The sequence below is a fragment of the Pseudomonas sp. P4_B3 genome, assembly GCF_056402295.1.
Genome location: NZ_JBFUHR010000013.1, coordinates 1 through 54,128, shown reverse-complemented (window position 1 = coordinate 54,128; position 54,128 = coordinate 1). Strand labels below are relative to the sequence as shown.

The following is a 54,128-nucleotide window of genomic DNA, read 5'->3' as shown; positions in this document are numbered from 1 at the left end:
TCCCTTCATCTTTTTTCGATCCCTGAGGTTTTCATGCGTTTCTCCGAACTGCTCGACGCTGTCCGTAGCCAGCCGCATGAGCTGTCTATCCCGGCCTCCTGGGCGCAGGGGCGCGCCAGTTTCGGTGGCCTGGTGGCTGCTTTGCAGTACGAAGCCATGCGTGCCCGGGTTCCGGCGGATCGGCCGGTACGTTCGTTGGCAATCACCTTTGTCGGCCCGGTTGAGCCCGAGGTTCCGGTCAGTTTTGAGGTCGAGGTGCTGCGCGAAGGCAAGGCGGTCAGCCAGGTGTTGGGCCGGGTGATGCAGAAGGGTCAGGTGGTGACGTTGATCCAGGGCAGTTTTGGCGCCTCGCGCCCCTCGGAAGTGGCGGTGACCGCTGAACCGGCACCAGAAATGAAGCACTGGGACGAATGCCAGGAACTGCCTTTTGTCGAAGGCGTCATCCCGGAATTCATGCGGCATCTGGCGATGCGCTGGAGTATCGGCGGGCTGCCGTTCAGCGGCAGCACGTCCCGGCAAATGGGCGGCTGGGTGCGCTTGCGCGGCGACGTGAAAGAAGAGGCCATCAGCGAGGCGCATATCCTGGCGCTGGTGGACGCCTGGCCGCCGGCCCTGATGCCGTTTTTGAAGAAGCCGGCGATGGGCAGCACGCTGACCTGGACCATCGAGTTCGTGCAACCGCTGCTGGAACTGAACACTCTGGACTGGTGCAAATACCTGGTCGAAACCGAATACGCCGCTGACGGCTACGGGCATGCCGCCGCAAAAATGTGGAGCGCGGATGGCCGGTTGATCGCCATGAGCCGGCAGACGGTGACGGTGTTCGCCTGATCAGTGACGACGGTGGCGCTCACGCCAGGCGCGCCACCAGCCACCGCTGAGGAAGAACCGCGGAAACGTCAGGAACTGCTCGACGAACAGGCGCGATACCGCATCCTTGCGATCGCTGAAGGGTTCGGAGGCTTGGGTCTCCAGGCTGTGGCCGTGGCGTTGCAAGGCTAGCGCCGCCATCACACCGATCACGCCGATGGCGATGTTTGCCAGGCTCAGGCTGAACACTCCGGACACGATCAGCAGAAACGCCACGATGAACAGCGGCACCGCGATCAGGTGCAGCACCAGATTGGTCGGGTGCTGGTGGTTGTTCGGGTAAGCTCGCCATTGCCAGGCGGGAAGGTTGGGGTGACGTTTGCCCATGATGCCGATCCTCGATCCATGTTGAACAGATGTGTTGAAGAATAGGCCGGGTCTATGCTGGCGGCGAATCAAGGCTGGCTATTGGCTTGATAGGTGCCATGACTGGAATTGATGGTGCCAGTCCTGACGCCTTCGTCGGAACGCCGCCCGGAGCAAGCCCGCTCCCACATTTTGACCGTATTCCAATGAAAGAACGCGGTCACCTGTGGGAGCGGGCTTGCTCGCGAAGAGGCCCTCAAAGCTTGAGCTGACCTATCGCCTTGCTCAACGCCCCGGCCAACGCCGCCAGCTCATTGCTGGTGATCGCCGAAGTCACCGTCTGCTGCACCGTGTTCTCGGTCACGTCACGGATGTTCACCACCGCCCGGTTCATCTCTTCCGCCACCTGGCTCTGTTGCTCGGCCGCCACCGCGATCTGTGTATTGCTTTCACGCATCTGCGCCACTGCGCTGGTGATCTCGGCCAATGCCGAACCGGCCTCTTGCGCCTGTTGTACGCAGTCGTCGGCCTTGAACGAACTCTCTTGCATGAAATCCACGGCGTCCCGTGTGCCGGCCTGCAACGCCGAGACCATGAGGGTGATTTCATCCGTGGAGGCCTGCACGCGTTTGGCGAGGTTGCGCACTTCATCGGCAACCACCGCAAACCCGCGGCCCATCTCGCCGGCCCGGGCCGCTTCGATAGCAGCGTTCAGCGCCAACAGGTTGGTTTGCTCGGCAATGCTGTGAATCACGTTGACCACGCCGTTGATCTTCTGGCTGTCCTCGGCCAGGCGTTGAATCATCTCGGCGGTCTGCTGGACGCCGGTGGACAGTCCGGCAATCGACCGCTGCACCCGCGTCACCACTTCCTGCCCGCTGCCGGCCAGGGTATTGGCCGATTGCGAAAGGTCACGGGTGGCGCCTGCGTGTTGGGCGATGTGATAGACCGTGGCCGTCATTTCATTGATCGCCGTGGCGACCTGATCGGTTTCGCTTTGCTGGCCCTGCATGCCGAGGCGCACTTCATTCATGCTGGCCGCCAGCCGCGCGGCGCCGACGTCCAGTTGCCGGGCGGTGCTGGCGACGGTGTTGACCACCCGTTGATAACCGGCCTGCATGGCGTTGAAGGCGTTGGCCATCTGCCCGACTTCGTCACTGCAAGCCAATGGCACGCGGGCCGACAGGTCGCCGGTTTTCTCCACGTGCAACATGACGTCTTTCAAGGTGTTGAGCTGGCTGAGCAGGAAGCGGATCAATAGCTGCGATGCGCCGAGCATTGCCAGCATCAGGATGAACACGGCCAACGCGTAGTCGGCAAAACGTTCGCTGAACACCTGGCTCAGACTTGGGCCCTGGGCAATCACGGCCACCTGCTGGCCACCAATGCGGGTAAAGACTTCGGCGCCCATCAACGGGTTGTCACCGAACAGCGGCATCGCGTTGATCTTGACCCAGCCATTCGCATCGGCCAGTTCCGGCACGGGTTGCCCATCGAGCATGGGCGTCTGCCCGCGATTGTACGTCAGCAGATTTGCGGCGTTGGGCAGCGGCTGCCCTGCAGGCCAGGCTTCGAGCAGTCGCGCCTGGGCCTGGGCCGAAGCCTGGTTGGCATGACTGCGGGCGTGCTGTTCGAGCTGCACCGCGTACAGCACCAGCAGCAACGTGGTGACGAAGGCGACGGCATTGACCGCCCAGAATTTGTATTTCAGCGAAATGTTGCTAAGCCAGGCACCCATGGAGGTTTTCTCTGATAGCGGAAACAGTTTTGGCAAGGTGCCATCATTGTGCCGCTACTCAGGTGGCTGATTCTTGATGCAGATCAACTTCAAACCTGTGGGATTTATGTTTATCAGGAGATAAATGGCAGTCCATAAAACGCCCGTGCGCACGCTGTCGTGTGCGCCGCCAGATCTTCCTGGCTTTCCCCGCGATGCAGCGCCACTTCGCGCAGTACTTCGGTCAGGTACGCCGGCTCGTTGCGCCCGTTTTTCGGCTTGGGGCGCAGGCTGCGCGGCAGCAGATACGGTGCATCGCTTTCGAGCATCAGGCGTCCGCGCTTGATCTCCTTGACCAGCGGATGCAAATGCGTGCCCCGGCGCTCGTCGCAGATCCAGCCGGTAATGCCGATGTGCAGGTCGAGGTCGAGGTAGCTGAACAGCGCCTTCTGCTCCCCAGTGAAGCAATGCACAACGGCGGCCGGCAGTCGGTCGCGGAAGTCGCGCAGGATCTCCAGCAGACGCTGGCTGGCGTCGCGTTCGTGCAGAAAAACCGGCAGCTGCAATTCGACGGCCATGGCCAGATGTTCTTCGAGGACTTTCTCCTGTTGCGGGCGCGGCGAGAAATCACGGTTGAAATCCAGCCCGCATTCACCCACGGCCACCACATTCGGCTCCATGAGCAAGCTGCGCAAACGTCGGGCGCTGTCGGCGTTCCAGTCGCTGGCGCAGTGAGGGTGAATACCGGCGGTGGCGAACAGGCGCTGGGCGCTTTCGTCCAGTTGCTGGCACAGCTCAAGAGCCTGTTCACTGCCCTCGACACTTGTGCCGGTCAGCACCAGTTGGCACACGCCGGCCGCGTAGGCGCGGTCGAGTACGGCCTGGTGTTTGTCGGCAAAACTGGCGTTGGTCAGGTTGACGCCGATATCGATGAGTTGCATGGTGCTACCTCGGCCCAAAGGCCGGAAAGCATATCAGAGCCGTGGATTTATAAGAAAAGCCAAGAACTACAACGGGTTAACGCTGTCTCTTGAGCCGCGGACCAGGCTGGGTTGGTAGTTTTGCCATCATTGTGCCAGTCTTTCGCACTTTGCCAGCGCCTTGGGCGCTCTGTTTTTGTCGCCGCGCTTGATGGTTTTCGTCATTGAAGCGGGCCTCATATTCTTTCCGGAGAGTGGATGATTCGTCCCTCGGTTTTGCTACTGCTGTGTTGTTCGCTGCTACTGCCGATGTCGGCGGTCGCGCGTCTGCCCGGGCCGCTGCAAGCCGTACCGGCCAGCAAGGTGCGCGACCTTGCGGAAATTCGCAGCAGTCGTGTGCTGCGGGTGTTGGTCAACCAGAGCCGTAACAGTTCCGGCGAAGTCCAGGGGCAGGCGATCGGGGTCGAATACCACCGTCTGAGAGCGTTCGAGCAATACCTCAACGGCCACGCCCGAGACGGTCAGGAAATCACCCTCAGGATCATTCCCAAGGCCAAGGATCAACTGCTCGGCGCATTGCAGCGCGGGGAGGGCGATCTGGTGGCGCCAGGCGAGTTGCTCGATCTGCAACCCGGCTTCGCCGTCAGCACCAGTGAGCCGATTGCCAGCAACATCCCGTTGGTCCTGGTGGGCATCAAGGGCGAACGCCGCTACACCAAGCTTGAACAGCTTTCCGGCAAGACCCTGGCGTTACCCGCCGGCAGCGCCGCCGGGGATGCCGTCAGCCAGATCAATCAAAAGCTCGCCTTGCACAAACTGCCACCGGTCACAATCGAATGGGTCGATCCGAGCCTTGCCGTCGAGGATGTACTGGAGATGGTGCAGGGTGGGATCTTCCACCTGACCATCGTCGAGCAACCGATCGCCGAACGCTGGGGCAAGATCCTGCCCAAACTGCGTTTCGACAAGCAGGTACTTGTCAGTGATCCGGGAGAGGAATTCTGGTTCGTGCGCCGCGATGCCTCGATGCTGCGGGCCAGCATTGATCGCTTCCTCACCGGTTACAAAAAACCATCGGATCAGGACGCCGCGTTCCTGCGGATCTATCGGCGTCTCTATCAAGTGCACTATCCACTGGCCAAGGCGGACCGGCAGCGTCTGGAAAAACTTCGCCCGGTGTTGCAGAAACACGCCGATGCCCAGGGCATGGACTGGCTGAACCTGGCGGCGCTGGCCTTCAAGGAATCAGCCCTGCAACCAGCCGCCCGCAGTGGCGGTGGCCCGACCGGTCTGATGCAGATCACGCCTTCTGCGGCGCAGCAGGTGGGGGTCAACAATATTCAGGACGTAGATGGCAATGTGCAGGCCGGGGCCAAGTACCTGGCGATGATCCGGCGCAAATTCTTTGCCAGCCCGAAACTCAACGAGCGCGAACGCATGGCCTTCGTGCTGGCGGCCTACAACATCGGGCCGGAGCGGGTTCAGGGCATGCGCGCCGAAGCCCGGCGGCGAGGGTTGAATCCCAACCAGTGGTTCTTCCAGGTCGAGCGCGTTGCCATGGAGCAAGTGGGTATGGGGCCCGTCAGCTATGTTAATAGCGTGAACAAGTATTACTTGGCGTTCGACCGGGAGCGTGAGTCGTTGGAGCCCGAGGGACAACAGGTTGCCTCACGCAAGTGATCAATTAATCTGATTGTTATTGCGGGTTTTTTGCGCTTTTAATATGTGAATTACTGATTAATATAGCGGCCAACCAACACACACTGACAAGGAATGAAACAGCATGAGCACTCTGATCAACAAGGTACTGTTTACCCGCGCCGGCTACGGCCTGACGGTTCTGCGCATCGTGGTCGGCATTATTTCCGCCGCTCACGGCTCGCAGAAGCTCTTCGGGGCATTCGGTGGCTATGGTCTGGCTGGAACCGCGCAGTACATGGAAAGCCTCGGACTGACGCCGGGTTACCTGATGGCGACACTGTCTGGCGGCATCGAGTTCTTCGCCGGCCTGGCCCTGATCATCGGCCTGCTGGTTCGTCCGGCCGCACTTGGCCTGACCTTCCTGTTGCTGGTCGCGATTTTCTCGGTGCACATCAGCAACGGACTGTTCATGGCCAACAACGGTTATGAATTCGCCCTGGCGTTGCTCGGTGGCAGTATCGCGGTATTGATCGAAGGTGCGGGCAAACTCTCGGCGGACCGTGTCATCACCGGTTGACCGCTCTGGCTCAACGAAAAGGCCCGCATTGTGCGGGCCTTTTTTGTTGACGGTCATTCTTGACACTGTCCAGTCAGCTTCTCTAGGATGTTGCTCATGCGCCGATTTAAACAGCTACTTGCGGGGCGCCAGGTGACTCATTCAGTTGCCGATAGAAGCCAGAACAGGCTTCGAAATACCGCTAAAGCGCTGGTTCGGTGTTGCCTCTCACCTGCCATGCAGACTTTTGAGGCAGAGACACGACACAATGAATGCATTAAACCCCGTTATACGTCCCGCGCCGATCACGGCACATCTGACCCAGCGCAATCCAAAAATCCTGCTTGGCGGCAAACATCAGCCGACGCTCTTGCGTTATCTCGATGGCTGGCCACGTCGTACCGGCGGTCCCGCTGCCTTCCTGATCCAGTTTGTCGAAGACGGTGAGTCGCTCGCTCGTTTCGCCGACGACAGTTTCGATCTGGCGGTGATTCAATCCCCCAGCCTCGAAGACGCTCCTGAAGTGATCCGGCAACTGACCCGCGTTGCCCGACAAGGGTTGATTACCCGGCGCTGAGGCCGGGAACGCTGCGGTTCACGGGTACTCGATTGCCACGATGTACACACACTGCTCACCCGTCGGTGTCTGGACCCGGACTTCGGCGTCCAGTGCCTTGCCGATCAATGCGCGGGCCAATGGCGAATCAATGCTGATCAGGCCCTGTTTGAGGTCCAGTTCATCCGGCCCGACTATGCGGTAGCGCGACTCTTTGCCCTCCTCATCCTCGATCGTGACCCAGGCGCCGAAATAGACCTTGTTCGGATCGCTGGGTTTTTCGCTGACCACCTTGAGCGCTTCCAGGCGTTTGGTGAGAAAACGCACGCGGCTGTCGATCTCTCGCAGCATCTTTTTGCCGTAGGTGTATTCGGCGTTCTCCGAGCGATCACCCTGGGCCGCGGCTTCGCTGACAGCCTGGGTAACCTGGGGCCGACGTACATGCCACAGCTCGTGGAACTCGGCGCGCATCCGCGCTTCACCCTCGGGGGTGATCAGCGCGGTGCCAGCAGTGCGGGGAGGGCGGTAACGGCTCATGACAGCTTCTTGTGGTGAGGATGGCAGGAGTCTATCAACCCTCGCGCAGGACTGTCAGCGGGCTGACGTTCAATGCCCGGCGGGTGCCGAACACCCCGGCACCACCAATGAGCACGGCGCCAACCAGTGGCAGGAACAGCAGCCATGGATGCGGATGCCACGGCAGGTCAAAGGCGTAGCGATAGAGCACCCAACTCACCACCTCCGAGCCCAGCGCCGCCAGCAAGCCACTGACTGCGCCCAGCAAACCGAACTCGATGCGCCGCGCCTTGACCAGCAATTGCCGCTCCGCCCCCAGCGCACGCAGCAGCGCACCCTGGCGAATGCGTTCATCCAGCGTCGCTTGCAGGCCGGAGAACAGCACCGCCATCCCCGCCGCCAACACGAACAACAACACGTACTCCACCGCCAGGGTCACCTGGGCGAGGATGCTGCGCAATTGCTCCAGCAAGGCTTCGACCTGCAGGATGGTCACCGCCGGGAAGGCGCGGGACAGGTCGACAATCTGCTGATCGTGACCCGATGCCAGATAGAAACTGGTCAGGTAGGTCGCCGGCAGATCCTTCAGGGTGCCGGGCTGGAAGATCATGAAGAAGTTCGGCTGGAAGTTGTCCCAGTCGATCTCCCGCAGGCTGGTGACTTTCGCCTCGCGATTGACCCCGCCAACGCTGAAAACCAGATGGTCGCCGAGCTTGATTTTCAGGCTTTCGGCGACCTTGCCTTCTACCGACACACCGGGAACATCGTCCGGCGTCTGTTCGTTCCACCAATGGCCGGCCGTGAGTTTGTTGCCCGACGGCAGGTCCGCGGCCCAGGTCAGGCTCAGGTCGCGCTGGATCGCCCGATCACCCGCAGATTCTTTGGTGACGATCTGTTGCACCGGCTCGCCGTTGATGCTGATCAATCGCCCCGGCACCACCGGGTACAACGGTGCCGATTGAGCCGACACGGCGATCAGGTGGTTGGTGAAGGCCTGTTTATCTGCGGGCAGGATGTTCAGGGCGAAGTAATTGGGGGCGTTTTTCGGCAACTGGTTCTGCCAGGTATCCAGCAACTCACCACGTAGCAAGGCGATCAGCGCCATCGACAGCAGAATCAGGCCGAACGCCAGGGACTGTCCCGCCGCAGCGAGAGGATGACGCAGCAATTGCCCGAGTCCAAGACGCCAGGGCAAGGATGCACGCGCAAGCATGCGCCGCAGACTCTTCAACAGCAGCAACAACAAACCGCCCAGCACCAGCGCTGCAATCACGCCGCCGCCGAGCAGGGCAAAGGTCAGCACCAGGTCCAGGCTCAGGCGCCACATGATCAGGCCGAGGGCGCCCAGCGCTACACCGTAGACCATCCAGGTACTGGAAGGGATCGGCAGCATATCCCGACGCAGCACGCGCAATGGCGGTACCCGGCCCAAGGCCGCCAGCGGCGGCAAGGCGAAACCGGCGAGCGCCACCAGTCCGGTGCCGATCCCGGCAACGGCCGGAAACAGTCCGCCCGGAGGCACGTCGGTCGGCAGCAAGTCATGCAGCAGGGCAAACAATCCCAGTTGTGCGAGCCAGCCGAGGAGGGCGCCGCTGATGCTGGCCAGCAGCCCGAGCACAGTGAGTTGCAGGCTGAACAACACCATGGTTTCCCGGCGCGACAGCCCGAGGCAGCGCAGCAATGCACTGGCATCGAATCGGCGGGTGGCGAAGCGGGTTGCCGACAGCGCCACCGCCACGCCGGAGAGCAATACCGCCACCAGGCTGGCCATGTTCAGGTAGCGTTCGGCCTTGCCCAGGGCGCCACCGATCTGTCGATTGCCGTCGCGGGCGTCCTGCAAGCGCTGATTGGCGGCAAGCCCCGGCTTGATCAGTTGCCGGTACGTCTCGAGTGCCTGAGCGTTGCCTCGCCATAATTCGCGATAGCTGACCCGGCTACCGGGTTGCACCACGCCGGTTGCTGCAAGGTCGCCGAGATTGATCAGCACCCGCGGCGTCAGGCTGTAGAAATTGCCGGCGCGATCGGGTTCGTAAGTCAGCACCCGCGCCAGTTTCAGGGTTTTCATGCCGACATCGATGCTATCGCCGATCTTCAGGTCCAGGGCGGTCAGCAGGCGTGCCTCGACCCAGGCTTCACCGGTTTGCGGTCCGCCACCGACTGTTTCCGTGGCGAAGGGGGCGGGYGCGCTTTTCAATTCGCCGCGTAGCGGGTAGGTGTCATCGGCCGCCTTGATGCTGGACAGCTGAATGCCGCTATCGGTGGCGATGACGCTGGAGAACTCCACCACTTGAGCGTGTTCCAGACCCAGTTCGGTGCCGCTTCTTATCTGTTCGGGGCGCGCAGGCGAACTGCCTTCCAGCAGCAGGTCGGCACCGAGGAACTCGGTAGCGCGCAGCATCATGGCGCCGTTCAGGCGCGCGCCAAAGTAACCGATGGCGGTGCTGGCGGCCACGGCCACCAGCAAGGCGAAAAACAACACGCGCAATTCACCGGCGCGGGCATCGCGCAGCAATTGGCGGATGGCGAGGCTGAACAGGCGCAACAGCGGCAGACGTGCCATCAAGGCTCCAGAGGGGCGACCAGCAGGCCGGCTTCAAGACGGATCAGGCGCCGGCAGCGATGGGCCAGGCGTTCATCGTGAGTCACCAGCACCAGGGTCGTGCCGCGTTCTTGGTTGAGCTCGAACAGCAAGTCGCTGATGCGCTCGCCGGTGTGGCTGTCGAGGTTGCCGGTCGGTTCGTCGGCGAACAGCACATCGGGCTCGGCGGCAAACGCGCGGGCAATCGCCACGCGTTGTTGCTCGCCTCCGGAGAGCTGGCGCGGCGAGTGAGTCAGGCGTTGGCCCAGCCCGACCCGTTGCAGCAATTGGGTGGCGCGTTCGCGGGCGTCTTTGCGGCCGTCGAGCTCCAGCGGCAACATGACGTTTTCCAGGGCATTGAGGCTGTCGAGCAACTGGAATGACTGGAACACGAAACCCACGTGTTCGGCACGGATGCGCGCACGCTGGTCTTCATCGAGGTTGCTCAGGCCTTGCCCGGCGAGAGTGACCTCGCCACTGCTCGGCAGGTCGAGGCCGGCGAGCAGGCCCAGCAGGGTGGACTTGCCGGAGCCGGAAGCGCCGACGATGGCCAGGCTGTCGCCCTTGTTCAGTTCCAGGCTGAGTTCGTGCAGGATGGTCAGTTCACCTTCCGCGCTGGGAACCACTTTGCTAAGGTCCTTCGCGATGAGAATGCTTGCGCCCATGGAGAGTCCGATGCGTGTCTGGTTTTTGAGTGCTGGCCTGGCCTTGATGTGCATGGCCCAAAACGCAGCGGCGGGTACAGTCCTGATCGTTGGCGATAGTATCAGCGCCGGTTTCGGGCTGGATACCCGGCTGGGGTGGGTGTCACTGCTTGAGCAACGGCTCAGGCGCGAAGGTTTCGACGACAAAGTGATCAATGCGTCCATCAGTGGCGACACCAGTGCCGGGGGCCAGGCACGCCTGCCCGCGCTGCTTGCAGAGCATAAACCGGAGCTGGTGATCCTCGAGTTGGGCGGCAATGACGGCCTGCGCGGGATGCTGCCAACTCAATTGCAACAAAATCTTGCGTCGATGATCGACAGCTCTCGGGCCAGCGGGGCCAAGGTGTTGCTGCTCGGCATGCAATTGCCACCCAATTATGGTGCGCGGTACACCAAGGCGTTCGCCGATGTCTACAGCAACCTGGCCGACGAGAAGAAGATCCCGTTGGTGCCGTTTTTCCTCGACGGCGTGGGCGGCCATCCGGACTTGATGCAGGCTGACGGCATACACCCGGCGGCCGGGGCCCAGGACAAGTTGCTGGAAAATGTCTGGCCTACTCTAAAACCGCTGTTATGACACTTTTCTAGAGGCAGGCTTTCGGCTAAGGTGGCGCCCCCGATTTGGAGCCCCTGATGCCGCGTCCTGCCTGGTCACTTTTTGCCTACCAACTGATCGAGCCTGACGAACAGCTGGATCTGTTCGCCTGCCAGGAAGTGCGGGTGCATCTGGTGACCCGTCAACTGGAGCTGGGCGGCTCGGCGGACCGCACCTTGTGTGGCAGTCTGTTGCCGGCGCAACCGCGCTGGTCGAGTGTCGATCGCCGGGTGTTTCAGGATCAGCGTCTGTGCTCGTTGTGCCGGGCCATTCTTGAGTCGCAGAAGCGGGGTACGTCGCCGATCTGGCCTGAATTGCGGTTTGAGCTTTGATCCGTCAGGAATCGAGGCGGCCTTCGAGCCGACCTGTCTTTTGTTGACCGTGTACATATCCGTTTCTTCGGTAACGGCGACTTATGGTTCCGCTCTTACAGCGGGTCACTTTTGGCAAACGCCCCAAAAGTAACCAAAAGGTCTCGCCCCTTACGTACGGCCCCTCGCTTAGGCTCGGCGTTCCTTCGCTGCGGTATTCATCCGGGGGCATTGCCCTCCGGTCGGCTTCGCTTCGACCTACATGCAATGAGTTCGACTGCGTCGAACGGCGCTGCGCGCCAGTCCCCGGATGAACACCTCCGCTCAGCCTCCCGAGGGGGCGGGTGGATCAAGATCAAGAGCTGCAGGCGAGCTAACGCTCGGCCTGTTGAGTGGTGAGGAGCGTGGGTGTACGCCGGTCTGCCTTTGCTCTTCTGTGGGAGCGAGCTTGCTCGCGATAGCGGCCTGCCAGTCGAGCAGATACCTCACAGACGAACGAACCCAGCAAACAGGTCGGCCGGTAGGCCGCCTCGGACGCTGTTGCGGTGTACGCCCCCTCGTGAGGCCGAGTGGAGGTTCTGCGTAGTGGGCAACCCGGCATGGATGCCGGGTTAGCCGCCGCCGGCCATGGATGGCCGATGGCGGCGGGCCCACGGAGCAGGACCGGAGCGAGGGCATGCCGAGCCTAGGCGAGGCACCGAATGTCAGGGGCAAGAGCCCTTGGTTACTTGGGGCTTTTCCAAGTGACCCGCCGTAAGGGCGGAACCCTAAGTGGCCGTTACCGCAGCAACGGATATGTACACCCTCAAAAATCCATACCGCCTGACACAAAGCCATCGCGAGCAGGCTCGCTCCCACACGGGATCGAGGAAAATCGCAAAATCGCCTTACAGTGCCTGCAATCGGGCCATCTCCCCGAAATAACGGACAGCGGTGTACAATCGCGCTCTTATATCTCTGTTGATCATGCGAAGGATTTTCCGGATGTTGCCGCGCTTTCCTGCCGTCACCCGCTGCCTGACTCTTGCCGCCCTCTTTGTGGCCGGCCCAGTCGCAGCATTGGAGTTTCCCCTGCCACCGCCCGGTGAAGACATCATCGGCCAGGTGCAGGTGATCAAGGCCAAGTACGAAGATACCTTCGCCGACCTTGGTACCGCCTACGATCTGGGCTACACGGAAATGGTCGCGGCCAACCCGGGTGTCGATGCATGGTTGCCAGGCACCGGCACGGAAATCATTCTGCCGACCCGCTTCATCCTGCCACCGGGCCCGCGTGAAGGCATCGTGATCAACCTGGCCGAGTACCGCCTCTACTACTACCCGAAAGGTAAGAACGTGGTGTACACGTTCCCGCTGGGTATCGGTCGTGAAGGCTGGGGCTCGCCGATTGCCCACACCAGCATCACCGCCAAGACGCCGAACCCGACCTGGACGCCTCCGGCTTCGATCAAGGCCGAGCACGCAGCAGACGGTGATCCGCTGCCCAACGTCGTGCCGGCCGGCCCAGACAACCCGCTGGGGCCGTTCAAGTTCACCCTGGGCACACCGGGCTACCTGATCCACGGTTCGAACAAGAAGTTCGGTATCGGCATGCGCACCAGCCACGGTTGCTTCCGCATGTTCAACAACAACGTGCTGGAAATGGCGGGCATGGTGCCGGTCGGTACGTCGGTGCGGATCATCAACGACCCGTACAAGTTTGGTTTGAGTGGCGGCAAGGTCTATCTGGAGGCGCATACGCCGCTGGACGACAAGGGCAACCCGTCGGTGGTCGACAAGCACACCGCGGTCATCAACGCGATGCTCAAGCGTGAAGACATCACTAACAACCTGCGCATGAACTGGGATGTGGTGCGTGATGTGGTTGCCGCTGAAGACGGCCTGCCGGTGGAGATTGCTGTGCCGGGCAACAACGCCGTACCGATGGTGTCGAGCACTCCGGTCGACCCGATGCAGTAAGCTTGTAAAGAGCCCGTCGGTGCGGACTGCGTCGACGGGTTTTTTATTGCCTGGAGAAACGCCGGGCAATAAAAAAGCCGACCCAAAAAATGGATCGGCTTGATAACAATCCCGAAGGATTATTACTTGCGGCTAGCTTTGTCCAGCATGCGCAGAGCACGCTCGTTAGCTTCGTCAGCAGTCTGTTGTGCTTTTTGAGCAGCAGCCAGAGCTTCATCAGCTTTACGGTAAGCTTCGTCTGCACGAGCCTGGGAGCGAGCAGCTGCGTCTTCAGTAGCGGTCAGACGTGCTTCGGTTTCTTTCGATGCGCTGCTGCAACCGGTAGCCAGAACTGCGGCCAGAGCCAGAGCAGAGAATTTCAGAACGTTGTTCATCGTGTTCCCCTTCAAGGACTTTCTATTAAGTAGCTATCTCCTCCGATTGAGGAAATAGCCGGCGTACATACTACCTATTACTTGTAGTAAGTAAAACTGACGTGACGCAAGAAGCAAAAAAAATTGTAGGCGTTGATTCTTTTTCGAGCAACTTTTAACTGAACTGATTAAAAAACATCCAGCTGCAAGGCCCGTGGCTGAGCCAGCTGGCGAGAAAAAGTTCCTTCGGCATACCGCTCTTTTTCCAGTCTGGCTAGAGCCCGCCTACATGGATTCGTCTACACTTTTGTTCGGCTTTTGCGTAGCGCCTCCCAATATCTTTCTCGATGTTCAGGTGACTTTAACAACGGGCGCTCGTCTTAAGTCTCAACATCCGGCAATGTTCAGGCTATCGACCCGGAGTGATCTTCGGTCGAGCCATTCCTGCGTGATCCGGAGCAGCACCCGCCAACCCGCACGATGACGAGCGCACCTTGAGCATTTCTGCCAATGGTGCCTACTATTTGTAGGTGCTCGGTAGCGCGAGATCGGTGCAGCTCTTCTCGGTGTCCATTCAGGCACGGGGTGGCGTAGATGTTCCTTCGCCGGAAAAACATCGGTAAGGTAGGGGTCGGAATTCCAGACCCGCGAGGAGTAGTGATGAGCGAGGCGTTGTCCATCCACCATGACCAGGCTGGTCATCAGTTCGAGACCAATGTGGACGGTCATCGTGCCTATCTGACCTACATGGATCTGGGGAAGCAGACCCTGGATATCTATCGCACCTTCGTGCCCAACGCATTGCGTGGTCGCGGTATTGCGGCAGCCTTGACCGAGAAGGCGCTGGAGTACGCTGACGAAATGGGTTACACCGTCATTCCATCGTGCTCCTACGTCGAGCGCTACATGGAGCGTCACCAGCGGCATGCGGCCAAGCTGAGTCAGTGACCTTCAACAAAACGAACGCATAAAAAAACGCCGGGCTCAGCCCGGCGTTTTTGTGCGGAAAAACGATCAGCTGCGATCGCGTTTGGGCAACACATCCTTGAGCTTGGCATGCATGCTGCGCAAGGTGTTTTCGGTCGCGGTCCAGTCGATGCAGGCGTCGGTGATCGACACGCCGTATTGCAGGTCGGCGAGGTCTTTCGGGATCGCCTGGCAGCCCCAGTTCAGGTGGCTTTCAACCATCAGGCCGATGATCGACTTGTTGCCTTCGAGGATCTGGTTGGCGACGTTTTCCATCACCAGCGGTTGCAGGGCCGGATCCTTGTTGGAGTTGGCGTGGCTGCAATCGACCATGATGTTCGGCTTGATCTTCGCCTTGTTCAACGCCTGCTCGCAGAGCGCAACGCTGACCGAATCGTAGTTCGGCTTGCCGTTGCCGCCGCGCAGCACCACGTGACCGTAGGCATTGCCCTTGGTGGTCACGATCGACACGCCACCTTCCTGGTTGATGCCCAGGAAGCGATGCGGGCTGGAAACCGACTGCAGGGCGTTGATCGCCACGGTCAGACCGCCATCGGTGCCGTTCTTGAAGCCGACGGCCGAGGACAGGCCGGACGCCATTTCGCGGTGAGTCTGGGATTCGGTGGTGCGCGCGCCGATGGCCGACCAGCTGATCAGGTCCTGCAAGTATTGCGGGGAGATCGGGTCGAGGGCTTCGGTGGCGGTTGGCAGGCCTTTTTCGGCCAGGTCCAGCAGCAATTGGCGACCGATGTGCAAGCCGTCCTGGATCTTGAACGAGTCGTCCAGGTACGGGTCGTTGATCAAGCCTTTCCAGCCGACGGTGGTACGGGGCTTCTCGAAATACACGCGCATGACCAGATACAGGGTATCGGACACTTCGGCAGCGAGAGCCTTCAGGCGCTCGGCATACTCGTGGGCGGCCTTGATGTCGTGGATCGAGCAAGGCCCGATGACGACGAACAGGCGGTGGTCGGTGCCATCCAGAATGTTGCGAATGACTTCGCGGCCCTTGGTGACAGTGCGCAGTGCGGTGTCGCTCAGGGGAATATCGCGCTTGAGCTGATCGGGAGTGATCAGTGTCTCGTTGGAGGCGACGTTTAGGTCGTTGATCGGTAAATCAGCCATCGTTTACTCGTCAGGTCACGGGTGCCGGCCGCCAGCGAACCCGCGCGGCGGAGCACAGCAAATTAAGCGCGTCGGGGAGCCGAACCTTAGCGCGTTACACCGTGGCTCGACAATGGGCAGACACTGGTTTAGGGGCCATTCTCAGTCAGTTTCCCCAACGTGGCCGGCAAACCCGTCGGGAACGCCCCTAATCCAGCACAGGCAGGGCAAAAGCCTTGCGCACCGATTCGTGAGAAAACTCGTCGGCATGCTCCTGGAGCCATTCGAGGGCCAGGGCCTGGATACCCTGCAAGTCGTCGTGGGCGTCATGCAGGCGGCAGTAGCGTTCGATCTGGCACACCTGCTCGCCCATCCGGGCGCTGAACAGCATTTGTTCGTCGACGAAGGCGATGCCCACCAGATAACCGCGCTTGCGCCGCAGGCACCAGGCGACATAGCCCAGGTAACGCGCGTCCGGATTCACGGTCGGCATGCGAACTTCCAGCGCTGTGCCGTGGCGCCACGCGCGGTGATAATTGCAAGCCATGCCCCCGAGGCTGATAGTGTGCAGTTGTCGTCGCGAAATACATTCAGGTTTCAGCAACGTTAATTCGACGGGCACATCGTCAGGGTGAGGAATAAATCGTCCCATGAACACAGACTCCATGTGTCGGCCATCTGACATTGTTCTCCCAAGTATAGTGGTCGAATTGGAACTGACCGATTTTGACGCCGACCAACGGCTGCTGGCGATGAGCGGTGTATCGCTGGTTATTTTCACCAGTGTCGGCTGCGCCGGTTGCCGGTTTGCCCGCGAGCAATTGCCGACACTCGACCTGGCAGTCGAACGACTGTGCTGGATCGATGCCGGCAACAACGGCGGGGTGGTCGAGCGTTATCAGGTCTTTCACTTGCCGGCGCTATTTGTCGTTCGCGACGGCGAATTCTTTGGAGCACTGAAATCGCGCCTGACCGACACCGAGCTCAACCGGGCCGTGCGCCAGGCGCTGAGTCGAACAGCAGAGGAGTTGCCATGATGGGGACAGTTGCCAGGCCGACGATCGGCATAATCGGGACCGGCGCAATCGGTGGTTTCTACGGGGTAATGCTGGCGCGTGCCGGTTTTGATGTGCATTTTCTGCTGCGCAGCGAGTTTTCCGCTGTGGCCGAGCACGGGTTGCAAGTCGATAGCGCGCCCCATGGCGCGCTGAAACTGAACCCGGTGCAGGCTTATTCGAACGCTGAAGACATGCCGCCCTGCGACTGGCTGCTGGTGGGCGCGAAAACCACCAGCAACGCCGACCTGGCACCCGCTATCCTGCAAGCGGCGGCACCGAACGCCAAGGTACTGCTGTTGCAAAACGGCCTGGATGTCGAAGACAGCCTGCGCGCGTTGCTCCCCGATTCTCTGCATGTGCTTGGAGGGCTCTGCTACATCTGCGTCCATCGCGAGGCGCCGGGCGTCATCACTCATCAGGCGTTGGGCGCGGTGCATGTTGGTTATCACAGCGGTCCTGCCGATGGGCCGGCACGCACTGCGATTGTCGAGGAAGGTGTCGGCCTGTTCCGCAGCGCCGGTCTCGATTCCCAGGCCATGGCGAATTTGCATCAGGCGCGTTGGCAAAAACTGGTCTGGAATATCCCTTACAACGGTCTCTCGGTGTTGCTGGGAGCGAGCACCACACCGTTGATGGCCGATGCCGACAGTCGCGAACTGATCAAGGCGCTGATGGCTGAAGTGGTGCAAGGCGCAGTCGCGTGCGGGCACGGTGTACCGGCGGGGTATGCCGAGCACTTGTTCATGGTGACCGAAAAAATGCCTGACTACTGGCCGAGCATGTACCACGATTTCCTGCACAAACGACCGCTGGAGCTGGCCGCGATCTACGCCCGGCCACTGGCGGCCGCCAGGGCCGCGGGGTGTGAGATGCCGCGCATCGAGGCCTTGTATCGCAGTTTGAGTTTCATTGATCGACGAAACACCTGAGTCGACCAACCTGAGGGAGAAGGGCATGCCGAAGGCAATTGACGACAAACTGGTGCTGGCGATTTCTTCGCGAGCGCTGTTCGACCTGAGCGAAAGCCACAAGGTCTATCTGTCGAGCGGTGTCGAAGCCTACCGGCAGTATCAGATCGAACACGAAGACGAAATCCTCCAACCCGGCGATGCCTTTGCGTTGGTGCAGAAACTCCTGAACCTCAACAATAGCCTTGGCCGTGCCCGGGTCGAGGTGATTCTGGTGTCGCGCAACAGCGCCGACACCGGGCTGCGGGTATTCAACTCGATTGACCATTACGGACTGGCAATCTCTCGCGCGGCCTTTGTCGGCGGGCGCAGTCCGTATCCCTACCTCAAGGCCTTTGGCTGCGACCTGTTTCTCTCGACCCACGCCGAAGACGTACGCAATGCACTGGACGCCGGGTTCGCCGCAGCGACCATTCTGTCGGGCGGTGCCAGTCGTGCGGCCAGCGACGAATTGCGCATCGCCTTCGACGGAGACGCGGTGCTGTTTTCCGATGAGTCGGAGCGCGTTTATCAGGCCGGTGGTCTGGAGGCGTTCCAGGCCAGCGAGCGTGAGGCCGCCCGCGAGCCGTTGCGCGGTGGGCCGTTCAAGGGCTTTCTCGCGGCCCTCAATCTGTTGCAGCGTGAGTTCCCGGAGGACGCCTGTCCGATCCGTACTGCGCTGGTCACGGCGCGATCGGCGCCGGCCCATGAGCGAGTGATTCGCACGTTGCGCGAATGGGACATCCGTCTCGACGAGTCGCTGTTCCTCGGCGGCCTGACCAAGTCAGCCTTTCTCGAAGCCTTCGCGGCCGATGTGTTTTTCGACGATCAGGCCGGCCACTGCGAATTGGCCCGTGAAGTCGTCGCCACCGGTCATGTGCCCCATGGCATAAGCAACGAGCAAAAGGTTTAAGCCCACTGTTCAATGCGTTGCGCCGCATGTCGTAGTCGCCAAGGCACTGCTAAGCTGAATCAAATCTCCGCCATGTTGGCAGTCGAGGAGGTCATATGATTCGTTCGATGCTGTATGCCACTGACCTTGGCCTGTACGCGCCCGTGGTGATGCAGCATGCCCTGGAACTGGCCCGGACCTTCAATGCCGATTTGTATGTGGTGCATGCGGTTGAACCCATGGGGTTGTTTGCCGAGTCGGTGCTGCAAAGTTATCTCGATGAACAGGCGCTGAACGAGTTTCACAGCCAGGGCCTGAATACAGTGATTGCCAGTATCGAGCAGCGGGTGCTCGACAGTTTTCGTGAGGAGTTGGGGGATGAAGGGGAGCACGATCTGGAGCGGATTCAGGCAGTACGGGTGGTGCAGGGCGACCCATCGCAGGTGATTCTGGACCAGGCGCAGAAACTCTCCGTGGATTTGTTGATCGTAGGAAGTCACAGCCACGGTGCGGGTGCGGAAACGCCTTTGGGGCGAACCGCCGCCCGTGTGCTGCAACTGTCCAAGGTGCCGGTCTATCTGGTGCCGCTGGTGCAACGTCGTCGCCAAGGGGATCTCTAGAACACGAATAATGGCAATTTGACAAAAAAGTTCTAGATTTATTCTTCGAACCATTAATATAGTTATATATCGTCGCTCATGCCCGTGGCGTCTACCTGCTTTGAGGGATTCATATGAAGCTTCAACAATTGCGCTACATCTGGGAAGTGGCGCACCACGACCTCAACGTTTCCGCTACAGCCCAAAGCCTTTACACCTCTCAACCGGGCATCAGTAAACAGATCCGTCTGCTGGAAGACGAACTGGGCGTCGAGGTTTTTGCCCGCAGCGGCAAGCACCTGACCCGCGTTACCCCGGCCGGCGAACGCATCATCACCACCGCTGGCGAAATTCTGCGCAAGGTTGAAAGCATCAAGCAGATCGCCCAGGAATTCTCCAACGAGAAGAAGGGCACCCTGTCGATTGCCACCACTCACACCCAGGCGCGTTATGCGTTGCCGCCGGTGATCAGCAATTTCATCAAGCAATACCCGGACGTGGCCCTGCATATGCATCAGGGTTCGCCCATGCAAATCGCCGAAATGGCCGCCGACGGCACCGTGGATTTCGCCATCGCCACCGAAGCGCTCGAGCTGTTCGGTGATCTGGTGATGATGCCGTGCTACCGCTGGAACCGTTGCGTGGTCGTGCCTCAGGGCCACCCGCTGACCAAACTGTCGAAACTGACCCTCGAAGCCCTGGCCGAATACCCGATCGTGACGTACGTGTTCGGTTTTACCGGCCGGTCGAAGCTCGACGAAGCATTCAGCCATCGTGGCCTGACGCCGAAAGTGGTGTTCACCGCCGCCGACGCCGACGTGATCAAGACCTATGTTCGCCTGGGTCTGGGCGTGGGCATCGTGGCGAAAATGGCTGTCGACAGCAAACTCGACAGCGACCTGGTGGTGCTTGATGCCAGCGAACTGTTCGAGTCCAGCGTGACCAAGATCGGCTTCCGTCGCGGCACCTTCCTGCGGGGTTTCATGTGCGACTTCATCGAGAAGTTCGCGCCGCACCTGACCCGCGAAGTCATGGCCAAGGCCATTCAGTGTCACAACAAGCAGGAACTGGAAGAGCTGTTCGAGGGCGTCGAACTGCCCGTTCACTGATAGTGTTTCCTGCCGGTCAAACCACCTCGGTGACAGCGAACTGTTGCCGAGCGCCCGCCACCAGAATCTCCACCTCATCGCCCTCGAACTTGCCCAGCAGGCTTTTGCCCAGCGGTGAGCGCGGTGTGATGACGGTTATCAGTTGCCCCACCAGATCGACCTTCAATCCGGCTGCATCGGGGGCGAGAAACAGCCATTGTTCGCGCCCCCTTTCGTCCTCGAGCCCGAGCAGCGCGCCCACTTCGATGCCCCGCTGATCGTCATACGGGCGCAGGGCCAGGTTCTGGCAGAGGCTCAGTGACTGGCGAATTTCCTCGACCCGCCTGGCTTGCCCGGCCGCGAGATAGGACGCTTCCAGCCCCAGGGTGTCGTATTTGTTCTCGGCGATGTTTTCTTCATGGGTCGCCGTTTCGTAAGCGGTTTGCGCGGCCCGCTCGGCGATGTCTAGATCGATCCGCAGCTTGTCGAGAATCAGTTGGTGGACTGTGTGCTTATTCATGATCAATCGCAGAATTGCAGGACGTTGGCGCGGCTTTTTTCGCTGGGTGCAGTCCGGTCCTGTTGCAGCCAGAACTGACAGCTTGGGTTGGATAGGTTGCGACTGCTGCTGCGCGCCTGATCGAGCCGTTGCTGCTGCTCGTTCTTGCGCAGGTTTTCTTCATATTGCTCAAACAACGGACTCTGTGGCGGAATGTCCGGCACCGGTTGCGCTGCCACCGGTGGTTTGGCCAGTTGCTCCACAGCTGCTGCCACAGGTGCCAGTTGCTCGCTGAAAAGCAGGCGCGAAGCGAGCCAGCAGGTCAGCACAATGGCAATGAATCCCAGCCACATGCCGAGGGCGATGCTGCCGGTCAATTGCAGGGCATTGAGGCTGATTGGGAAAGAGCGGTGCGGAGTGGGGCGGTGGGGCATGGTTGCTTCCTGGCGAAAGGTCACGGGCGAGTGGCGATTGTCGCATGAAGAATAATCACCGTCGGCTCTTCTGCACGGGGTAATTTATGCGGACAATCGGCGCCTTTGCCAACGGGAACCTGGAATGCCTGAAATGAAAACCCGCTGGGATATTTTTTGCACCGTAGTCGATAACTTCGGCGACATCGGCGTGACCTGGCGACTGGCCCGACAACTGGTCGCCGAACATGGGCTGGCGGTGCGTCTATGGGTCGATGATCTGCGAGCGTTCGAGCGCCTGTGCCCGGAAATCGACATCCACGCTGCGCAGCAGTGGCAACAAAACGTCGAAGTGCGCCAATGGCCAGCCGAGTGGCAACCGACCGAAGCCGCCGATGTGGTGATTGCTGCATTTGCCTGCCAATTGCCGAGCGTCTACATGGACGCCATGGCCGAACGGGAAAAGACGCCGCTGTGGATGAACCTCGACTACCTGAGTGCCGAGGACTGGGTGATCGGCTGCCACGGTTTGCCCTCGGTGAAGTACAAAAGCGTGCAGAAGTTCTTTTTCTTTCCGGGGTTCCAGAAGGGCACTGGCGGGTTGTTACGTGAGCGTGGATTGCTTGAGCGTCGTCGGCAATTTCAGCAAAACCCGCAGGCTCAAAAAGAATTCCTGCACGGTTTGGGGATTGATCGTGCACCCGGTGCGCAGTTGATCTCATTGTTTGCCTACGAAAACACCGGGCTGGCCAGTTGGCTCGATGCGATGGCTGGCGATTCTACGGCCACTCATCTGCTGGTGCCGGAAGGGCGGATTCTCGGCGACGTAGAGCGTTGGCTCGGTGTGGAGGGTTTGGCGGCCGGTGCCGTGCATGTGCGTGATGCCTTGACCGTGCAAGTGCTGCCATTCGTCCGCCAGGACCAATACGACTTGTTGCTATGGTGTTGCGATTTCAATGCCGTGCGCGGCGAAGACTCCTTTGTGCGCGCTCAATGGGCCGGCCGGCCATTTCTCTGGCACATCTACCGGCAGGAAGAAGATATCCATCTGGACAAACTCGAGGCCTTCCTCGAAGTCTATATAAAGGGGCTTTCTGAACCTGCGCGGGAGGCGATCAGCGGTCTCTGGCGGGCGTGGAACGCTGGTGAAAAAATAGCCGACCACTGGCAATTCACCCGTAAACACTGGCCAGAGCTGGAAAAACACGCCGAGGCGTGGTGTCTGGAACAGGCCTTGCAGGCCGATCTTGCCACGGCGCTGGTACAGTTTTATGGAAATTGGATATGATACGCGGCCTAGATTTTTGTAAATCCCATCCAAATTCGGATATTCGCAATGAAAACTGGTAAAGAACTGAAACCCGGGACCGTGATTCGTCTCGAAAACGATCCTTGGCTGGTTCAGAAAGCTGAATTCACCAAGTCCGGTCGTAACAGCGCGATCATGAAGACCAAGCTGAAGAACCTGCTGACCGGTTACAAGACCGAGATCGTTTACAGCGCCGACGACAAACTGGACGACGTAATCCTCGACCGCAAAGAAGCGACCCTGTCCTTCATCAGCGGCGATACCTACACGTTCATGGACACCACCGACTACACCATGTACGAGCTGAACGCTGAAGACATCGAAGCCGTTCTGCCTTTCGTTGAAGAAGGCATGACCGATGTTTGCGAAGCGATCTTCTTCGAAGAGCGTCTGGTTTCCGTAGAGCTGCCGACCACCATCGTGCGTCAGGTTGACTACACCGAAGGTTCCGCTCGCGGCGACACTTCCGGCAAGGTGATGAAGCCTGCCAAACTGAAGAACGGTACCGAGCTGTCGGTTGCTGACTTCATCGAAATCGGCGACATGATCGAGATCGATACCCGCGAAGGCGGTTCCTACAAAGGCCGTGCCAAATAAGCACCGCTTGAGGAATGAAAAAGCCCGACCATTGAGTCGGGCTTTTTTGTGCCTGAAAAATTGCTTGAGCTTTACTTCAAGTGTTCCTTGAGCTCCTGCGAAGCCTGCAACATCGCCGAACGCACCGCCGGCACCTGGCTTACCACGTTGAGCAAACCGTAGTCGTGGATCAAGCCGTTGTAGCGAATCGAGGTCACCGGCACACCGGCTTCATCGAGTTTGCGGGCGTAGGCTTCGCCTTCATCGCGCAACACGTCGGCACCGGCGGTCTGCACCAGCGCTGGAGGCAATCCTTTCAACTGGGCGGTGGTCGCGCGCAGTGGTGAGGCGTAGATCTCGTTCCGTTGATTGGCGTCGGTGGTGTAGTTGTCCCAGAACCACTTCATCATGTTTTTGGTGAGGAAGTGCCCTTCGGCGAACTGGTTGTAGGACGCTGTTTCGAAGTTGGCATCAGTCACCGGCCACAACAGCACCTGGAACTTGATCGCCGGTGTGCCCTTGTCCTTGGCCATCAGCGCAACCACGGCCGCCATGTTGCCGCCGACACTGTTGCCGGCTACTGCCAGGCGCTTGCCATCGACGTTGATCTCTTTACCGTGCCCGGCCACCCATTGGGTCGCCGCGTAAGCCTGGTTGATTGCCACCGGGTAATGCGCTTCCGGCGACGGCGTGTAGTTGACGAAGACGGCCGCTGCACCCGAACCCGTCACCAGGTCACGTACCAGCCGCTCGTGGGTCGGGAAATCTCCCAGTACCCAGCCACCGCCGTGGAAGAACATGAATACGGGCAGCTCACCCTTGACCCCGGCCGGCCGGACGATGGTCAGGCTGATCGGTTGGCCGTCGACTTGAATGGTCTTCTGGCTGACATCGGCTTTTGGCTGCGTCAGCTTCACCCCGGCCTGCGCGCCTACCAGAACGGCGCGGGCCTCGGCGGGCGTCATTTGCTCCATCGGCTTGCCGGTACCGGCGTTCAGAACGTCGAGGAATGCCTGGGTGTTGTGTTCAACCCCAGTACCTGCGAACGCGTTGCTGATGGACAAGGCGAGAAGGGTACCGGTCAAGACTTTGCTGAAAGTGTTCATGTTCGTTTCCTGTTCGGGCCTGGGTAGTCAGCGCTTAGACGGTTACGTGCAGACGCACATCGACGTTGCCACGGGTGGCGTTGGAGTACGGGCAGACCTGGTGGGCCGCGTCGACCAGTGCTTGTGCGTCGGCTTGTTCAAGACCGGGCAGGCTGATGTGCAGGTCGATGTCCAGACCGAAACCGCCAGGGATCTGGCCGATGCCGACATGGGCGGTGATCGAAGCGTCGTTCGGGATGCTGCGCTTGGTCTGGCTGGCCACGAATTTCAGGGCGCCGATGAAGCAGGCGGAGTAGCCGGCGGCGAACAGTTGCTCAGGGTTGGTGGCTGCGCCGCCGGCACCGCCGAGTTCTTTCGGGGTAGCGAGTTTGACGTCGAGGATGTTGTCGCTGGAAACCGCACGACCGTCACGGCCACCGGTGGAAGTTGCGATTGCGGTGTAGAGAGTTTGCATGGTGAAAGCCTCGTTTAATGTTTGGTGTGTTTGCGCTAAATGTTTGCGCGCTAAGTAAGTGCGAGATGAATGTATCGCGCAAACATTTAGCGCGCAAGATAAAAAACAAAATAAATTTGCCAGGACAGACGAACGGTTGAGAAGGATTGGCTGGAACTATTGAGTTAGAGCGACTGGAGGTTATGCAGGCGGCTTTTCGGAAGGGGAATCGAGTTCTGTGGGACAGCACAAAGCAAATGTGGGAGCAAGCCCGCTCCCACAGGGGATTTGTGGTGGATTGAAGACTAGAGGCTGTCTTGCAGGTGGCGACGCAACTCTTGCAGCTCCGCTTGCAGGTTTTGCAGGCGCTCCAGTGTCATCCCGCTAGCGCCGAGGATGCACTGGGGAATATCCCGGGCCTTGTCGCGCAAGGTCCGGCCCTGTTCGGTGAGTTCGACGATCACCACACGCTCATCTTCGCGGCTGCGGGTTCGGCTGAGCAGGCCTTCGGCTTCCAGGCGCTTGAGCAGCGGCGTCAACGAGCCTGGATCGGTCAGCAACCGCGTGCTGATTTCACCTACGGTCAAACCGTCCCTTTCCCACAACACCATCATCGCCAGGTATTGCGGGTAGGTCAGGCCCAGCGCTTGCAGCAAGGGTTTGTAGACCTTGGTCATCATCAGCGAAGTGGAGTGCAGGGCGAAGCAGGCCTGATTATCCAGCAGCAGGTTGTCGCAGTTGTCCGGGGAGTTGCGCTCGGTGGTCATGTCGAAGCCTTGATCTGTGATCTTAGGAATCTAGCGGGCGAATCTTTAATGCGCCAGATAAATTTGATCAGTGCTGTTGCAAATGGGTTTGCAGCAGCAGATCCCAGGGTGGAACCGGGCTGAAGCGGGTTTTCAGGTACTCCAGCAACAAGCGACTGCGGGAGTTGGGTTGCTGTTCCAGGCGCAAGGCGTAGATGCCGGTGCTTTCCGGTTTCGGCAGGCCGCTGTCGCAGAACAGCGGCAGCAACTCACCCCGCAACAGGTACTCGCTGACCAGCCAGGTTGGCAGGTGCGCGATACCCAGTCCGGCCAGCGCGCCGCAGACCAGCGCCTCGGCATTGTTGGCACTCATGCGGACCCGCGCCGGCCGGTGCAACTGCATTTGCCCGTCGCGCTCGAAACGCCAGGCGAAGGGCGGGGCCAGGCCATCCCAGTCGAGTCCGTCGTGTTCAGTCAGTTGTGAGGGCTCGGTTGGCACGCCGCGACGCTGCAAGTAATCAGGGCTGGCGCAGGCGATACGCACCATGCTCGCCAGTGGCGTGGCTACCAGCCGGGTATCGGCCAATTGCCCGGCGCGCAGCACCAGATCGACCTTGCCGAGGTTCAGGCCCTGCATGTCGACGAAGCTGTCGATCAGGTGCAGTTGCACATCGAGACCGGGATAGAGCAAGAGGAAATCGGCGATCACCGGTGCCAGGTGCCGGCGCCCAAAGGCTGTCGGCGCATCGATGCGAATCAGACCTTCCGGCGCGCTGCTCAGAGACACCGCTTCGGCCCGGGCCAGGCGCAACTCGGCGACGATCCGCCGTGCGCGCTCGGCAAAGGCCAATCCCGCCGGGGTGGCGCGTACTGCATGAGTGCTGCGCAGGAACAGCTGACTGCCGACCGCGCTTTCCAGGCTGTCGATTCGCCGTGCCACGGCCGAAGGGGTCAGCGGATGACGGCGCGAGGCGGCGGAAAAACTGCCGGTTTCCAGCACGTCGAGGAACAAGACCAGTTGGTCGGTCAGTTGATTGGGGTTCATGGCAGGTTTGCGCTTGTGCGAATTTGGCACAGCCATTGTGCGATGCTGTGCGTTTCCGCGCCAGAAGCAACTGCGTAGGATCAAAGGCCTGACGGCAACGGGGAAAATGCTGTGATTGAGTTTTTGATGTATCTGGTGTTCGGCGCTACGTTGGGCACGCTCGGGGGGTTGTTTGGCATCGGCGGCGGCCTGATCGCCATTCCGCTGCTGGGCGTGCTGTTCGGGCTCGATCAGCAGATAGCCCAAGGCACAGCGCTGGTGATGGTGGTGCCGAACGTGATGCTGGCGCTGTGGCGCTATCATCAGCGCAACCGGATCGAACTGCGCCACGCGCTACCGCTTGCGATCATGGGGTTCTGCTTCGCCTGGCTCGGATCGATCTGGGCGGTAGGTATCGATGCGCAAACCATGCGCATAGGCTTTGTCGCGTTTCTGATCGCGCTGTCGGCGTACAACCTCGTTCGCATGTTCGCCGCCAGCGCTCCGCCGGCTTCGCAGATGAACTATTCATGGCCCTGGCTGGGCGTACTGGGTGCTGCATCGGGCACGATGGGCGGGTTGTTTGGCGTGGGGGGCGCGGTGGTGGCGACACCGGTGCTGACCAGTCTGTTCGGCACCAGCCAAGTGGTTGCGCAGGGGTTGTCGTTGGCGCTGGCCTTGCCGAGTACCGGGGTGACGCTGGTGACTTACGCCGTGCACCATCAGGTCAGCTGGGTGATCGGCTTACCCTTGGCGGTCGGCGGGCTGATGAGCATCAGTTGGGGCGTGAAGGTTGCCCACGCATTGCCGGAGCGGCTGCTGCGCGGGCTGTTTTGCGGGTTCCTGGTGTTCTGTGCGGCGATGCTCGCCTTCAAAGTTTGAAGCCTTCGATGATGTGCTCGGCCAGGCACTCGGTGATCGGTGACGGGTTATGCAGGTTGCGCACGAGCATGATGCTGGCCTCGGGCAGCAACGGCAGGTCCTCGGCTGCACCGAGGATGCGCATGTCCGCGGTGATCAGGCTTTCAAGCTGCGCCGTGACGGCCAGCCCGGCGCTGACTACTGCCATGATCGCCGACAGGCTGTCGCTGTTGTACGCCACCCGGTAGTCGCGCCCTTGGGCATCCAGGGCATTGCAGGCCCACAGGCGGCAGAAGCAATCACTGTTGAACATTGCCAGCGGCAGCGGCGTCTGCTCATGAGCGCTGTAGCATTGCGCTTCGGCCCAGACAAAACGTTCCTTGCGCAACAACTGGCCGATTTCGCTGCCCGGCTCGCGGGTGACGATGGACAGGTCGAGGTCCTGGCGCATCAGCAGTTGCTTGGATGATTCGCAGTGCACTTCTATCTGAATCAGCGGGTAGGTCTGGGCAAACCGGCGCAGAATCCCCGGGAGGAATCGCATCACATAATCGTCCGGCGTGCCGATGCGCACCGTGCCGACCATGTCGGGTTCGCGCAAGGTATTGAAGACCTCACTGTGCAGCTTGAGGATCCGCCGCGCATAGCCCAGCAACACCTGGCCTTCAGCCGTCAGCCGCACCTGCCGCCCGTCGCGCTGGAACAACTGACGCTGCAGCACATCTTCTTCCAGGCGTTTCATCTGCATGCTGACGGCTGACTGGGTGCGGTTGACGATTTCGCCGGCGCGGGTAAAGCCGCCCTGGTCGGCGATGGCGACGAAGGTGCGCAACACTTCGGTATCGATACTCGGGTAGGCGGACATCCATCAATCTCCGAGATATGTGACATCAGAAACATTCGTTGGATTGATCTTAGACCCGGCGCGAGACTGGAGCCATCCAAACGGAGGGCAACAAGATGAAAGGTCAACATGAGTTCCACGGTGCAGAAAAACACTCGATTCACGTGATATCCGATCTGCTGCACAAGGTCGGCCGCTGGTACGAACTGCATCGCGAGCGCGAACTGCTGGCGAGCTTGAGCGACGAAGCACTCAAGGACATCGGCATGAGCCGTGCGGATGTGGAGAACGAGTCGATCAAACCGTTCTGGAATGACCCGATGCATAAATGACCCGATCAATAAATGATGAGTGCCACGCTACACAAACCCCTTACCGGTGAGGTAGGTTGCGAGCAGACAAGGAGGCACCCATGCGCGCAACGTTGTCCTTTACCCTCAACCAGGCTCGGCGTCTGGCGCTGGCCGCCCAAGGGTTCAACGGGCGGTCGCCGCCAGCGGCGATCAAGGCTGTTGCACTCAATCGCCTGATCGAACGGCTGGGTATTTTGCAGATCGATTCGGTCAATGCATTGGTGCGTTCGCACTACCTTCCGCTGTTTTCCCGCCTCGGTAACTATTCTTCCGATTTACTCGACCAGGCTGCCTGGGGTCAGGGTAGGCGACGTACGTTGTTCGAGTATTGGGGTCATGAAGCCTCGTTATTGCCACTTTCCATGTACCCATTGATGTGTTGGCGCATGCAGCGTGCAGCCCGTGGCGAAGACATTTATCAGCAATTGGCGCGCTTTGGCCGTGAACAGCAAGACACCATTCGCCGGGTGCTGGCTTCGGTCGAGGAGCAGGGCGCGCTGGGGGCCGGAAGTCTGTCGACCCGTCAGGAACGAGCCGGTCCCTGGTGGGACTGGAGCGCGGAAAAGCATGCGCTGGAGTGGTTGTTCGCGGCCGGTGAAGTGACCGTTGCCGGACGGCGCGGATTCGAAAGGCTCTACGATCTGCCGGAGCGGGTGATTCCCCGGGCGGTTCTTGCGCACCCCGTCCTGAGTGAAGGCGATGCCCAGCGCGGCCTGTTGCGGCATGCGGCAACGGCCTTGGGAGTCGGTACGGAGAAAGACTTGCGTGACTATTTCCGCTTGAACCCTGCGGACAGTCGTCCCCGTTTGGCCGAGTTGGTCGAGGCCGGTGAATTGCTGGCCTGCGAAGTCCAGGGCTGGCGGCAACCGGCCTATTGTCTGCCCGAGCCAAAAGTGCCGCGCAAAGTCGCAGCCAGTGCATTGCTCTCACCGTTCGATTCGCTGATCTGGGAGCGCAGCCGGACGGAGCGGCTGTTTGATTTCCGCTATCGATTGGAGATCTACACGCCGCAGGACAAGCGGGTGTACGGCTATTACGTCCTGCCGTTTTTGCACAACGAGCGGATTGCCGCACGGGTAGACCTGCGCGCCGAACGGGGGGCGGGCCGTTTGGCCGTGCATGCGGTGCATGAAGAGGAGGCGGGGCTGGACGAGGAGGGGATGCTGGCGTTGGCGGTCAATCTGCGGCAGATGGCGGATTGGCTGGGGCTGGCGCAGGTTCAGCTGAATTGCCAGCGGGCGAGTGCGGCAAGGTTGCGGGTGGCATTCACACAAATTGGCGGTGCTTGAGCTGGCCCCTTCGCGGGCAAGCCCGCTCCTACAGTGATCGAGCCGATCACTGATTTTGTGTACGGCGCGAATCCTGTAGGAGCGGGCTTGCCCGCGAAGGCGATATATCAGGCAGTCAAAATCTACCGCCGAACCTGCTTCAGTGTCTCGGCAATCAAAAACGCCAGCTCCAGCGACTGATCGGCATTCATCCGCGGGTCGCAATGGGTGTGGTAGCGATCCGACAAACCATCCTCGGTAATCGGCCGCGCACCACCGATGCATTCGGTGACGTTCTGCCCGGTCATTTCGATATGGATACCACCGGCATAACTGCCTTCGGCTTCGTGTACCTGGAAGAACTGCTTCACTTCGCCAAGGATCTGCGCGAAGTCGCGGGTCTTGTAGCCGCTGCTGGCCTTGATGGTGTTGCCGTGCATCGGGTCGGAACTCCACAGCACCTGCTTGCCTTCACGCTGGACGGCGCGGATCAGCTGCGGCAAGTGATCGCCGACCTTGTTCGCGCCCATCCGCGCGATCAGGTTCAGGCGACCCGGATCGTTCTGCGGGTTGAGCACGTCGATCAAGCGAATCAGGTCGTCGGGGTTCATGCTCGGGCCGACCTTGACCCCGATCGGGTTGTTCACCCCACGCAGGAATTCGACGTGGGCACCGTCGAGCTGACGGGTGCGGTCGCCGATCCACAGCATGTGGGCCGAGCAGTCGTAGTAATCGTTGGTCAGGCTATCGCGACGCACGAAAGCTTCTTCGTAGTTCAGCAGCAGCGCTTCGTGGGCGGTGAAGAAACTGGTTTCACGCAATTGCGGCGAACTGTCCATGCCGCAGGCGCGCATGAACGCCAGGGTTTCATCGATGCGGTCGGCCAGGTGGCTGTACTTTTCTGCCAGTGCCGAGTTGGCAATGAAGTCCAGGTTCCACTTGTGCACCTGATGCAAATCGGCAAAGCCGCCTTGGGCGAACGCGCGAAGCAGGTTGAGGGTGGCGGTGGACTGGTGATAGGACTGCAGCAGGCGTTCCGGGTCCGGCACGCGGCTTTTTTCGTCGAAACCGATGCCGTTGACGATGTCGCCACGGTAGGCGGGCAAGGTCACGCCGTCGATGGTCTCGTCGTTGGCCGAGCGGGGCTTGGCGAACTGCCCGGCCATGCGCCCGACCTTGACCACCGGGCAGCCGGCGGCAAACGTCATCACGATCGCCATCTGCAACAACACCTTGAAGGTGTCGCGGATTTTCGCCGCGGAGAATTCGGCGAAGCTTTCGGCGCAGTCGCCACCCTGCAACAGAAACGCGCGACCCTGGGTCACCTCGGCAAACTGACGGCGCAACTCCCGGGCTTCGCCGGCAAACACCAGCGGCGGATAGCTGGCCAGGGTCTGCTCGACCTGCTGCAAATGCGCGGCGTCGGGGTATTGGGGTTGTTGCTGGATCGGCAGGGCGCGCCAGCTGTCAGGGCTCCAGGGTTGGCTCATCACGGTCTCTAGTGTTTTCGCTCGGGCCTCCATGTTATCAGCAAATTAGTGCGTGACCTGTTCCCGTCGCTTCGCCGACAATCTCGCCTTTGCCGCTCTCTATACGCGGTGTTATTGCGTTGCCGGCCCCGGTGACGATCAGGAGATGAAATGACTGAGGAGCGCGTCGAGCATCTGCTCGCCGAGGTACAGGACGAGTTCGGCGTGATTCGTGTGCTGGAAGTGGCCGATTACCGTTTTCTCGAGTTCGGTGATGCCATCGAGCAAAGCTGCGTGTTCACCGCCGATCCGAGCTGGCTCGAGTACGACTATACCCGGGCGATGCTGATCGGCGCGCTGTGCCACGAGCAACCGGAAAGTGCGCTGTTTCTCGGTCTCGGCGCCGGTACGCTGACTCAGGCCTGCCTCAAGTTCCTGCCGCTGGAAGATGTCGAAGCCATCGAACTGCGCCCGGATGTACCGCGCCTGGCCATCGAGTACCTGGGGCTGGATGACGATCCGCGCCTGTACATCCGCGTTGGCGATGCGCTGGAGCTGCTGGACACCGCCGAATCGGCCGATCTGATTTTCGTCGACCTTTACACCGATGTCGGTCCGGGTGTCGGGCATCTGGCCTGGAGCTTTCTGGAAAACTGCCAGAAGCGATTGAACCCGGGGGGCTGGCTGGTCATCAATCAATGGGCTACCGACGATGGCAAACCCTTGGGCGCCGCGTTGTTGCGTGGTTTGTACCACCGACATTACTGGGAGCTGCCGGTGAAGGAGGGCAACGTGATTCTGATCGTGCCGTCGGAGCTGGATCAGGAACTGGACATGGACGGCCTGATCGCCCGCGCCGAAGCGCTGGCGCCACGGTTGGGGTATTCGCTGGATTCATTGATCAAGTGCATTCGTCCGGCTACCTGAGGAGCACAGATCCCCCTGTAGGAGCCTTCGGCAGCTCCTACACAGATTTTCAGCGTCCTTTGAAAATACCGGGCCGCTTCTCCAGCATCGACCGCACACCTTCCTTGACGTCCTCGCTAGCCATCAACTTCTTGACCAGAAGCGGCAACGCCTGTGCAGCAGCGGTTTCCCCTTCATACCGGGCCTGTCGAGCAGACATCAGCGTCGCCTGCACCCCTAGCGGTGCCTGCCGGGCGATCCGCTCGGCCAGTTCAATCGCCCGGGGCAGCAAGTCCTCGCTGGCCATGACCTCCTGCACCAGGCCCAGGTGCAAGGCATCACGGGCGTCGAATTCATCACCGGTCAACAACCAGCGCATGGCATTGCCCCAACCGGAGACTTGATGCAGACGCAGGGTGGCGCCGCCGAACGGGAAGAGCCCGCGTTGCACTTCCATCTGCGCGAATCGGGTGTTGCTGGCGCACAGGTTGATGTCGGCGGCCAGCATCAACTCGATGCCGATGGTCAGGCAGTAGCCCTGGGCGGCGACGATTACCGGTTTGCTGACCCTGGGGCCTGCGAACACCCCCCACGGATCACAGCCGCCAGGGGGGACCTGCCAGCCGTCTGCGAGCGTGGTGCTGGCATTGACCAGGTCGAGCCCGGCGGTAAAGTGCTCGCCATGAGCAAACACCACCGCCACACGCGCCTCGCTGTCGGCTTCGAACTCGCCATAGGCCTGGCTCAACGCGTTGAGCAAATCGAGATCGAAGGCGTTGCGCTTTGCCACCCGATCCAGACCGATCATGAACACATGACCATGCCGTTCGCGGCTGACTCGACTGGAGCAGGGCTGATTCATGGAGCGATCCTCGGGGTGGGAAGGGCGTGCCAGACCGGCGGACTGCACGGCAAAGGGTGAACCGTTTTAGCGCCATCACCCGCAAGGCCGGGCCTTTGAAAAATAGACGGCTGATCGATTATTCGCAAAGCCTGTGACACAACGGCGTATCCGGTGGATTTCCGATAAAAAAAGCTCCCTTTTTTGGCAAATTCCGGTATAGTGCGCGCCGGCCTTTAGCCGGGCCGCGTTTAGGTAGAGCAATTCCCCGAAGTCAGCTTCGGCTGCACGTCCGTACTGCGGACTCTCCCTTGACGATTCTTTTCATTCATTCGTTTTCGCAAATCCCCGCCGACAAAGCTGCCAGGGCGACTCTTGAGTCTCAACACGGCACGCGCAGCTTTGGAGCATGGGTCTTTGCGGATGCACTTAGAGGCAGACCCATGACCCAGGAAACCGGCGGCTTCGCCGCTTTTAATCTTAATCCGAATATTCTTGCAGCCGTCACCGCGACTGGCTACGAAGAGCCTTCGGCTATTCAGCAGCAATCGATCCCGATCATCATGGCCGGTCACGACATGATTGGTCAGGCGCAAACCGGTACGGGTAAAACCGCTGCGTTCGCCCTGCCGATCCTGCATCGCATCGATCCTGCAAAGCGCGAACCGCAAGCCCTGATCCTGGCCCCAACTCGTGAGTTGGCGCTACAAGTTGCAACCGCTTTCGAAACCTATGCCAAGCAAATGCCGGGCGTAACTGTTGTGGCTGTCTACGGCGGCGCGCCGATGGGCCCACAGCTGAAAGCAATCCGTAATGGCGCACAGATCGTTGTCGCCACTCCGGGCCGTCTGTGCGACCACCTGCGTCGCGACGAAAAAGTACTGGCGACCGTGAACCACCTGGTTCTCGACGAAGCCGACGAAATGCTCAAGCTGGGCTTCATGGACGACCTGGAAGTTATCTTCAAGGCCCTGCCTGTCACCCGTCAGACCGTATTGTTCTCGGCCACCCTGCCGCAGTCGATCCGAGCCATTGCTGAACGCCACCTGCGCGATCCGCAACACGTGAAGATCCAGACCAAGACCCAGACCGTTACCGCGATCGAGCAGGCTCACCTGTTGGTTCACGCTGACCAGAAGACTTCGGCCGTTCTCAGCTTGCTGGAAGTGGAAGATTTCGACGCCCTGATCATGTTCGTGCGCACCAAGCAAGCGACCCTGGATCTGGCCAGTGCCCTGGAAGCCAAAGGCTACAAAGCCGCTGCGCTGAACGGTGACATCGCCCAGAACCAGCGTGAGCGGGTGATCGACTCCCTCAAGGATGGCCGTCTGGACATCGTTGTGGCGACCGACGTTGCCGCTCGTGGCCTGGACGTTCCGCGCATCACTCACGTATTCAACGTTGACATGCCGTACGATCCAGAGTCCTACGTTCACCGTATCGGCCGTACCGGCCGTGCCGGTCGAGAAGGTCGTGCACTGCTGCTGGTGACTCCGCGTGAGCGCCGCATGCTGCAAGTGATCGAGCGCGTAACCGGTCAAAAGGTTGCTGAAGTTCGCCTGCCAGACGCTCAAGCTGTTCTGGATGCGCGCATCAAGAAGCTGACCAACAGCCTGTCGCCGCTGGTGGCCGATGCCGAATCGACTCACGGTGATCTGCTGGATCGCCTGACTGCCGACATCGGTTGCAGCCCGCGTGCCCTGGCCGCAGCCCTGCTGCGCAAGGCAACCAACGCTCAAGCGCTGACCCTGGCTGCAATCGAGAAAGAACGTCCACTGGTGCCTAACAATGCACCGCGTGGCGATCGTCCAGAGCGTTCCGGTGATCGTCCTGAGCGTGGTGACCGCGAGCGTCGTGCTCCGATGCCACTGGGCGAAGGCCGTGCACGTTGCCGTACCGCGCTGGGTGCGCGTGACGGTATCGCTGCCAAAAACCTGCTGGGCGCCATCCTCAACGAAGGTGGTCTGGCGCGTGAAGCCATCGGTCGCATCCAGGTGCGTGACAGCTTCAGCCTCGTCGAGCTGCCGGAAGATGGTCTTGAGAAGTTGCTGACCAAGCTGAAGGACACTCGCGTTGCCGGTAAGCAATTGAAGCTGCGTCGCTACCGCGAAGATTGATCCGCTTTCGGGCTGATTGATCGAACATAAAAAATCCCCGACTGGCTCGGGGATTTTTTATGCCTTATTGGCTAGCCGAAGCGATAGATGTCCATGCCCAATGCCCCCATGGTGAAGCCTTGGTGGGCAATGCTGAACTGCCCACCGGCGGCACGGGCAAAGTACAGCGGTAACAAGTGTTCGTCGCTGGGATGGTTGCGCACGGCATTCGGTGCCTGCGCGCGATAGTCGTGCAGCGCGGCTTCGTCGTTCGCGGCGAGTTTTTCGATCATCCAGTCACGAAACGCCTGAGCCCAAGGCTCAACGCTTTCGGGACCGGCATGCCAGTCCAGTTCCCGCAGGTTGTGGGTGATACTGCCTGAGCCGATCAGCAGGACTCCGTGCTCGCGCAGGCTGGCCAGCGCGTGGCCAACGCGGGTCTGCAGGGTGGGGCCGCCACGGGTGGGCAGCGAAACCTGGACAATCGGGATGTCTGCCTGCGGATACATCAGTGATAAAGGCACCCAGACGCCATGGTCGAAAGGCCGATTGCTGTCGATACGTGCTGGAAAGCCAGCGGTTTTCAATAACCCGGCAACCTCTGCGGCGAGTCGTGGGTCGCCTGGGGCTGGGTACTGCACTTCGAACAGGGCTTTGGGAAAGCCACCGAAGTCATGCCAGGTTTGCGGTTGTGGATTGCCGCTGACCAGCAGCTCATTGCTTTCCCAGTGTGCGGAAACAATCACGATGGCTTTTGGCTTCGGTATCTCGGCGGCCAGGCGGGCGAGTGCCGGCCCGCTGGCGCCGGGTTCCAGGGCGAGCATGGGGGAGCCGTGGGATATGTACAGGCTGGGGAACATGAATGAGCTCCTGAGAGTTAAGATGCAACATCTTCAGTCAGATCATTAATCTAAATCTAATATAAGTTTTAGGGTGTTTTGATCGAATTTTCGGGGTTATTTATGCAGCCGGAGTTTTGGCACAAGAAGTGGGCGGCGAACCAGATCGGCTTTCACCTGCCGCAGGTGAACCCTCATCTGAAGCGGTTCTGGCCAGCGTTAAGCCTTGAAGAAGGCGCGCGCGTGTTGGTGCCGTTATGTGGAAAAAGCCTGGATTTGCTATGGCTCGCCCATCAAGGCCATGAGGTCTTGGGGGTCGAGCTGTCGGAAAAAGCCGTCGAGGAGTTTTTCAGCGAGCATGGCTTTGATCCGGCCGTCAGCGAGCAGGGGCCTTTCAAGGTCTATCGGGCAGGTTCCATTGAACTGTGGTGCGGCGATTTCTTCGAGCTGACGGCAGGCGATGTTGCCGATTGCTCCGCGCTTTACGATCGCGCGGCGTTGATCGCGCTGCCGGCGGAAATGCGAGAGCGCTATGCCGCCCATTTGAAGCGGATACTGCCGAAGGAGTCCCATGGCCTGGTGATTACCTTGGACTATGACCAGGCGCAAATGCCCGGCCCGCCATTTGCTGTACTCGATGATGAGGTGCGGCGGTTGTTCGGGGACTCGTGGACGCTGAAGATTTTGGAAGATCAGGATGTGTTGAGTGACGGCGGGAAATTCCTGGAGGCGGGTGTTACGCGGCTGGAGGAGCGGGTGTATCGCCTGACGAGTCATTAATAGCAAAAGATCGTCCGAACGCGGCCCGAGCCTTCGGACGATCTTTTGATCTTGAAAAAAAACGGGGCGATCAGATCGCCCCGTTTGATTACCGCAAAACTATCAGCCCCGACGACGAGCCAGCGCATCGATACGTTCTTCCAGTGGCGGGTGGCTCATGAACATGCGAGCGAACCCTTGCTTGATGCCACCGTTGATGCCAAAGGCGTTCAGGGTGTCGGGCATGTGCACCGGCAGCCCCTGTTCCGCCCGCAGGCGTTGCAGGGCACCAATCATCGCGGCGGTGCCGGCCAGGTTTGCACCGGCTTCGTCGGCACGGAATTCGCGCTTGCGCGAGAACCACATGACGATGGCGCTGGCCAGAATGCCCAGAACCAGTTCGGCGAAGATGGTCGCCACGTAGTAGGCAATGCCCTGGCCTTCTTCGTTCTTGAAGATCACCTTGTCGACGAAATTGCCGATGATCCGTGCGAAGAACATCACGAAGGTGTTCACCACGCCCTGGATCAACGCCAGGGTAACCATGTCGCCATTGGCCACGTGACCGATTTCGTGGGCCAGGACGGCTTTCACTTCATCCGGCGAGAAACGCTCGAGCAAACCCTGGCTGACTGCGACCAATGCGTCGTTCTTGTTCCAGCCGGTGGCGAAGGCGTTCGCCTCGTAGGCCGGGAAGATACCGACTTCGGGCATCTTGATTCCGGCTTCGCGGGACAGTTGCTCGACGGTTTGCAGCAGCCATTGCTCGTGACGGGTGCGTGGCTGGGTGATGATCTGGGTGCTGGTGCTCATCTTCGCCATCCACTTGGAGATGAACAGCGAGAACAGGGAACCTGCGAAACCAAAGACCGCACAGAAAATCAGCAGCTGATTGAGGTTGAGGTCAACCCCATTGGCCGCCATGAACCCGTTGAAGCCGAAAAGGCTCAGGGTGATGCTGGCAATCAGCACGACCGCCAGGTTAGTGGCCAAGAACAGCAGGATGCGCATCATGGTTGTAGAAATCTCCTCAAGCTAAAGATGTAGCGTACTGCGGGGTATATAAGGTGCTGCACCGGGGGATTCAACCGGGTGACTATTTCAAACTGTGTCCTACGGCAACAGTCTAGCTGCTTGCAGGGCATTTCCGACAAGTGTGCGGGAAGTGTTTGTCAGTCAATTCGTGTCGAAGGCCCCGCCTTTGTTAGGCGCGAGCAGCCAAGGCGCTGTCCGGCAGCGACAAAGCGACTGCCAGTGGCGCATTGCAAACAAATGTTGCCGGATCAATCACCGTGCGACCTGTGGGAACGTCGCACGGTGACAGTTCGCTTACTGGCGGTAGGACTTGAGGAAGCCGCCGATGCGTCCGATGGCCATCTCCAGGTCATCGACACGGGGCAGGGTCACGACGCGGAAGTGGTCCGGCCATGGCCAGTTGAATGCGGTGCCTTGAACCACCAGCAGCTTTTCGGAGAGCAGCAGGTCGAGGACAAATTTTTCGTCGTTATGGATCGGGCAGACCTTGGGGTCGATCCGCGGGAATGCATACAGCGCACCCATCGGCTTGACGCAGCTCACGCCCGGAATGTCGTTGAGCAACTCCCAGGTGCGGTTGCGTTGTTCCAGCAGGCGACCCTGCGGCAGCACCAGGTCATTGATACTCTGATAGCCACCCAGGGCGGTCTGGATCGCGTGCTGGCTCGGCACGTTGGCGCACAGGCGCATGTTCGCCAGCATGTCGATGCCTTCGATGTAGCTCTGGGCGTGGTGTTTCGGGCCGGAAATGGCGATCCAGCCGGAACGGAAACCGGCGACGCGATAGGACTTGGACAGACCGTTGAACGTCAGGCAGAGCAGGTCGGGCGCCAGGGAGGCGGTGCAGATGTGCACGGCATCGTCGTAGAGGATCTTGTCGTAGATCTCGTCGGAAAACACCACCAGGTTGTGCTGACGGGCCAGTTCCAGCATGCCCAGCAGCACTTCCTTGGAATACACCGCGCCGGTCGGGTTGTTCGGGTTGATGATCACCAGGGCCTTGGTGTTCGGGGTGATCTTGGCCTTGATGTCGGCCAGGTCCGGCCACCAGTTGGCTTGCTCGTCGCACAGGTAATGCACCGGATTGCCGCCGGACAGGCTCACGGCTGCGGTCCACAATGGATAGTCCGGCGCTGGCACCAGCACTTCGTCGCCGTTGTTGAGCAGGGCCTGCATCGACATCACGATCAGTTCGGAAACGCCGTTGCCCAGATAGATGTCTTCAATGCCGACGCCTTCCACCTGCTTTTGCTGGTAGTACTGCATCACGGCCTTGCGCGCACTGAACAGGCCCTTGGAGTCGCTGTAGCCCTGGGCGGTCGGCAGGTTGCGGATCACGTCCTGGAGGATTTCATCCGGTGCTTCGAAACCAAAGGGCGCCGGGTTGCCGATGTTCAGCTTGAGGATGCGATGGCCTTCCTCTTCCAGGCGCTTGGCGTGCTTGAGCACCGGGCCGCGAATGTCGTAGCAGACGTTGGCGAGCTTGTTCGATTTGCTGACCTGCATGGCGATGTGTTCCCGAAAATGAACGATCCAGACGGCGTTTGGACAACCGTGCTGGGAATCCTGCGTATTCACACAGGCCTGACGCCTTGAGATGCAGCACCCATATTTCCGTTTGAATGCGCGTGGTCTGGCTGCCAGACTGGCGTTTGACGAGGCGCAATCATACGTGCCGCCCGATCCGTGGAAAAGGTACAGATCGGGCTTTTTCAGCCGCTGAGGTGTGATGATGGAAAAGTTGGAAAAAACCCTGGAAGAATGGAAGGCGATGCTCGATCCAGAGCAGTACAACGTGTGCCGCCTCAAGGGCACCGAACGTCCGTTTTCCGGCAAATACAACGCCACCAAGACCGACGGTGTCTACCACTGCATCTGCTGTAACGAGCCGCTGTTCGACTCCAGGACCAAGTTCGATTCCGGCTGCGGCTGGCCGAGTTTCCATTCGCCGATCGGCGACAGCGCCATGACCGAAATCCGTGATGCCAGCCACGGCATGATCCGCACCGAAGTGGTCTGCGCCAAGTGCGACGCGCACCTGGGGCATGTATTCCCTGATGGTCCGCCGCCGACCGGTCTGCGCTATTGCATCAACTCGGTGTGCCTGGACCTGGTGCCCCGCTCGTAATGCGAGCCCTGTAGGAGCTGCCGAAGGCTGCGATCTTTTGACCTTAAAAAGGCCGGATCAAAAGATCGCAGCCTTCGGCAGCTCCTACGGTTGATCGGCGTTTTGATTAATTAAATTGCACGCAATTCAATTGCTCGCTATTTTGTTATCTCTTCCATCCACTCGGACCCTCAAACATGAGCGACAACCTGCTGAGCATCCCTTGCACCACCATCAAGGGTGAGCAAAAGACCCTGGCGGATTTCGCCGGCAAAGCCGTGCTGGTGGTCAACACGGCCAGCAAGTGCGGTTTCACTCCGCAGTACAAAGGCCTGGAAGAGCTGTGGCAGACCTACAAGGACCAGGGCCTGGTGGTGCTCGGTTTTCCCTGCAACCAGTTCGGCAAGCAAGAGCCGGGCAACGAAGGGTCGATCTCCGAATTCTGCGAGCTGAACTTCGGTGTCAGCTTCCCGCTGTTCAAAAAGATCGACGTAAACGGTGCCGACGCCCATCCGCTGTTCGTGCAATTGAAAAAGCGTGCACCGGGTGTGCTGGGTTCCCAGGGCATCAAGTGGAACTTCACCAAGTTCCTGATCGGCAAGGACGGGCAATTGGTCAAGCGCTTCGCTCCGGCGACCAAGCCGCAGGACCTGACCCGCGAGATCGAAGCCCTGCTCAAATGAATACCTTGTCAGTCGACTCCCTGAAGCTCGATAGCCAACTGTGTTTCAAGCTGTACGCGGCTTCCCGGGCGGTGATTCGCGCCTACAAGCCAATGCTCGATCAGTTGGGCCTGACTTACCCTCAGTACCTGGCGATGCTGGTGCTGTGGGAGTGGCAGGAAGCGGCCCCGGAGCAGCCGACCGTGAAGGCGTTGGGCGAGCGTTTGGCCTTGGATTCCGGCACGCTGACACCGTTGCTCAAGCGCCTCGAACAACTGCAACTGGTGCAGCGTCAGCGTTCGGCGCGCGATGAGCGTGAAGTGCATCTGAGCCTGTCGTCAGCCGGCACGGCCCTGCGCGATCAGGTAGGGCCACTCAAGGCCCGCCTGTTGTGCGACAGCGGGGTCGATCTGAACCGTCTCAACGATTTGCGCGATGGCCTCGATCACTTGTTGGGACAGATCAAGGCGCTGTCGTAGCGGGGATCCACAAGTCCAGCAGGGAGGCCAGTTCTTCCCGCCGGAAGGGTTTGGCCAGGTAGTCACTCATGCCCGCGGCACGACAGCGTTCGCGCTCTTCCGACATGGCGTTGGCCGTCAGGGCGACGATGGGCAGTTGGGGCCAGCGGCCGCTGCGGCGGATTTGCCGGCTGGCCTCATAGCCGTCCATCACCGGCATGTTGCAGTCCATCAGCACCAGATCGAACTCCCGTTGTTCGAGTTGATCCAGGGCTTCGGCACCATGGGCCGCGGTGGTCACCTCGCAGCCGAGTTTGCCGAGCATGCCCTTGGCCACCAGTTGGTTGACCGGATTATCTTCCACCAGCAGCACGCGCCCGCGGCGCTGCGGGCTTTGCGCGTCGAGTGGGACATTGTTGATCGGGTGGGTTTGCGGTTGCAGGATTCGCCGCAACAACTGATGCAGCGAATTGCGTGCCAGGGGGCGGGCCTGCTGTTGCAAGGGGGTGAGGGTGTTGACCTCTTCGCTGGGCATGAAATTGCCATAAGCGGTAATCAGCAGGATCGGCGCGTTGAGAGTGGGGCGCAAAATGAACAGGCACTCGGGGCAGTCGGTGATGAGCACGTCGGCCGCCAGGCCAAGCAGTGGGTCATCCATGGAGCGCCGTTCGTAGTCCAGTCCCCAGCCAGGTAACAGGCCGTTCAGCAGTTCGCCCAGCCCGCTGCTGGCGGCCGTGATGGCGATGACTTTGCCCTTGAGCGAAACAGCCGGCATTGCACGGGTATGGCTGGGCAATGGCAAGTCCGCGCAGAACTGGCTGCCAAAACCCGGCTCGGAGTCGATCGTCAGGCGCCCTTGCATGGCTTCGCAAAGGTTGTAGGTCAGCGCCAGGCCCAGCCCGGTGCCGCCAAATTGGCGGGTAATACCGGCGCCGGCCTGAGTGAAAGGCTGGAAAATTTTCACTTGGGCATCCAGAGGGATTCCGATGCCGGTGTCACACACTTCGATTCTGACGCCGTCCCCGAACGTCGACAGGCGCACGTCGACACGCCCGAAACGGGTGAACTTGAGGGCGTTGGACAGAAGATTACTGACGATCTGCCGCACCCGGGTCGGATCGCCGAGCACGAGTGTCGGGAAATGCGGATCGATCAGGCAGGTCAGTTCGACGCTGGGGGCGGCGTTCTGCGATAACAGGTTGGCAGTGTCTTCGATCAGCGAGCCGAGGTCGAAGGGGATGTGTTCGAGTTCGAGTTGACCGGCATCGAACTTCGACAAGTCGAGAATATCGTTGAGCAATTCCACCAGCACTTTGCCCGAGTCATGGGCGATGGACAGCTGTTGCTGTTGTTCGGCAGTCAGCGGCCCGTCGAGGGACAGCGCGATCATCCCGAGCAAGCCATTGAGGGGCGTGCGGATTTCATGGCTCATGTTGGCCAGGAACACCGAGCGGGCGTCGGCCATGTCCAGTGCTGTGCTGCGAGCGACTTCCAGTTCCTGGTTGGATTGGCTCAGCCGGACATTGATCGCGTTGAGTTCGGCAGTGCGGGCCGAGACGATATTTTCCAGTTGGCCGAGATACTCGGTCAGGCGGTTTTCCGCGTTGCGCCGCTGCTGGATTTCGGTGGCGATGTTTTTGAATTGCTGATTGGCAACCTTGACCAGCACGCCGATCTCATCGTCGGCGTGCCCGGCGGGACACTCCAGTGAGCTCGGCTCGGTGCTGCTCGGGTCGCGGCCGCTGAGTTCACGGATGACCCGCACCAGGGGTTTGGTCAGCATCACATAGAACAGCGCCAACAGGATGCCGGACAGTAGCAGGCTGCGGGCGAAGCCATTGAGCAGGGTCACTTCGGCCCGGCGCAGGAACCGGTTGCCGAAGGCGTAAGTGTCGACGTTCAGCCGCAGCGTACCCAGGGATTCGCTGGGTAAATGATCCAGGTAAAGCCGGTCTTCGAACTGTCGGTTGGCGCCGAACAGGTAGTCACTGAGCATCCGGTATCCGTTTTCCACCCCGGGTCGCTTGACGCTGGCCAGCACAGTGCCGTTGTTGTCGGTCAGTTTCACGCCAGTGATCGCTGGCGAGCGCAGCAGGCCCAGGGTCAGTTCCTTGGCGAGTTCGGCGTCGATGTTGTAGGCAATTCGCGAGGCCGGGTTGTGGCTGATTTCCAGCAATGAAAGGATTTCACGATTGATGGAGGCGTCTTCACTGGCATAATCGATGCCTATTTGCAGCAGGCTGAGCAGCGTGCCCAGAATGAAACCGACCAGCACGGTAAGCCGGGCTTGCTTGAATGACAGCCGGTTGGTGAATTTGATGTCCATGGAGGGGTGAACCACTTCCGTTTCCTTTCGCTGCTCAAGCATAGTCGATCATGCCTGCCTGTTGATGTTCTCGCGAGGCCTGTACTGCGGGGGCCGCCGCTTGTGTGACGCTGTGTTTCGTCGCTGTATCACCATCATCACTGTGAACGTGCCCGAGGAGAAGTCGTGGATTCCCGATTGAATGCTTTTCTTGAACGCGCCGATGCCGTTCTGGCCCGTATCGAGCCGTTGCTGCCGGCCCCCCGGCCAGCCATCGACTGGACGCAATGCCTGGCCGCGCGCTGGCAGCGTGAGTCGCGCGGCGGTTATCTGATGCCGCTGGAGGTCAGCCTCGACATGCATTTGTCGGACCTGATCGGCGTCGACCGGCAAGTCGAGCAGCTTGGGCGCAATACCCGGCAGTTCCTCGATGGCATGCCGGCCAACCACGCCTTGCTCTGGGGCTCGCGCGGCACCGGCAAGTCGTCACTGGTGCGCGCCTTGTTGGCCGAGCACGCTCAAGCCGGTTTGCGCTTGATCGAGATTGAACGTGATCACCTGGCAGACCTGCCGCGAGTGGTCGAACAGATCGGCAAACTGCCCCAGCGTTTCGTGCTGTTTTGCGATGACCTTTCCTTCGAGTCGGGCGAGGGTGATTACCGAGTGCTCAAAAGCGTCCTCGATGGCTCGCTGGAACAGGCGCCGGATAACGTTTTGCTGTACGCCACGTCCAACCGTCGCCACCTGGTGCCGGAAAAGGAAAGTGACAACGAAAACTGGAAACGGGTCGACGGCGAACTGCATCCCAGCGAGGCGGTGGAAGACAAGATCGCGCTGTCGGACCGCTTCGGTTTGTGGCTGTCGTTCTATCCGTTTACCCAGGAACACTTCCTCAACGTCGTCGAGCACTGGATCGGTCAGTTGGCCGGCAAGGCCGGACTGGCGTGGCAGCGCAGCGAAGAGCTGGACATTCTGGCGGTACGCTGGGCCACCGGCCGGGGCAATCGTAATGGACGTTGCGCTTATCAATTTGCCCGTTATTGGGTCGGGCTGAAACTGTTGGAGCACAAGGCATGATCGATTTACAAAAGAGCGGCCAGGGCCTCGAAGGCTACGGCATGCTGCACGCGCAGCTGGAGTCCTTGCTGGCGGACGAGCGGGACTTCATCGCCAATGCCGCACAGTTCTCGGCGTTTCTGTTCAATCAGCTCGATGACCTGAACTGGGCCGGTTTCTACCTCAACCGCCATGAAGAACTGGTGCTGGGCCCGTTTCAGGGGCAGATCGCTTGCGTGCGGATTCCGTTCGGTCGCGGCGTATGCGGGACAGCGGCTGCCACCTTGCAGACTCAACGAGTCGAAGATGTGCACGCGTTCCCCGGTCACATTGCCTGCGACAGCGCCTCGAACAGCGAACTGGTGGTGCCGCTGGTCAAGGACGGCCGATTGATCGGCGTGCTCGATCTCGACAGTCCGAAACTGGCGCGTTTCACTGCACAGGACCAGGCAGGAATCGAACAGCTGGCGGCGATTTTCCTGCGGCTGACCGACTGCTGATCAAGACCCCGGGCCTGCCTTGAGCAGCAGGCCTGACGCCGGTTTTCTCCATGACGGTCAACGCACTGCCGAGGGTCCAGGCATCGTCAAGGCTCTGTCACTTTGCCTTCGTCGTAGTGCTCGATCTGACGTAGTAACGCGTCCTCCAGCTCAAGCATGGCGCACTCCATGGATTTGCAGCATGCAGCCACTTTTTCGCGATCGAAATCCTCATGGCAGGCTGCTTCGAGTGCCTCGCAGCGGTCGATCAAGCGGGATGCCTGCACTATCCGGGCTGCGCCTTTGATTTTGTGGGCAATGTCCTGCAGCGCCTGCGTATCCCCTGAGCTGGATAGTGCCAACAGTGTTTGCAGATCCTGGCGGTTGCTATTCACTAACTCGTTGAGCAATCGCCGGTTCAACATCGGGTTGCCTCCGGTCATCAGTTTCAACCCGTGCAGGTTGAACGCCGGGGTTGTCTGGGTGGGCCCAATGCCTTCCACCCATTGACTCAAGGCACCGAGGCTGAGGGGTTTGAACAGGCAGTCGTCCATTCCCGCCTGTTTGCAGCGCTGTACTTCTTCCGGTTGCGCGTTGGCGGTAAAGCCGAGAACGGTGCAGGGAGGACGATGGTTTTGTCGTTCATGCTGGCGAATGGCGCGGGCCAGCTCGTAACCGTTCATGACCGGCATGTTGCAATCGGCGATCACCAGATCAAACGGCCGGTCTTTCCATGCATCCAGTCCCTCCTGGCCATCGGCCGCGACGGTAAATCGATGCCCAAGAAACTCCAGTTGCTGGCACGTGAGCAAGCGATTGGCCGGGTGATCGTCGACTACCAGCACACTCAACGGGGTTGTGGCGACGATGATTTGCGTTTCGGCCACCTGGGCTGACTGTTGTAGCGGCAACGTTTCCAGCAGTAGCAACACCTCCACTTGAGTGCCGACGCCCGGTTCGCTACGCAATTGCAGATTGCCGCCCATCATCTCGCAGAGGTTGCGGCTGATCACCAGCCCCAGCCCTGCGCCCCCCCTGGCCGATTGCATGGCGTTGTCGGCCTGTGCGAAGGGTTCGAACAGGTGCTGTTGATCCTGTTCGCTGATCCCGATACCACTGTCGTGAACCTGCACCCGCATTTGCACGTGCTCAGGTTGCGTTGCCGGCTGCAGATCGACAATGACCCGGACCTGGCCTTGCTCGGTAAACTTGATGGCATTGCTGATCAGGTTGGACAGCACTTGTTTGAAGCGCAAAGGATCCAGCAACACATCGAAGGTCGGGTTGGCCGATGAAAACTCCAGTACCAGCCCGAGCTTCTTCTGTCGGGCCAGGCCATCGAAAATCCGCACGACCGAGGCTACGAGTTCACCCGGACTAACGCGCTCCGGGCTCAGGCTCAAGCGTCCTGATTCGATTCTGGCAATGTCCAGAATGTCGCCAATCAGCTCCAGCAACCCTTTCGCCGAGTTGTATGCGACATCGATGGTCGCGCGCTCCGGGTGCAGATGATCAAGACGCTTGAGTGTCAGTTCAAGCATGCCAATGATTGCATTCATCGGCGTGCGGATCTCATGGCTCATCGTGGCCAGAAACGTGCTTTTGGCCCGGTTGGCGTTATCGGCACGTTCTTTCGCGCAACGCAGATCATCGAGCAGTTGCCGCCGTTCGCTGATATCGATCCAGCCACCGATAATGCCTTGCACTTTTGCGCTGGAATCCCGATAGGGAAGAATCCAGTGATAGATCGTCAGCCGCCGGCCGCCAATGTGCAGTTCGCGATCGACGATCAAAGGTCTGCCCTCGGCCACCACGCGTTGGTAGTCAGCCTGGTACTCCCGGGCTTCGAATACATTGCTCATCGATCCCTGCATGACACTTTTGCCGATGACATCTTCACGCCTGGCGCTGAACGCTTGCAGGTAACTGTCGTTGCAACTTTGCAGTAGTCCCTGGCGATCACGTACGTAGATCGGATGGGGCGTGCCATTGACCAGCGATCGCATGAACTCGAACTGATCGTTCAACGCACGCTCGGCGGCCTTGCGTTGCTTGATCTGGCGTCGCATGTAGTCGTTCCACGCAATGGAAATCAGCAACAGCACGCCGGCACCAATGACGATCTGATAGAACAGTCGTTGATAGTTGCGCCAGGTGTTTTGCGAAGACGCCGAATAGCCGCGCCAACGGCTGTTGATGATGCCCAGTTCTTCCGGCGAGATGCTTAGTAACGCCTTGTCGAGAATCGCGTTCAGCTCTTTGGCGCCCCGAGCGGTGGCAAGGGAAAACGCTGCCTGCTCGGTGCCGATGGTGGTGCTGATTTGCAGTGTGTGCTCGAACAGTCGCGACGAAATGAAGTAATTGGCAATGATCAGTGAGTTCACCGCGCCCTCGACCTGGCCTCCGGCGAGTAACTCTACGGCGCTGAAGGTGTCCGGGGCTTCAATCAACTTGATCCGGGGAAATTCTCTGCGCAGGTAATCCATGAGTGGATTGCCACGGGCAATGGCCAGGCGCTTGTCCTGCAACTGCACGAGGTTGGTCGGGCTGTCGGCGGCTTTGCGGGTCAGCAGGACGTAGGAATTTTCCAGAAAGGGTCGGGTAAAGTTCAGTTGGGTTTGACGTTGCGCGCTGGGAAGCAACGCGGCGATCACATCGGCCTTGTTGTCCTTGATCTGTTTGATCATCTCGTCATCGCTCCGACTGTGCTGGATGTCAAAGCGCAAGCCGGTGCGCAGCCTGATCAGCTCAAGCAAATCTGCGGTGACCCCGCGAAAGTTGCCGTTGCTATCGAAAAACGTCAGTGGCGCAAAGGCTTCGTTGACGACGACGCGCACTATCGGGTGGCGTGCCAGCCAGCGTTCTTCCCGTTCAGTAAGTTGCAACTTTTGATCGGTCAGCAGAATGTCGCTACCGGCGCTCCAGCGTTTGGCGATGTTTTCTCGTTCACTGGAGGGGATGGCCGTGATCGTCGCGTTGATGATGCCAAGCAGCTCGGGGTTGCTCCTGTTCACGGCGAAGCTGAAACCATAGGCTTCATGTTTGCCGAAGTTGGCCATCCGGATGTTGTTCAAGTATCCCTTGTTGATCATGTAGTGAGTTGAAATGGTGTCACCGAGAAACACGTCCGCCTGATCGAAAGCAACGGCGTTGATTGCATTCTGGTAGGAGGGATAGGACGTGATTATCGCCTTCGGGTACAACGCCCTGACTTCCGTCAGCGGCAAGTAGTGATACACCATGCTCAGGCGCAATCCGGCCAGGCCCTCGGTGAGGGATCGGGTTTCCCCTTCGCGGGTCACCAAGACGGGTTGGTCGACGGCATAGGGTATCGACAGTGCAATGTCGGCATTGCCAGCTTCGAATCCATTGGCGGTGCCTAGCAGATCGACTTCGCCGCTTTCCAGTGCAGCGATCGCGGCCCCTCGGGAATCGAAACGCTGAACCGTGACGGGCAAACCGGTTATTTTTCCCAGAAGACCAGCGTAATCGGCGGTAAACCCTTCATAGTCCTGCCCACTGGTGGTCAGGTCGAAAGGGGGGTAGTCCGGGGCTGACGTCCCGAGCGTCAGTTCATGTTTTTGCTTTATCCATTGCCGTTGGGATTCATCCAGTCGAACCTCCATTGCTCCGGCCTTCGAACGGCTGAGCAGTGTGTAGTGTTCACTGTTCGGTGCCCCAAACAACGAGGTGCTCACGCATAGACCTGCAGTCACCTGTATCAGATAAACCTTCAAACGGCTGGGCATCGAGGGTCTCACACTAGCGCGTTTCGTTTAGCCATCTCGATTAGTTCAACCAGGGATTTGGCTTTGAGCTTCTGCATGAGGCGCTTTTTGTAGGTGCTCACGGTCTTGTTGCTCAGAAACATCCCCTTGGCGATTTCCTTGTTTGTGCGACCTTGGGCAAAAAGTTGCAAGACCATCAGTTCCCGGTCGTTTACGGATTTGAACAGTTCCAGTTCGATGCAGCGTGTTTCATCTCCTCGGATGGGGTTCAAGGCCTCGCTCGGAAAATAGTTGTAACCTGCAAATACCGCTTTTATGGCGCTGACCAGTTCACTGATGTCCTCTTGTTTGCAGACATAGCCCGAGGCACCGGATTGCATGCAACGAATGCCGAAAAGTGTCGGGCATTGTGCTGTCAGTACCAGTGTTTTAAGAGGTGTATTCATGGCGTTGAATCGAGATAGCACTTCCAGGCCATCCAGTTTTGGAATGCTGATGTCGAGAATGACCAGATCCGGCATGCATTCGCGAACCATCTGCATGGCGTCGACCCCATTGTCAGTTTCGCCGACGACTTTGTAACCTTCATGCTCCAGCAGCATTCGAACGGCAAGGCGGATAACCGGGTGATCGTCGACAATAAAAACGGAGTTCATAATCAAGTCCCATGCGAGCTCAAATAAAGCGCGCACCTTAGCTCAGATACTTGAAGGGGCGCATGAACTGACCGAGCTGTAGCAGCAATATAGGAGAAATCCTACAGATCAAAAGGAATGGGACTACGTGTTAACTAGGTTTCTTATTAGGAAGGCTAAGAAAGTCCAGCGCTTTGGTGCACTTTTGAAGGAAGTTGTTTGTAAGTTTTACGTTGTATGTTTTCCGGCTTTTATATGTTTCTTTTTTCTATAGTAGTGCTGAGGTCAACAAGTCTCTAAATTCAGATTGTTTCAGTGGTTTTATCAAATATCCCAATAATGGCAGCCCGTAATCAGTGGCCGTTTTTACAAGCTCATCCAATTCAGACGTTGTCAGGCTACTCAGAATGATCGCCTGTCTGATCAGCCCTCGCTGGCTGGCGAACCGGACCAGATCGAGTCCCGTCAGATCGGGCAGGCATTGATCGCATAAAAGAATGTCGAACGGTTGGTCGGCCCCGAGCATTTTCTGCATGGCGCTTTTGGCGCTATCGGAGGTAGTCAGTCGGGTGAAGCCATAACTTTCCAGCAAGTACTGAGTGGCTATTAGTTGGAAGGGATGGTCTTCCACCACGAGGATGCGTAGATCGTCTTCGGCCATGGGGCGCACTTCATCTGTCGAACAGAAGGGAGGGCGATTGTTTCGCGAGAGTGCCGGACAAGCGATCAGTTTGCTCGACAGGTGCTGTAGGGCGATTCGACGAAACTTGAGTGCTGTTGGAGTTTGAAGGGGAGATCAGCCATTACGAATGCTGTAATGGCTGATCAATCGATACACCTCAGTGGCTGGCGCGTCCGGTCATTTCCAAGGCCATGTCACTGGCATAGCTGTCGGTCATGCCGGCGATGAAATCAATCATGCGCAAAAACGAAGTGTGCAATGGGCCGTGAGGGTCGGGTGCATTGTTGCCCAGCAGATCAAGGATACGACGGCTCTTGAACGACGGCGTACGTCCGTTGTGCTGCTCCAGCGCTGCGCCGCAAAAGGCGTTGAGCAGGATTTCCAGTGTGGTGTAGGCACCGATCTCGTGCAGAGTCTTGCGCTTGTCCTGGAAGATTTTCTTGCGGGCCATGTCTTTGGCATTCAGCACGCAACGCTTGGCGGGACCATGCATGTGTTCCACCAGGTCGCCGGAAAGCGTACCGGCCAACAGCGCATCCTGTTGCTCGACAAACGCCCGGGCCGCGGCATTGGTCAAGTGTTCGATGGCTTTACCGCGCAGTATCGCCAGTTTGCGTCGGCGCGAATCGCCGGGACCAAGCTGGCGGTAGGTCTCAGGCAAGTCATCGCCCACCAGGCCCAGCAACAGGGACTCGACTTCGGCGTATTCCAGCAACTCCATTTCCAGGCCGTCTTCCAGGTCGATCAGTGCATAGCAGATGTCGTCGGCAGCCTCCATCAGGTACACCAGAGGATGTCGCGCCCAACGTTGCTCCTCCAGTTGTGGCAGGCCGAGTTTATGGGCGATCTGCTCGAGTAGCGGCAGCTCGCTCTGATAACAGCCGAACTTGTGTTTCTTGTAGCCCAGCGAGTCGGCGTGCCTGGCCGTCCATGGATACTTCAGGTAGGTGCCCAGCGTTGCATAGGTCAGTCGGGTGCCGCCGTCGAACTGGTGATACTCCAGTTGAGTGAGTACCCGAAAGCCCTGGGCATTGCCTTCGAAATTCAGGAAGTCATTGCGCTCGGCTTCACTCATTGCATCCAGCCAGCCACGGCCGGCGGCTTGCTGGAACCAGTGCCGGATCGCGTCTTCACCGGAATGGCCGAAAGGCGGGTTGCCGATATCGTGTGCCAGGCAAGCCGATTGCACCACCATCCCCAGGTCGCTGGGTTCGCACCAGTCGGGCAGGGCATTGCGGATGGTTTCGCCGACCCGCATGCCCAGTGAGCGACCCACGCAACTGACTTCCAGCGAGTGGGTCAGGCGCGTATGAATGTGATCATTGCTGGACACCGGATGGACCTGGGTCTTGCGCCCGAGGCGGCGGAAAGCCCCCGAGAAAATGATGCGGTCGTGGTCTTTGTGAAAAGGGCTGCGACCGAGCTCTTCAGGGCTGTGCAGAGGTTTTCCGAGGCGTTCGCGGGTAAGCAGAGTGTGCCAATCCAAGGCGGGGTCTCTCCGTCAGGTGACTAATAGCCTAGCTTCCCGTTTCGCGCCATGACCTGCAAGCGGAACTACAGTCCGGCGGCGTCGATATCGATGAGTAACCGACGCCGAAATCATCGATGGCTATCCGCGCGCCGGCTTGCCGGTAAGGCACCACCACATGTGCCAGACTCATCAGTCTTTGCGCGAAGAGCCTTGCATGATCAGTGTGATCAGCGGCCCTAGTGTTGTGCCGAGGCGGATCAGCCGGGTCAGGCTGCTGAGGCCGCCACCGTTTTTTGCACCCTTGCCGGTCAGATAGCCCAGCAAGGTGACGGCAGCCACGCCCCAGAGTGGAGCGTGCTTGACGCCGAAGCCGTCCTTCAGGTTTTGCGTTATCCCGCGCACCCGCTGCAAAGGTTGTAGCAGTTGCGCGGATTCGTGGCGGATTTCCTGACGATGCATTTCCATGCGCAAGCGGATCAGGGCTTTGCGCATTTCCGTGCGTGAGCTGTTGTGTGGCAGTTCAGGCAGGTTCATGGCATCAGGCGCTCCCGATCGTTGGCCAGCTCTTCCAGTGTGCCGTGGAAGGGCGAGGACTCATCGAAAATCGCTGCTCTCAAACGCATTCCACAGAATATGGCGGCGAGGGTGTAGAACACACAGAGCCCGATGATGGCGGTCAGGCGATAGGTGTCCCAGAACACAATAAGCACCAGCGTCGACAACCCCACCAACAGCAGCAATGCAAACACCAGCGCCAGGCCGGCAAACAGCAGCAGGCTGACGGTGCGGGTCTTTTGTTCCTGCAATTCGATACCGAACAGTTCGACATGGCTGTGCAGTAATCCAAGGAAGGCAGCGCCCAGGCGCCGCGATGAGGAGCTGGTTCCCGCTACAGACGGGCCGGATTCACCGATCGACATATCAGCGCCGGCTGGCCAGCAGGCCGATCAGGAAACCCACACCGGCCGCGATCCCGACGGATTGCCAAGGGTTGGCCTGGACATAGTCTTCCGTGGCGGTGACTGCTGCCTTGCCGTGTTCGCGCAGGGAGTCTTCGGTCAGCTTCAGGGTTTCACGGGCACGCAAGAGACTGTCGTGAATCTGCTCGCGCAATTCATCGGCCTGATCGCCGGCCAGGGTCGCGGTGTGCTCCAGCAACCGTTCGGTGTCACTGACCAGTGTCTGAAAGTCGTTCATCAGGATTTCTTGAGCAGTCTTTGCCTTGGTGCGGGCCATGGGGGATCTCCATAAGTGGCTTTCTGATGCGTTCGAGTATGAGCCTTCGGCGAAGGTTCAGTACAAATGACTGGTACAACTTTTGCTACGTCGTGGTGCGCCGGTCCGCACCATTGCGCTATGGCCGGGCATGATTTCAGTAAAACCGTAGGACCAACAATCAAAAACTCGCGTAAACGTCCGGGGCGCGTTTTTCCTGGAGGGCGTCCGTGCGCCAAAGTGGTTCAACGAGATCAGTGCGCTGATGCTCCGAAGCCGCAACTTGGTGCGTGGACAGTCATCGCGAACTGCTTTGGTGCTTTTTTCTGCCATAAGGTCTGCCCATCCCATGGAAAACCTGCAAAGCGCTGTGGACACCCTGGTCCATAGCTCCAACACGCTGTTCATTCTGATCGGTGCGGTCATGGTTCTGGCCATGCACGCCGGTTTTGCCTTTCTCGAAGTCGGAACCGTGCGACAGAAAAACCAGGTCAATGCGTTGTCGAAAATCCTCAGTGACTTCGCTGTTTCGACACTGGCCTACTTCTTTATAGGCTATTGGATTTCCTATGGCGTGACATTCATGCAGCCAGCGGCCGTGCTCAATGCCGACCATGGCTATGGACTGGTGAAGTTTTTCTTCCTGCTGACCTTTGCCGCGGCGATCCCGGCGATCATTTCCGGCGGGATCGCCGAGCGCGCCCGGTTTGTTCCCCAGTTGTGTGCAACCGCGTTGATCGTCGCGTTCATCTATCCGTTCTTCGAAGGCATTGTCTGGAACGGCAACCTGGGTTTGCAAGCCTGGTTGCTGGAGCGCTTTGGCGCCGGTTTCCATGACTTCGCAGGATCGGTGGTGGTGCATGCCATGGGCGGTTGGCTGGCACTGGCGGCGGTGCTGTTGCTCGGGCCGCGTAATGGCCGCTATCGCGACGGTCGGCTGGTCGCGTTCGCGCCATCGAGCATCCCGTTTCTGGCACTGGGCTCGTGGATCCTGATTGTTGGCTGGTTCGGCTTCAACGTCATGAGCGCGCAAACCCTGCAAGGTGTCAGCGGACTGGTGGCGGTGAACTCGTTGATGGCCATGGTTGGCGGTACGGTGGCGGCGCTGATTGTCGGGCGCAATGACCCCGGCTTTTTGCACAACGGCCCGTTGGCGGGGCTCGTGGCAATCTGTGCCGGTTCCGACCTGATGCATCCTGTGGGCGCGCTGGTCACCGGTGCCGTCGCGGGGGCGCTGTTTGTCTGGTGCTTTACCGCGGCCCAAGGCAAATGGCACATCGACGATGTGTTGGGTGTGTGGCCGTTGCATGGCTTGTGCGGTGTGTGGGGCGGCATCGCCTGCGGCATTTTCGGCCAGACCGCTTTGGGCGGGTTGGGCGGGGTCAGCCTGATCAGCCAGTTGATTGGTACTGCGCTGGGCGTCACTGTGGCACTGGCCGGCGGGTTTGCCGTGTATGGCGTGATCAAGGCGTTGCATGGATTGCGCCTGAGTCAGGAAGAGGAGTATTACGGCGCGGACCTGTCGATCCACAAGATCGGTGCCGTGAGCCAGGACTGATTCAGGTTTTTTCATCGTCCGTGGCATTAGGGGGCGTTCTCAATTAGTTTCCCTACCGCGCCGGGTCTGCTGTTGTGCAGGGCAAGGCGCGAGAAGCGCAGTTTGGTCATTCCAAATCAGCTTCGAGCAACACAGCCCTGCACCAACACAGCCCTGCAC

The 54,128-nt window shown here is 59.7% G+C and carries 56 protein-coding genes and 1 pseudogene; 27 read left to right on the top strand and 30 right to left on the bottom strand.

Features of this window, described 5'->3' with window-relative positions:
- Positions 1-33 precede the first annotated feature (33 nt).
- Positions 34-831, top strand: a complete 798-nt coding sequence (locus AC1DWG_RS16685) for an acyl-CoA thioesterase (protein ID WP_477764724.1) — start codon at positions 34-36, stop codon at positions 829-831.
- On the opposite strand, the gene AC1DWG_RS16680 is transcribed toward AC1DWG_RS16685, so the two are convergent.
- From AC1DWG_RS16680 to AC1DWG_RS16670, 3 genes are all read right to left on the bottom strand, one after another.
- Positions 832-1,197 (bottom strand): terminase, encoded by a 366-nt coding sequence (locus tag AC1DWG_RS16680; protein WP_477764723.1) that lies wholly within the window; start codon positions 1,195-1,197, stop codon positions 832-834.
- 235 nt (positions 1,198-1,432) lie between these two features.
- Positions 1,433-2,914 carry a methyl-accepting chemotaxis protein gene (locus AC1DWG_RS16675; protein WP_477788040.1) on the bottom strand — a complete coding sequence of 494 codons (1,482 nt, stop codon included), beginning with the start codon at positions 2,912-2,914 and terminating at the stop codon, positions 1,433-1,435.
- Positions 2,915-3,027: 113 nt separating this feature from the next.
- Entirely contained in the window at positions 3,028-3,834 is an 807-nt protein-coding gene (locus tag AC1DWG_RS16670; RefSeq protein ID WP_477764721.1) for a TatD family hydrolase, read from the bottom strand.
- 237 nt (positions 3,835-4,071) lie between these two features.
- On the opposite strand from AC1DWG_RS16670, the gene AC1DWG_RS16665 reads away from it, so the two are divergent.
- From AC1DWG_RS16665 to AC1DWG_RS16655, 3 genes are all read left to right on the top strand, one after another.
- Positions 4,072-5,493, top strand: a complete 1,422-nt coding sequence (locus AC1DWG_RS16665; RefSeq protein WP_477788039.1) for an MltF family protein — start codon at positions 4,072-4,074, stop codon at positions 5,491-5,493.
- Positions 5,494-5,596: 103 nt separating this feature from the next.
- Entirely contained in the window at positions 5,597-6,031 is a 435-nt protein-coding gene (locus AC1DWG_RS16660) for a DoxX family protein (RefSeq protein WP_477764719.1), read from the top strand.
- Between the two features lie 247 nt (positions 6,032-6,278).
- Positions 6,279-6,587 (top strand): class I SAM-dependent methyltransferase, encoded by a 309-nt coding sequence (locus AC1DWG_RS16655; RefSeq protein WP_477764718.1) that lies wholly within the window; start codon positions 6,279-6,281, stop codon positions 6,585-6,587.
- Between the two features lie 18 nt (positions 6,588-6,605).
- Here the strand turns inward: AC1DWG_RS16655 and greB are convergent, their stop codons facing one another.
- The 3 genes from greB to AC1DWG_RS16640 are packed head-to-tail and all read right to left on the bottom strand — an operon-like array spanning position 6,606 to position 10,325.
- Positions 6,606-7,103, bottom strand: a complete 498-nt coding sequence (greB, locus tag AC1DWG_RS16650; RefSeq protein ID WP_477764717.1) for a transcription elongation factor GreB — start codon at positions 7,101-7,103, stop codon at positions 6,606-6,608.
- A gap of 34 nt (positions 7,104-7,137) precedes the next feature.
- A complete protein-coding gene (locus AC1DWG_RS16645) occupies positions 7,138-9,642 on the bottom strand; it encodes an ABC transporter permease (RefSeq protein WP_477788038.1) in 2,505 nt (834 codons plus the stop codon).
- On the bottom strand, positions 9,642-10,325 hold the full coding sequence (locus AC1DWG_RS16640; RefSeq protein WP_223456271.1) for an ABC transporter ATP-binding protein: 684 nt from the start codon (positions 10,323-10,325) through the stop codon (positions 9,642-9,644). Before AC1DWG_RS16640 ends, AC1DWG_RS16645 begins: the two co-directional genes overlap by 1 nt.
- A gap of 10 nt (positions 10,326-10,335) precedes the next feature.
- Here AC1DWG_RS16640 and AC1DWG_RS16635 point away from each other — a divergent pair, with 10 nt between their 5' ends.
- The 3 genes from AC1DWG_RS16635 to AC1DWG_RS16625 all read left to right on the top strand — a co-directional run bounded on the left by AC1DWG_RS16635 (position 10,336) and on the right by AC1DWG_RS16625 (position 13,229).
- On the top strand, positions 10,336-10,941 hold the full coding sequence (locus tag AC1DWG_RS16635) for an arylesterase (RefSeq protein WP_477764715.1): 606 nt from the start codon (positions 10,336-10,338) through the stop codon (positions 10,939-10,941).
- A 56-nt stretch (positions 10,942-10,997) separates the two neighbouring features.
- Positions 10,998-11,291, top strand: coding sequence for a hypothetical protein (locus AC1DWG_RS16630; protein WP_003226812.1), 294 nt, complete (start codon positions 10,998-11,000; stop codon positions 11,289-11,291).
- A 963-nt stretch (positions 11,292-12,254) separates the two neighbouring features.
- Positions 12,255-13,229 carry a L,D-transpeptidase family protein gene (locus AC1DWG_RS16625; protein WP_477764714.1) on the top strand — a complete coding sequence of 325 codons (975 nt, stop codon included), beginning with the start codon at positions 12,255-12,257 and terminating at the stop codon, positions 13,227-13,229.
- 122 nt (positions 13,230-13,351) lie between these two features.
- Here the strand turns inward: AC1DWG_RS16625 and oprI are convergent, their stop codons facing one another.
- Positions 13,352-13,603, bottom strand: coding sequence for an outer membrane lipoprotei OprI (gene oprI, locus AC1DWG_RS16620; RefSeq protein ID WP_003199355.1), 252 nt, complete (start codon positions 13,601-13,603; stop codon positions 13,352-13,354).
- Positions 13,604-14,242: 639 nt separating this feature from the next.
- Here oprI and AC1DWG_RS16615 point away from each other — a divergent pair.
- Positions 14,243-14,530, top strand: a complete 288-nt coding sequence (locus AC1DWG_RS16615) for a GNAT family N-acetyltransferase (protein ID WP_007973562.1) — start codon at positions 14,243-14,245, stop codon at positions 14,528-14,530.
- Between the two features lie 66 nt (positions 14,531-14,596).
- On the opposite strand, the gene AC1DWG_RS16610 is transcribed toward AC1DWG_RS16615, so the two are convergent.
- Together AC1DWG_RS16610 and AC1DWG_RS16605 are read right to left on the bottom strand one after the other, a co-directional pair.
- On the bottom strand, positions 14,597-15,673 hold the full coding sequence (locus AC1DWG_RS16610; RefSeq protein WP_477760131.1) for a 3-deoxy-7-phosphoheptulonate synthase: 1,077 nt from the start codon (positions 15,671-15,673) through the stop codon (positions 14,597-14,599).
- A 187-nt stretch (positions 15,674-15,860) separates the two neighbouring features.
- Complete coding sequence (locus AC1DWG_RS16605) at positions 15,861-16,304, bottom strand: PilZ domain-containing protein (protein ID WP_477753758.1); 444 nt, start codon at positions 16,302-16,304, stop codon at positions 15,861-15,863.
- Here AC1DWG_RS16605 and AC1DWG_RS16600 point away from each other — a divergent pair.
- From AC1DWG_RS16600 to cysB, 5 genes are all read left to right on the top strand, one after another.
- Complete coding sequence (locus tag AC1DWG_RS16600; RefSeq protein WP_477788037.1) at positions 16,303-16,689, top strand: thioredoxin family protein; 387 nt, start codon at positions 16,303-16,305, stop codon at positions 16,687-16,689. The genes AC1DWG_RS16605 and AC1DWG_RS16600 overlap by 2 nt on opposite strands.
- Positions 16,686-17,639: a putative 2-dehydropantoate 2-reductase gene (locus tag AC1DWG_RS16595; RefSeq protein WP_477760130.1), complete on the top strand. Its 954-nt coding sequence runs from the start codon at positions 16,686-16,688 to the stop codon at positions 17,637-17,639. Before AC1DWG_RS16600 ends, AC1DWG_RS16595 begins: the two co-directional genes overlap by 4 nt.
- A 25-nt stretch (positions 17,640-17,664) precedes the next feature.
- Positions 17,665-18,570: a 5'-nucleotidase gene (locus AC1DWG_RS16590; RefSeq protein WP_477756259.1), complete on the top strand. Its 906-nt coding sequence runs from the start codon at positions 17,665-17,667 to the stop codon at positions 18,568-18,570.
- Between the two features lie 95 nt (positions 18,571-18,665).
- Positions 18,666-19,169: a universal stress protein gene (locus AC1DWG_RS16585; protein ID WP_477760129.1), complete on the top strand. Its 504-nt coding sequence runs from the start codon at positions 18,666-18,668 to the stop codon at positions 19,167-19,169.
- Positions 19,170-19,282: 113 nt separating this feature from the next.
- Complete coding sequence (cysB, locus tag AC1DWG_RS16580; protein ID WP_046043380.1) at positions 19,283-20,257, top strand: HTH-type transcriptional regulator CysB; 975 nt, start codon at positions 19,283-19,285, stop codon at positions 20,255-20,257.
- A 16-nt stretch (positions 20,258-20,273) separates the two neighbouring features.
- On the opposite strand, the gene AC1DWG_RS16575 is transcribed toward cysB, so the two are convergent.
- Both AC1DWG_RS16575 and AC1DWG_RS16570 read right to left on the bottom strand, forming a co-directional pair.
- On the bottom strand, positions 20,274-20,756 hold the full coding sequence (locus AC1DWG_RS16575) for a GreA/GreB family elongation factor (protein WP_477764713.1): 483 nt from the start codon (positions 20,754-20,756) through the stop codon (positions 20,274-20,276).
- Positions 20,757-20,758: 2 nt separating this feature from the next.
- Complete coding sequence (locus tag AC1DWG_RS16570) at positions 20,759-21,169, bottom strand: hypothetical protein (RefSeq protein WP_477764712.1); 411 nt, start codon at positions 21,167-21,169, stop codon at positions 20,759-20,761.
- A gap of 124 nt (positions 21,170-21,293) precedes the next feature.
- Here AC1DWG_RS16570 and earP point away from each other — a divergent pair, with 124 nt between their 5' ends.
- Both earP and AC1DWG_RS16560 read left to right on the top strand, forming a co-directional pair.
- Positions 21,294-22,436: an elongation factor P maturation arginine rhamnosyltransferase EarP gene (earP, locus tag AC1DWG_RS16565; protein WP_477788036.1), complete on the top strand. Its 1,143-nt coding sequence runs from the start codon at positions 21,294-21,296 to the stop codon at positions 22,434-22,436.
- 48 nt (positions 22,437-22,484) lie between these two features.
- A complete protein-coding gene (locus AC1DWG_RS16560; protein ID WP_007943632.1) occupies positions 22,485-23,054 on the top strand; it encodes an elongation factor P in 570 nt (189 codons plus the stop codon).
- Positions 23,055-23,125: 71 nt separating this feature from the next.
- On the opposite strand, the gene AC1DWG_RS16555 is transcribed toward AC1DWG_RS16560, so the two are convergent.
- The 4 genes from AC1DWG_RS16555 to AC1DWG_RS16540 all read right to left on the bottom strand — a co-directional run bounded on the left by AC1DWG_RS16555 (position 23,126) and on the right by AC1DWG_RS16540 (position 26,363).
- The gene (locus AC1DWG_RS16555; protein ID WP_477764710.1) at positions 23,126-24,139 is read right to left on the bottom strand and encodes an alpha/beta hydrolase; all 1,014 of its coding nucleotides are present in this window, start codon (positions 24,137-24,139) and stop codon (positions 23,126-23,128) included.
- Between the two features lie 34 nt (positions 24,140-24,173).
- Complete coding sequence (locus AC1DWG_RS16550; protein WP_046031808.1) at positions 24,174-24,593, bottom strand: organic hydroperoxide resistance protein; 420 nt, start codon at positions 24,591-24,593, stop codon at positions 24,174-24,176.
- A gap of 284 nt (positions 24,594-24,877) precedes the next feature.
- A complete protein-coding gene (locus AC1DWG_RS16545) occupies positions 24,878-25,339 on the bottom strand; it encodes a MarR family winged helix-turn-helix transcriptional regulator (RefSeq protein ID WP_477764709.1) in 462 nt (153 codons plus the stop codon).
- Between the two features lie 67 nt (positions 25,340-25,406).
- Positions 25,407-26,363: a LysR family transcriptional regulator gene (locus AC1DWG_RS16540; protein ID WP_477754042.1), complete on the bottom strand. Its 957-nt coding sequence runs from the start codon at positions 26,361-26,363 to the stop codon at positions 25,407-25,409.
- A 111-nt stretch (positions 26,364-26,474) separates the two neighbouring features.
- On the opposite strand from AC1DWG_RS16540, the gene AC1DWG_RS16535 reads away from it, so the two are divergent.
- Positions 26,475-27,224 carry a sulfite exporter TauE/SafE family protein gene (locus AC1DWG_RS16535; RefSeq protein WP_477764708.1) on the top strand — a complete coding sequence of 250 codons (750 nt, stop codon included), beginning with the start codon at positions 26,475-26,477 and terminating at the stop codon, positions 27,222-27,224.
- Here AC1DWG_RS16535 and AC1DWG_RS16530 read toward each other — a convergent pair.
- Complete coding sequence (locus tag AC1DWG_RS16530; RefSeq protein WP_477764707.1) at positions 27,214-28,068, bottom strand: LysR substrate-binding domain-containing protein; 855 nt, start codon at positions 28,066-28,068, stop codon at positions 27,214-27,216. The genes AC1DWG_RS16535 and AC1DWG_RS16530 overlap by 11 nt on opposite strands.
- Positions 28,069-28,163: 95 nt before the next feature.
- Here AC1DWG_RS16530 and AC1DWG_RS16525 point away from each other — a divergent pair, with 95 nt between their 5' ends.
- A complete protein-coding gene (locus AC1DWG_RS16525; RefSeq protein WP_007983517.1) occupies positions 28,164-28,379 on the top strand; it encodes a DUF1127 domain-containing protein in 216 nt (71 codons plus the stop codon).
- Positions 28,380-28,459: 80 nt separating this feature from the next.
- On the top strand, positions 28,460-29,689 hold the full coding sequence (locus AC1DWG_RS16520) for a winged helix-turn-helix domain-containing protein (protein WP_477764706.1): 1,230 nt from the start codon (positions 28,460-28,462) through the stop codon (positions 29,687-29,689).
- Positions 29,690-29,811: 122 nt separating this feature from the next.
- Here AC1DWG_RS16520 and AC1DWG_RS16515 read toward each other — a convergent pair whose 3' ends face one another.
- The gene (locus AC1DWG_RS16515; RefSeq protein ID WP_057713820.1) at positions 29,812-31,158 is read right to left on the bottom strand and encodes a class II 3-deoxy-7-phosphoheptulonate synthase; all 1,347 of its coding nucleotides are present in this window, start codon (positions 31,156-31,158) and stop codon (positions 29,812-29,814) included.
- Between the two features lie 150 nt (positions 31,159-31,308).
- Between AC1DWG_RS16515 and AC1DWG_RS16510 the strand changes: the two genes are divergently transcribed.
- Entirely contained in the window at positions 31,309-32,064 is a 756-nt protein-coding gene (locus tag AC1DWG_RS16510; RefSeq protein WP_108229894.1) for a spermidine synthase, read from the top strand.
- A 49-nt stretch (positions 32,065-32,113) separates the two neighbouring features.
- Here AC1DWG_RS16510 and AC1DWG_RS16505 read toward each other — a convergent pair whose 3' ends face one another.
- Positions 32,114-32,905, bottom strand: coding sequence for a crotonase/enoyl-CoA hydratase family protein (locus AC1DWG_RS16505; RefSeq protein ID WP_477764704.1), 792 nt, complete (start codon positions 32,903-32,905; stop codon positions 32,114-32,116).
- A 422-nt stretch (positions 32,906-33,327) separates the two neighbouring features.
- On the opposite strand from AC1DWG_RS16505, the gene AC1DWG_RS16500 reads away from it, so the two are divergent.
- A complete protein-coding gene (locus AC1DWG_RS16500; protein WP_150756007.1) occupies positions 33,328-35,001 on the top strand; it encodes a DEAD/DEAH box helicase in 1,674 nt (557 codons plus the stop codon).
- A gap of 71 nt (positions 35,002-35,072) precedes the next feature.
- Here AC1DWG_RS16500 and AC1DWG_RS16495 read toward each other — a convergent pair whose 3' ends face one another.
- Complete coding sequence (locus tag AC1DWG_RS16495; protein WP_477788035.1) at positions 35,073-35,840, bottom strand: DODA-type extradiol aromatic ring-opening family dioxygenase; 768 nt, start codon at positions 35,838-35,840, stop codon at positions 35,073-35,075.
- A 102-nt stretch (positions 35,841-35,942) separates the two neighbouring features.
- Between AC1DWG_RS16495 and AC1DWG_RS16490 the strand changes: the two genes are divergently transcribed.
- The gene (locus AC1DWG_RS16490; RefSeq protein ID WP_477788034.1) at positions 35,943-36,599 is read left to right on the top strand and encodes a thiopurine S-methyltransferase; all 657 of its coding nucleotides are present in this window, start codon (positions 35,943-35,945) and stop codon (positions 36,597-36,599) included.
- A gap of 102 nt (positions 36,600-36,701) precedes the next feature.
- Here AC1DWG_RS16490 and htpX read toward each other — a convergent pair whose 3' ends face one another.
- Both htpX and AC1DWG_RS16480 read right to left on the bottom strand, forming a co-directional pair.
- Positions 36,702-37,592, bottom strand: coding sequence for a protease HtpX (gene htpX, locus AC1DWG_RS16485; protein WP_007973520.1), 891 nt, complete (start codon positions 37,590-37,592; stop codon positions 36,702-36,704).
- Positions 37,593-37,907: 315 nt separating this feature from the next.
- Positions 37,908-39,119: a pyridoxal phosphate-dependent aminotransferase gene (locus AC1DWG_RS16480; RefSeq protein ID WP_007973513.1), complete on the bottom strand. Its 1,212-nt coding sequence runs from the start codon at positions 39,117-39,119 to the stop codon at positions 37,908-37,910.
- Positions 39,120-39,345: 226 nt separating this feature from the next.
- On the opposite strand from AC1DWG_RS16480, the gene msrB reads away from it, so the two are divergent.
- The 3 genes from msrB to AC1DWG_RS16465 all read left to right on the top strand — a co-directional run bounded on the left by msrB (position 39,346) and on the right by AC1DWG_RS16465 (position 40,861).
- A complete protein-coding gene (gene msrB / locus AC1DWG_RS16475) occupies positions 39,346-39,741 on the top strand; it encodes a peptide-methionine (R)-S-oxide reductase MsrB (RefSeq protein WP_477764701.1) in 396 nt (131 codons plus the stop codon).
- Between the two features lie 176 nt (positions 39,742-39,917).
- Positions 39,918-40,403, top strand: a complete 486-nt coding sequence (locus tag AC1DWG_RS16470) for a glutathione peroxidase (RefSeq protein ID WP_477788033.1) — start codon at positions 39,918-39,920, stop codon at positions 40,401-40,403.
- The gene (locus tag AC1DWG_RS16465) at positions 40,400-40,861 is read left to right on the top strand and encodes a MarR family winged helix-turn-helix transcriptional regulator (RefSeq protein ID WP_477788032.1); all 462 of its coding nucleotides are present in this window, start codon (positions 40,400-40,402) and stop codon (positions 40,859-40,861) included. The genes AC1DWG_RS16470 and AC1DWG_RS16465 overlap by 4 nt, the downstream gene beginning before the upstream one ends.
- Here AC1DWG_RS16465 and AC1DWG_RS16460 read toward each other — a convergent pair.
- A complete protein-coding gene (locus AC1DWG_RS16460) occupies positions 40,845-43,166 on the bottom strand; it encodes a hybrid sensor histidine kinase/response regulator (protein ID WP_477788065.1) in 2,322 nt (773 codons plus the stop codon). The two genes, AC1DWG_RS16465 and AC1DWG_RS16460, sit on opposite strands and share 17 nt — an antisense overlap.
- A 165-nt stretch (positions 43,167-43,331) precedes the next feature.
- Between AC1DWG_RS16460 and AC1DWG_RS16455 the strand changes: the two genes are divergently transcribed.
- Together AC1DWG_RS16455 and AC1DWG_RS16450 are read left to right on the top strand one after the other, a co-directional pair.
- A complete protein-coding gene (locus AC1DWG_RS16455) occupies positions 43,332-44,222 on the top strand; it encodes an ATP-binding protein (RefSeq protein WP_477764700.1) in 891 nt (296 codons plus the stop codon).
- Positions 44,219-44,701 (top strand): GAF domain-containing protein, encoded by a 483-nt coding sequence (locus AC1DWG_RS16450; protein ID WP_414914987.1) that lies wholly within the window; start codon positions 44,219-44,221, stop codon positions 44,699-44,701. Before AC1DWG_RS16455 ends, AC1DWG_RS16450 begins: the two co-directional genes overlap by 4 nt.
- Positions 44,702-44,787: 86 nt before the next feature.
- On the opposite strand, the gene AC1DWG_RS16445 is transcribed toward AC1DWG_RS16450, so the two are convergent.
- From AC1DWG_RS16445 to AC1DWG_RS16410, 8 genes and pseudogenes are all read right to left on the bottom strand, one after another.
- A complete protein-coding gene (locus tag AC1DWG_RS16445; protein WP_477764698.1) occupies positions 44,788-48,429 on the bottom strand; it encodes a transporter substrate-binding domain-containing protein in 3,642 nt (1,213 codons plus the stop codon).
- 8 nt (positions 48,430-48,437) lie between these two features.
- Positions 48,438-49,064, bottom strand: a complete 627-nt coding sequence (locus AC1DWG_RS16440) for a response regulator (RefSeq protein WP_477754030.1) — start codon at positions 49,062-49,064, stop codon at positions 48,438-48,440.
- 247 nt (positions 49,065-49,311) lie between these two features.
- Positions 49,312-49,704, bottom strand: coding sequence for a response regulator (locus AC1DWG_RS16435; protein WP_477760125.1), 393 nt, complete (start codon positions 49,702-49,704; stop codon positions 49,312-49,314).
- Between the two features lie 178 nt (positions 49,705-49,882).
- The gene (locus tag AC1DWG_RS16430) at positions 49,883-51,211 is read right to left on the bottom strand and encodes a deoxyguanosinetriphosphate triphosphohydrolase (RefSeq protein WP_477760124.1); all 1,329 of its coding nucleotides are present in this window, start codon (positions 51,209-51,211) and stop codon (positions 49,883-49,885) included.
- Positions 51,212-51,296: 85 nt separating this feature from the next.
- Positions 51,297-51,398 (bottom strand): annotated as a pseudogene (locus tag AC1DWG_RS16425) (hypothetical protein); the annotation flags it as partial.
- Entirely contained in the window at positions 51,386-51,730 is a 345-nt protein-coding gene (locus AC1DWG_RS16420) for a hypothetical protein (protein WP_477756113.1), read from the bottom strand. The gene AC1DWG_RS16420 and the pseudogene AC1DWG_RS16425, both read right to left, overlap by 13 nt.
- Positions 51,727-52,116, bottom strand: coding sequence for a phage holin family protein (locus tag AC1DWG_RS16415; protein ID WP_477756112.1), 390 nt, complete (start codon positions 52,114-52,116; stop codon positions 51,727-51,729). Before AC1DWG_RS16415 ends, AC1DWG_RS16420 begins: the two co-directional genes overlap by 4 nt.
- A 1-nt stretch (position 52,117) precedes the next feature.
- Positions 52,118-52,432: an ElaB/YgaM/YqjD family protein gene (locus tag AC1DWG_RS16410; protein ID WP_477756111.1), complete on the bottom strand. Its 315-nt coding sequence runs from the start codon at positions 52,430-52,432 to the stop codon at positions 52,118-52,120.
- Between the two features lie 328 nt (positions 52,433-52,760).
- Between AC1DWG_RS16410 and AC1DWG_RS16405 the strand changes: the two genes are divergently transcribed.
- Positions 52,761-53,969 (top strand): ammonium transporter, encoded by a 1,209-nt coding sequence (locus AC1DWG_RS16405; RefSeq protein WP_477756110.1) that lies wholly within the window; start codon positions 52,761-52,763, stop codon positions 53,967-53,969.
- The last annotated feature ends 159 nt before the right edge of the window (positions 53,970-54,128 follow it).

Excerpts from the sequence above, each read along its gene's own strand:
- AC1DWG_RS16685 (WP_477764724.1), top strand. The coding sequence starts at position 34 with ATGCGTTTCTCCGAACTGCTCGACGCTGTCCGTAGCCAGCCGCATGAG.
- AC1DWG_RS16680 (WP_477764723.1), bottom strand. The coding sequence starts at position 1,197 with ATGGGCAAACGTCACCCCAACCTTCCCGCCTGGCAATGGCGAGCTTAC.
- AC1DWG_RS16675 (WP_477788040.1), bottom strand. The coding sequence starts at position 2,914 with ATGGGTGCCTGGCTTAGCAACATTTCGCTGAAATACAAATTCTGGGCG.
- AC1DWG_RS16670 (WP_477764721.1), bottom strand. The coding sequence starts at position 3,834 with ATGCAACTCATCGATATCGGCGTCAACCTGACCAACGCCAGTTTTGCC.
- AC1DWG_RS16665 (WP_477788039.1), top strand. The coding sequence starts at position 4,072 with ATGATTCGTCCCTCGGTTTTGCTACTGCTGTGTTGTTCGCTGCTACTG.
- AC1DWG_RS16660 (WP_477764719.1), top strand. The coding sequence starts at position 5,597 with ATGAGCACTCTGATCAACAAGGTACTGTTTACCCGCGCCGGCTACGGC.
- AC1DWG_RS16655 (WP_477764718.1), top strand. The coding sequence starts at position 6,279 with ATGAATGCATTAAACCCCGTTATACGTCCCGCGCCGATCACGGCACAT.
- greB (WP_477764717.1), bottom strand. The coding sequence starts at position 7,103 with ATGAGCCGTTACCGCCCTCCCCGCACTGCTGGCACCGCGCTGATCACC.
- AC1DWG_RS16640 (WP_223456271.1), bottom strand. The coding sequence starts at position 10,325 with ATGGGCGCAAGCATTCTCATCGCGAAGGACCTTAGCAAAGTGGTTCCC.
- AC1DWG_RS16635 (WP_477764715.1), top strand. The coding sequence starts at position 10,336 with ATGCGTGTCTGGTTTTTGAGTGCTGGCCTGGCCTTGATGTGCATGGCC.
- AC1DWG_RS16630 (WP_003226812.1), top strand. The coding sequence starts at position 10,998 with ATGCCGCGTCCTGCCTGGTCACTTTTTGCCTACCAACTGATCGAGCCT.
- AC1DWG_RS16625 (WP_477764714.1), top strand. The coding sequence starts at position 12,255 with ATGTTGCCGCGCTTTCCTGCCGTCACCCGCTGCCTGACTCTTGCCGCC.
- oprI (WP_003199355.1), bottom strand. The coding sequence starts at position 13,603 with ATGAACAACGTTCTGAAATTCTCTGCTCTGGCTCTGGCCGCAGTTCTG.
- AC1DWG_RS16615 (WP_007973562.1), top strand. The coding sequence starts at position 14,243 with ATGAGCGAGGCGTTGTCCATCCACCATGACCAGGCTGGTCATCAGTTC.
- AC1DWG_RS16610 (WP_477760131.1), bottom strand. The coding sequence starts at position 15,673 with ATGGCTGATTTACCGATCAACGACCTAAACGTCGCCTCCAACGAGACA.
- AC1DWG_RS16600 (WP_477788037.1), top strand. The coding sequence starts at position 16,303 with ATGAACACAGACTCCATGTGTCGGCCATCTGACATTGTTCTCCCAAGT.
- AC1DWG_RS16605 (WP_477753758.1), bottom strand. The coding sequence starts at position 16,304 with ATGGGACGATTTATTCCTCACCCTGACGATGTGCCCGTCGAATTAACG.
- AC1DWG_RS16595 (WP_477760130.1), top strand. The coding sequence starts at position 16,686 with ATGATGGGGACAGTTGCCAGGCCGACGATCGGCATAATCGGGACCGGC.
- AC1DWG_RS16590 (WP_477756259.1), top strand. The coding sequence starts at position 17,665 with ATGCCGAAGGCAATTGACGACAAACTGGTGCTGGCGATTTCTTCGCGA.
- AC1DWG_RS16585 (WP_477760129.1), top strand. The coding sequence starts at position 18,666 with ATGATTCGTTCGATGCTGTATGCCACTGACCTTGGCCTGTACGCGCCC.
- cysB (WP_046043380.1), top strand. The coding sequence starts at position 19,283 with ATGAAGCTTCAACAATTGCGCTACATCTGGGAAGTGGCGCACCACGAC.
- AC1DWG_RS16575 (WP_477764713.1), bottom strand. The coding sequence starts at position 20,756 with ATGAATAAGCACACAGTCCACCAACTGATTCTCGACAAGCTGCGGATC.
- AC1DWG_RS16570 (WP_477764712.1), bottom strand. The coding sequence starts at position 21,169 with ATGCCCCACCGCCCCACTCCGCACCGCTCTTTCCCAATCAGCCTCAAT.
- earP (WP_477788036.1), top strand. The coding sequence starts at position 21,294 with ATGCCTGAAATGAAAACCCGCTGGGATATTTTTTGCACCGTAGTCGAT.
- AC1DWG_RS16560 (WP_007943632.1), top strand. The coding sequence starts at position 22,485 with ATGAAAACTGGTAAAGAACTGAAACCCGGGACCGTGATTCGTCTCGAA.
- AC1DWG_RS16555 (WP_477764710.1), bottom strand. The coding sequence starts at position 24,139 with ATGAACACTTTCAGCAAAGTCTTGACCGGTACCCTTCTCGCCTTGTCC.
- AC1DWG_RS16550 (WP_046031808.1), bottom strand. The coding sequence starts at position 24,593 with ATGCAAACTCTCTACACCGCAATCGCAACTTCCACCGGTGGCCGTGAC.
- AC1DWG_RS16545 (WP_477764709.1), bottom strand. The coding sequence starts at position 25,339 with ATGACCACCGAGCGCAACTCCCCGGACAACTGCGACAACCTGCTGCTG.
- AC1DWG_RS16540 (WP_477754042.1), bottom strand. The coding sequence starts at position 26,363 with ATGAACCCCAATCAACTGACCGACCAACTGGTCTTGTTCCTCGACGTG.
- AC1DWG_RS16530 (WP_477764707.1), bottom strand. The coding sequence starts at position 28,068 with ATGTCCGCCTACCCGAGTATCGATACCGAAGTGTTGCGCACCTTCGTC.
- AC1DWG_RS16525 (WP_007983517.1), top strand. The coding sequence starts at position 28,164 with ATGAAAGGTCAACATGAGTTCCACGGTGCAGAAAAACACTCGATTCAC.
- AC1DWG_RS16520 (WP_477764706.1), top strand. The coding sequence starts at position 28,460 with ATGCGCGCAACGTTGTCCTTTACCCTCAACCAGGCTCGGCGTCTGGCG.
- AC1DWG_RS16515 (WP_057713820.1), bottom strand. The coding sequence starts at position 31,158 with ATGAGCCAACCCTGGAGCCCTGACAGCTGGCGCGCCCTGCCGATCCAG.
- AC1DWG_RS16510 (WP_108229894.1), top strand. The coding sequence starts at position 31,309 with ATGACTGAGGAGCGCGTCGAGCATCTGCTCGCCGAGGTACAGGACGAG.
- AC1DWG_RS16505 (WP_477764704.1), bottom strand. The coding sequence starts at position 32,905 with ATGAATCAGCCCTGCTCCAGTCGAGTCAGCCGCGAACGGCATGGTCAT.
- AC1DWG_RS16500 (WP_150756007.1), top strand. The coding sequence starts at position 33,328 with ATGACCCAGGAAACCGGCGGCTTCGCCGCTTTTAATCTTAATCCGAAT.
- AC1DWG_RS16495 (WP_477788035.1), bottom strand. The coding sequence starts at position 35,840 with ATGTTCCCCAGCCTGTACATATCCCACGGCTCCCCCATGCTCGCCCTG.
- AC1DWG_RS16490 (WP_477788034.1), top strand. The coding sequence starts at position 35,943 with ATGCAGCCGGAGTTTTGGCACAAGAAGTGGGCGGCGAACCAGATCGGC.
- htpX (WP_007973520.1), bottom strand. The coding sequence starts at position 37,592 with ATGATGCGCATCCTGCTGTTCTTGGCCACTAACCTGGCGGTCGTGCTG.
- AC1DWG_RS16480 (WP_007973513.1), bottom strand. The coding sequence starts at position 39,119 with ATGCAGGTCAGCAAATCGAACAAGCTCGCCAACGTCTGCTACGACATT.
- msrB (WP_477764701.1), top strand. The coding sequence starts at position 39,346 with ATGGAAAAGTTGGAAAAAACCCTGGAAGAATGGAAGGCGATGCTCGAT.
- AC1DWG_RS16470 (WP_477788033.1), top strand. The coding sequence starts at position 39,918 with ATGAGCGACAACCTGCTGAGCATCCCTTGCACCACCATCAAGGGTGAG.
- AC1DWG_RS16465 (WP_477788032.1), top strand. The coding sequence starts at position 40,400 with ATGAATACCTTGTCAGTCGACTCCCTGAAGCTCGATAGCCAACTGTGT.
- AC1DWG_RS16460 (WP_477788065.1), bottom strand. The coding sequence starts at position 43,166 with ATGGACATCAAATTCACCAACCGGCTGTCATTCAAGCAAGCCCGGCTT.
- AC1DWG_RS16450 (WP_414914987.1), top strand. The coding sequence starts at position 44,219 with ATGATCGATTTACAAAAGAGCGGCCAGGGCCTCGAAGGCTACGGCATG.
- AC1DWG_RS16445 (WP_477764698.1), bottom strand. The coding sequence starts at position 48,429 with ATGCCCAGCCGTTTGAAGGTTTATCTGATACAGGTGACTGCAGGTCTA.
- AC1DWG_RS16440 (WP_477754030.1), bottom strand. The coding sequence starts at position 49,064 with ATGAACTCCGTTTTTATTGTCGACGATCACCCGGTTATCCGCCTTGCC.
- AC1DWG_RS16435 (WP_477760125.1), bottom strand. The coding sequence starts at position 49,704 with ATGGCCGAAGACGATCTACGCATCCTCGTGGTGGAAGACCATCCCTTC.
- AC1DWG_RS16420 (WP_477756113.1), bottom strand. The coding sequence starts at position 51,730 with ATGAACCTGCCTGAACTGCCACACAACAGCTCACGCACGGAAATGCGC.
- AC1DWG_RS16415 (WP_477756112.1), bottom strand. The coding sequence starts at position 52,116 with ATGTCGATCGGTGAATCCGGCCCGTCTGTAGCGGGAACCAGCTCCTCA.
- AC1DWG_RS16410 (WP_477756111.1), bottom strand. The coding sequence starts at position 52,432 with ATGGCCCGCACCAAGGCAAAGACTGCTCAAGAAATCCTGATGAACGAC.
- AC1DWG_RS16405 (WP_477756110.1), top strand. The coding sequence starts at position 52,761 with ATGGAAAACCTGCAAAGCGCTGTGGACACCCTGGTCCATAGCTCCAAC.